This window comes from Enterobacter sp. RHBSTW-01064 (assembly GCF_014103035.1).
GTDB lineage: Bacteria > Pseudomonadota > Gammaproteobacteria > Enterobacterales > Enterobacteriaceae > Enterobacter > Enterobacter mori.
Window position 1 is genome coordinate 55,669 of record NZ_JABXOU010000009.1, and the last position, 57,671, is coordinate 113,339.

Genomic DNA, 57,671 nt, shown 5'->3' on the forward strand with positions numbered 1-57,671 from the left:
GCTGGAGCAGGTTGAGATCCTCGGCAAAATCAACGGTGCCGTTGGTAACTATAACGCCCACATCGCCGCCTATCCGGAAGTGGACTGGCACCAGTTCAGCGGAGAGTTCGTGACCTCTCTGGGCATCCAGTGGAACCCATACACCACCCAGATTGAGCCGCATGACTACATCGCGGAACTGTTTGACTGCATCGCCCGCTTCAACACCATCCTGATCGACTTCGATCGTGACGTGTGGGGCTATATCGCGCTGAACCACTTCAAACAGAAAACCATCGCCGGTGAAATCGGTTCGTCCACCATGCCGCACAAAGTGAACCCGATTGACTTCGAAAACTCCGAAGGCAACCTGGGCCTGGCGAACGCCATGCTGCAGCATATGGCGAGCAAACTGCCGGTTTCCCGCTGGCAGCGTGACCTGACTGACTCCACCGTACTGCGTAACCTCGGCGTAGGCATTGGCTACGCGCTGATCGCCTATCAGTCCACCCTGAAAGGCGTGAGCAAACTGGAAGTGAACCGCGATCGTCTGCTGGACGAACTGGATCACAACTGGGAAGTGCTGGCGGAGCCAATCCAGACCGTGATGCGCCGTTACGGCATTGAAAAACCGTATGAGAAGTTGAAAGAGCTGACCCGTGGCAAACGCGTGGACGCTGAAGGCATGAAGCAGTTTATCGACGGTCTGGAACTGCCGGAGGACGAGAAAACGCGTCTCAAGGCGATGACCCCGGCGAACTATATTGGTCGCGCCGTCACGATGGTTGACGAGCTGAAGTAACCCCTTCTCCCCCTTTTCGCCCGAAAAGGGGGATGCTTTTCCCCGGTTTAGTCAATGTTTATCACCACAACAACATAATCAGCGTTAAACTATTCATACCAATTATTTAGGGAGAAGAGATGATGCGCGTACTGGTTGTTGAGGATAACGCATTGCTACGTCATCACCTGAAAGTTCAGCTTCAGGAGATGGGACATCAGGTGGACGATGCTGAAGATGCAAAAGAAGCCGATTATTATCTCAATGAACACCTGCCGGATATCGCCATTGTCGATTTAGGCTTGCCGGATGAAGACGGTCTCTCGCTGATCCGTCGCTGGCGCAGCCATGACGTCTCTCTGCCGGTGCTGGTCCTGACCGCCCGTGAAGGCTGGCAGGATAAAGTGGAAGTGCTCAGCGCGGGTGCGGACGACTACGTGACGAAGCCGTTTCATATCGAAGAAGTCGCTGCGCGCATGCAGGCGCTGTTACGTCGCAACAGCGGTCATGCCTCACAGGTTATCTCCCTTCCGCCATTCCAGGTTGATCTTTCCCGCCGCGAATTTTCTATTAATAATGAAGTGGTCAAGCTGACGGCGTTCGAGTACACCATCATGGAGACGCTTATCCGCAATAATGGCAAAGTGGTGAGCAAGGATTCCTTAATGCTCCAGCTTTACCCGGATGCCGAGCTACGGGAGAGCCACACCATTGACGTGCTGATGGGACGTTTGCGCAAAAAAATTCAGGCGCAATACCCGCAGGACGTGATCACCACGGTTCGTGGTCAGGGTTACCTGTTCGAATTACGCTAATGAAAGGGATTTCACGTCACTTTCTGCCCCTTTCGCTGCGGGTTCGCTTTCTGCTGGCAACCGCTGCCGTGGTGCTTGTGCTTTCTCTTTCCTATGGATTAGTGGCGCTGGTCGGGTATAGCGTGAGCTTCGATAAAACAACCTTCCGTCTGTTACGCGGCGAAAGTAACCTGTTTTATACACTGGCGAAGTGGGAAGATAACCACATTACCGTGGATATGCCTGAGCACCTCAATCAGCAAAGCCCAACGCTGGCGTTAATTTATGATGAAAAAGGCAAACTGCTGTGGGCTCAGCGCGACGTCCCCTGGTTGAAAAAACGCATTCGCCCGGAATGGCTCAGGACGAATGGTTTTCATGAGATTGAGGCCGATCTCAATTCAACCAGCGCATTGCTGCATGACGATCGCGCCCTTCAGCTAAAGCTGAATGAGATACGCGAGGATGACGACGACACGGAGATGACCCACTCCGTCGCCATTAATCTCTATCCCGCTACCATGAACATGCCGCAACTGACCATCGTGGTGATCGACACCATTCCGGTTGAGCTTAAACGTTCTTACATGGTCTGGAGCTGGTTCGTGTATGTTCTGGCCGCCAATCTTCTGCTGGTTATCCCTCTGCTGTGGGTCGCAGCATGGTGGAGTTTGCGTCCGATAGAATCACTGGCCAAAGAGGTTCGCGAGCTGGAAGAACATCATCGTGAAAAGCTCAACCCGGACACCACGCGCGAACTCACCAGCCTGGTGCGTAATCTTAACCGCCTGCTGAAAAGCGAGCGCGAACGCTATGATAAATACCGCACCACGCTCACCGACCTGACGCACAGCCTTAAGACGCCGCTGGCGGTCATGCAGAGCACGCTGCGTTCCATGCGTAGCTCAACGCTCAGCGTTGATGATGCAGAGCCTGTGATGCTTGAGCAGATCAGTCGCATCTCGCAGCAAATTGGCTATTATCTCCATCGCGCCAGCATGCGTTCAGGAAGTGCGTTATTGAGCCGCGAGCTGCATCCGGTGGCGCCTTTACTGGACAACCTCACTTCCGCGCTGAACAAGGTGTATCAGCGTAAAGGGGTGAACATCAGCCTCGATATCTCGCCGGAAATCAGCTTCGTGGGCGAGAAAAATGATTTCATGGAAGTGATGGGTAACCTGCTCGATAACGCCTGTAAATACTGCCTGGAGTTTGTGGAAGTGTCCGCGCGCCAGACGGATAACGAGCTGCACATCATCGTTGAAGACGACGGGCCCGGCATTCCCCGCAATAAACGTGAAGTGGTGTTTGATCGTGGTCAACGCGCCGATACGCTGCGTCCGGGTCAGGGAGTGGGGTTAGCCGTCGCCCGGGAGATTGTCGATCAGTACGATGGCAAAATTGAAACGGGTGAAAGCCTGCTGGGCGGTGCGCGAATGGAGGCTATTTTTGGCCGCCAGCATCCCACATCGAACGATACTTGACCCGTTATGTGAAAAATGCGCGGATCTCGCACTCAGGCTCCTGAGCTTCCGTTATAATCCGACTCAATAAGAGCCTGCGGAATAAAAAAATATGGAATATCACTTAGCACTTAACTGGCCCGAGTTTATCGAGCGCTACTGGCAAAAACGCCCGGTGGTTCTCAAACGCGGGTTCAGCAATTTTGTCGACCCTATCTCCCCTGACGAGCTGGCCGGCCTGGCCATGGAAAATGAAGTCGACAGCCGCCTGGTGAGCCACCAGGACGGAAAATGGCAGGTCAGCCACGGTCCTTTCGAAAGCTACGATCACCTGGGCGAAAATAACTGGTCTTTACTGGTGCAGGCGGTCAACAACTGGCATGAGCCTACCGCCGCCTTAATGCGCCCGTTCCGCGCCCTGCCCGACTGGCGAATGGACGATCTGATGATCTCCTTCTCCGTTCCCGGTGGCGGCGTTGGCCCGCATCTGGATCAGTACGACGTGTTTATCATTCAGGGTACCGGCCGCCGTCGCTGGCGCGTGGGTGACAAAGTGCCGATGAAACAGCACTGCCCGCATCCGGACCTGCTTCAGGTTGACCCGTTTGAAGGGATCATCGACGAAGAGCTGGAGCCGGGTGATATTCTCTACATTCCGCCGGGATTCCCGCACGAAGGTTACTCCCTGGAAAACTCGCTCAACTACTCCGTGGGGTTCCGCGCGCCAAGCGGTCGCGAAATGATCAGCGGCTTCGCTGACTATGTTCTGCAGCGCGAGCTGGGCAGCTATCGCTACAGCGACCCGGACGTGCCATCGCGTGAACACCCTGCTGACATCCTGCCGGAAGAGCTTGATAAGCTGCGCGGCATGATGCTGGATTTGATCAACGAGCCGGAACATTTCAAACAGTGGTTTGGTGAGTTTGTCAGCCAGTCACGCCACGAGCTGGACGTTGCGCCGCCGGAGCCACCGTATCAGGCCGATGAGATTTATGATGCCCTGCAACAGGGTGACAAGCTGGTTCGCCTCGGTGGATTACGCGTGCTGCGCATTGGTGAAGATGTCTTCGTGAACGGCGAAAAGCTGGACTCTCCGCACCGTCCGGCGCTGGACGCCATCGCCAGCCATCAGGTGTTGCACGCCGAAACGTTTGGCGACGCGCTGGAAGACCCGTCATTCCTTGCGATGCTGGCCGCGCTGGTGAACAGCGGGTATTGGTTCTTTGAGGACTAAGTCGCTGTAATGCCCGGTGGCGCTTCGCTTACCGGGCCTACGATCCGAATGTAGGCCGGGTAAGGCGTAGCCGCCACCCGGCTTTTTACTTCCGCTCACCTGCCGCAAAATCCTCGATCTCTCCGGCCCAATCCTCTGGATATAACCCTTCCCGTACGTCCCGATGAAACGTTGAATACGGCCAGTCGCGAACCTTACTGACGTAGCCATGCTTCAGCGGATTGATATAGACGTAATCCACATGCCGCCGGTAATCCTGTTCATTGCGAATGGTGTGCTCCCAGAAACGCGGCTGCCATATGTGGCGCATGTCGATGTTGCGGCTAAACGTTTTTTTAATATCCCGCCAGCGGGCCGAAAAGTCGCTGTCGCCTTCCGGTAAAGTCCAAATACAGTGCATATGTTCGGGAAGGATAACCCAGGCGTTTATGGTAAAGGGCTTCGCGCGTTTAACCATAGAGGTGGCAGCACGCAGGCTATCAATGTGACGGGTAAGCAAATCGCTTTGGCGGTTTTGAAGGTTAACGGTGAAGAACCAGGTACCGCCAGGGACGTAATGACGACGGTAGTTTGACATTGGCGTTCCTTGCCTTTCTGCCCGGTGGCGCTTCGCTTACCGGGCCTACAATCCGAACGTAGGCCCGGTAAGGCGCAGCCGCCACCGGGCGATTTTTCACCGCTTCGCGGTTAACTCAGCTATCCGCACAATCACCTTCACCGCTTTTTCCATCCCTTCCAGCGTCACAAACTCATGCTTGCCGTGGTAGTTATACCCGCCGGTAAACAGGTTCGGGCAAGGTAATCCCATAAACGACAATTGCGAGCCATCAGTACCACCGCGAATCGGCTTCAGCTGCGGTTCAATGTCACAGTCGCGCATGGCCTGCTGAGCGATGTCGAGGATATGAGGATGCTCCATCACCTTCTCACGCATATTGTAATAGCTGTCTTCTATGATCAGCTCAATATAGCAATCAGGGTGTAACCCTTTCCCCACCTTCTTGGCGATCTCCATCATCTTACGCTTGCGCGCCTCAAAGGCCTTGCGGTCGAAATCGCGTACGATGTAGTGCATCTGCGCGCTGTCCACGGTGCCTTTGATGCTGGTCAGGTGATAGAAACCTTCATACCCTTCCGTCATTTCAGGGCTCTCTTCCGCCGGAACCTCAGCATGAATACGCGACGCCAGCGACAGCGCATTCACCATCACACCTTTCGCGGAGCCTGGGTGAACGTTGTTCCCCACAATCTTGATCGTCACCGACGCGGCGTTGAAGTTCTCATACTCGAGTTCACCGACGCCGCCGCCGTCAACGGTATAGGCCCACTTCGCATTGAAGGCCTCGACGTCGAAATGTTTTGCGCCCTTGCCCACCTCTTCATCCGGCGTAAAGGCCACGCGGATATCACCGTGCGGGATATTTTTGCCTTTCAGCACCGCCAGCGCCGTCATGATCTCCGCAATGCCCGCCTTGTCATCCGCCCCTAGCAGCGTTTTGCCGTCAGTGGTGATCAGCGTCTGGCCCAGCAGCTGATGCAAAACCGGGAACATCACCGGCGAGAGCACTTCATCGCCAATACCCAGCGCGATATCGCCGCCGCGGTAGTTTTCAACAATCTGCGGGTTCACATGTTTACCGCTAAAATCCGGAGAGGTGTCGACATGCGAGATAAAGCCAATCGCCGGGATATCCCCGTCGACATTGGCAGGCAGCGTTCCCATCACAGTGCCTTTCTCGCTTAACGTGACGTTGACCAGCCCCATGGCGTCAAGCTGCTCTTTAAGCAGGTTTAATAACTTCCACTGGCCTTCGGTGCTCGGCACCTGGCGAACACCCGGTTTAGATTGGGTATCCAGCGAAACGTACTGTAAAAAACGCTCAAGTAATTTATCCATGCAGTCACCCTCACTTTTTGTGACAACATTATCAATAAGCATCAAAACGCAAATATTGCGTCAGGTCACTTTTATCCCGCAAACGAGAACTTTTTTCGTTTATGTCATGCAGCGTTTATAAATGTAGCTTATGAATCAGTGACAAGGATTGGCGATTGCAGGGGATTGCCGTAGAATGTCCGCCCTCATTACGAGTCACCAAGGTGGTTACACACAAACCCCGCTTCGGTCTGCTGCCTGAGGCGTCTATATGGGACAGCGCAAAAATTGAATACACAATCCCGTTCACGTTCACCGCTGGTGCAACTGGAACGAATTCGTAAAAACTTTGATGGTAAAGACGTTATTTCCGACCTCACGCTCACCATCAACGACGGTGAGTTTCTGACGCTGCTTGGCCCCTCTGGCTGCGGCAAAACCACCGTACTGCGCCTTATCGCCGGGCTTGAAAGCGTTGATAACGGCCATATCCATCTTGAGAACCAGGATATTACCCAGGTTCCCGCAGAAGACAGACACGTCAATACCGTCTTTCAGAGCTACGCCCTGTTCCCGCACATGACCGTGTTTGAGAACGTCGCGTTTGGTCTGCGGATGCAAAAAACACCTGCCGCCGAGATCCCACCGCGCGTCACCGAAGCCCTGCGGATGGTGCAACTGGAAGAGTTCGCCCAGCGTAAACCCCATCAGCTTTCCGGCGGCCAGCAGCAGCGCGTGGCCATCGCCCGCGCCGTGGTCAACAAGCCGCGTCTGCTCCTGCTGGATGAATCCCTCTCCGCGCTGGATTACAAGCTGCGCAAGCAGATGCAGAACGAATTGAAAGCCTTACAGCGTAAGCTGGGTATTACCTTTGTTTTTGTGACCCACGACCAGGAAGAAGCCCTGACCATGTCCGACCGCATCGTGGTGATGCGTGACGGAAAAATCGAGCAGGACGGCACGCCGCGCGAAATCTACGAAGAGCCGAAGAATCTGTTTGTCGCCAGCTTCATCGGTGAGATCAATATCTTCGACGCCACGGTGATTGAACGCCTGGACGACCAGCGCGTGCGCGCCAGCGTTGAAGGCCGTGAGTGCACTATCGCGGTGAATTTCCCCGTTGAAAAGGGACAAAAGCTTAACGTCCTGCTGCGCCCGGAAGATCTGCGCGTCGAGGAAATTCATGGCAATACCGAGGCCGAAGGGTTAATCGGCTATATCCGCGAGCGCAACTACAAAGGGATGACGCTGGAGTCCGTTGTTGAGCTGGAAAACGGCAAGATGGTGATGGTCAGCGAGTTCTTTAACGAGGATGACCCTGACTTCGACCACTCTCTCGACCAGAAAATGGTTATCAACTGGGTAGAAAGCTGGGAGGTTGTGCTGGCTGATGAAGAACACAAGTAAATTCCAGAATGTGGTGATCGCCACGATCGTCGGTTGGCTTGTGCTGTTTGTCTTTTTACCCAACCTGATGATCGTTGCGACCAGCTTCCTGACCCGCGACGACGCTAACTTCGTTTCGCTGGTCTTTACGCTGGACAACTACGCGCGCCTGCTCGATCCGCTCTATTTTGACGTGCTGCTGCACTCGCTCAATATGGCGCTGATTGCCACCCTCGCCTGTCTGGTGCTGGGTTATCCTTTCGCATGGTTCCTCGCGGGCCTGCCGCAAAAGGTACGCCCCCTGCTGCTGTTTTTACTGATTGTTCCCTTCTGGACCAACTCGTTAATCCGCATCTACGGGCTGAAAATCTTCCTGAGCACGAAAGGCTATCTCAACGAGTTTCTGCTGTGGCTGGGGGTGATTGATACGCCAATCCGTATTATGTTCACGCCGAGCGCGGTGATTGTCGGCCTGGTTTATATCCTGCTGCCGTTTATGGTGATGCCGCTCTACTCCAGCATCGAGAAGCTGGATAAACCGCTGCTGGAAGCGGCAAGAGATCTGGGTGCCAGTAAGCTGCAGACCTTTATCCGCATCATTATTCCGCTGACGATGCCCGGTATTATTGCAGGCTGTCTGCTGGTGATGCTCCCGGCGATGGGCTTGTTCTATGTGTCGGATCTGATGGGCGGTGCGAAAAACCTGCTGATCGGTAACGTGATCAAGAGTCAATTCCTCAACATCCGCGACTGGCCGTTCGGCTCGGCCACCAGCATTACGCTGACGGTGGTGATGGGCCTGATGCTGCTGGTCTACTGGCGCGCCTCGCGCCTGCTGAATAAAAAGGTGGAGCTCGAATGATCGGTCGACTGCTTCGCGGCGGTTTCATGACCGCCATTTATGCCTGGCTCTATATCCCGATCGTAATTTTGATCGTGAACTCATTCAATAGCTCGCGGTTCGGGATTAACTGGCAGGGCTTTACCACCAACTGGTACAGCCTGCTGATGAACAACGACAGCCTGCTGCAGGCCGCTCAGCACTCGCTGACGATGGCGATCGTCTCCGCCACCTTCGCGACGCTGATTGGCTCCCTCACCGCCGTCGCGCTCTACCGCTACCGCTTTCGCGGCAAACCGTTCGTCAGCGGCATGCTGTTTGTAGTGATGATGTCGCCGGATATCGTCATGGCCATTTCGCTGCTGGTGCTGTTTATGCTGCTGGGTGTACAGCTTGGCTTCTGGTCGCTGCTGTTCTCGCATATCACCTTCTGCCTGCCGTTTGTGGTGGTGACCGTCTTTGCGCGTCTTAAAGGGTTCGACGTGCGTATGCTGGAGGCGGCGAAAGATCTGGGCGCCAGCGAGATGACCATCCTGCGTAAAATCATCCTGCCGCTGGCAATGCCTGCCGTGGCGGCCGGATGGCTGCTCAGCTTTACTCTGTCGATGGATGACGTGGTGGTCTCCTCCTTCGTGACCGGGCCGAGCTATGAAATTCTGCCGTTGAAGATCTATTCAATGGTGAAAGTCGGCGTCTCACCTGAGGTGAACGCGCTGGCGACCATTCTGCTGGTGTTGTCGCTGGTTCTGGTGATTGCCAGCCAGGTTATTGCTCGTGATAAAACAAAATCTCAGGGGACAATGAAATGAAAAAAATGCTCGCCGCTGCGGCGCTGGTGCTTGGTATGGGTGCCGCGCACGCTGATGACAGCAAAACGCTCTACTTCTACAACTGGACCGAATACGTGCCGCCAGGTCTACTGGAACAGTTCACCAAAGAGACGGGCATCAAGGTTATCTACTCGACCTATGAGTCGAATGAAACCATGTACGCCAAGCTGAAAACCTACAAAGACGGTGCGTACGATCTGGTCGTGCCTTCCACCTACTTTGTCGACAAAATGCGCAAAGAGGGCATGATCCAGAAGATCGATAAAACGAAGCTAACCCATTTTTCAAACCTCGATCCGGAGATGCTTAACAAACCGTTCGATCCCAATAACGACTACTCCATTCCTTACATCTGGGGTGCGACAGCGATTGGCGTGAACAGCGATGCCATCGATCCGAAAACGGTTACAGGCTGGGCCGATCTGTGGAAACCGGAATACAAAGGTAGCCTGCTGTTAACCGACGATGCGCGCGAGGTGTTCCAGATAGCGCTGCGTAAACTCGGCTATTCCGGTAACACCACCGATCCGAAAGAGATCGAAGCGGCCTACAACGAGCTGAAAAAGCTGATGCCTAACGTGGCGGCATTCAACTCTGATAACCCGGCAAACCCGTATATGGAAGGCGAAGTGAATCTGGGGATGGTGTGGAACGGCTCCGCGTATGTTGCCCGCCAGGCCGGTACGCCGCTGGAGGTCGTCTGGCCGAAAGAAGGCGGGATCTTCTGGATGGATAGCCTGTCGATTCCGGCCAACGCGAAAAACGTGGACGGCGCGCTGAAGCTGATTAACTTCCTGCTGCGCCCCGACGTGGCGAAACAGGTGGCTGAAACCATCGGCTACCCGACGCCAAATCTGGCTGCACGCAAGCTGTTAAGCCCTGAAGTCGCGAATGATAAATCGCTGTACCCTGATGCTGATACCGTTAGCAAAGGCGAATGGCAGAACGACGTGGGTGACGCGAGCCGTCTTTATGAAGAGTATTATCAGAAGTTAAAAGCAGGTCGTTGAGATATGACGGGCGACGCGATGTCGCCCGCCACAACTACAGCCCCTTCAGGAGTTTATCCACAAAAGCGGGCACCACTTCACTTGCCAGGCCATAGTGTTTTTCTTCAAACTCACTGCCCACCTGACTCGGCTCCAGATTAAGCTCTACCGTATGCGCGCCCTGGAGTTTAGCCTCGTGAACAAATCCCGCCGCCGGATAGACGTGCCCGGACGTGCCGATGGCAATGAACACGTCCGCCATCGCCAGCGCGCTGTAGATCTCATCCATGCCCAGCGGCATTTCGCCGAACCACACCACGTGCGGGCGTAAACGCGCAGGAAACTGACAGCAATGGCATTTGTCTTCCGGCAGCACATCCTCTTTCCAGTCCAGCACCTGACCGCTCCAGGCGCAGCGAACCTTGAGCAACTCGCCATGCATGTGGATGATGTTCTTGTTACCCGCCCGCTCGTGCAGGTTATCGATATTCTGCGTCACCAGCAGAAAACGATCCCCCAGCGCCTCTTCCAGCTTAGCCAGCGCCAGATGCGCCGCATTCGGCGCAATCTCAGGCTGCTGAAGCTGACGACGGCGGGCGTTATAAAACGCCTGCACCAGGTCCGGATCGCGGGCGAAACCTTCCGGCGTCGCCACGTCCTCGACACGGTGCTCTTCCCACAGCCCGTCCGCCGCGCGGAAGGTTCGAATTCCTGACTCGGCGGAGATCCCCGCGCCGGTCAGCACCACCACTCTGGGTTTATCCATCGCTTCTGGCATCATTCTGTCTCTGAAAAAGATCCGCTGGCGCAAGCGCTCACGCAAGCGGCGTTTGTTTTTGCGAAAACGGCTGAGTCGACCCTGGCGACGCGACAGCATAGAAACCTCGTAGACTAATCGGTGAGATGAAGGAATGCGGCTCCGCGCATGCCTCCCGCATCCCCGTGTCGCGCGCGTTCAATACGCGGCACGCGGGCGACCGGCAATAAATGTCGGGGCAAACGCCCGGACAGCTGTTCCGTAATCGCAGTAAAGTTTGATAGCCCTCCCCCAATCACCAGCAGATCCGGGTCGACGATGGTGAGAATATTTCCCAGACACACCGCCAGCAGATCAAGATAGCGCTCGACGTGCTCACGCGCCTGCGCATCCCCCTGCTCCCACAGGGTGATGATTTGGGGGGCTTCAAGTTTCTGATGATAGAAGTGTTCGTAAAGCCATGCAAACCCGCGACCGGAGAGGGTGTTCTCAATACAGCCATGCTGGCCACAGCCGCAGCGGGTGAGCGGAAAATCACGCCCAACGACCTCCAGCGCGTCCACCGGCAGACGAATGTGACCGAACTCGCCGGTGATGTAGCTGCGCCCGGTAATCGGTTTGCCATTAATAACAATCCCACCTCCAACGCCCGTACCGAGGATCAGCCCCATCACCAGTGGGTACTGGCGAAACTCATCGTCCCAGGCTTCGGAGAGGGCAAAACAGTTGGCATCGTTATCTAAACGCACATCGCGTTCAAGGAGGGCAGAGAGATCGGCGCGCAGCGGTTTGCCGCTGGCGGCAGGCACGTTGGCGGCATACAGCGTACCATCGTCGGTTTCCGGCATGCCCGGAATGCCGATGCCGACGCTGCCTTTCACGCCAAAGCGTTCATCAGCTTGCGCTACCAGTGCGGCAATGGCGGTTAAAAATTCGTCGTAGCTTTCGCGCGGCGTGGGAACGCGGGTTTCCCACTGCAGTTTGAGGTCTTTATCAAACACGCCGAGCGCAATCTTGGTGCCGCCAATATCAAATCCGTAATACATGATGCATTCCTCTGCTTGATCCAACGGCCTAAAGACCGCTAAACCATGACGAAATTACTGGCCACTTAGTACCCTCGCCGGATCAATTCGGCTTGCGCGACGCGCCGGATACCAGCTTGCCAGCAGACTCAGTAAAAGTGCTGTAACCAGCACATAAAAAACATCCAGCCAGTGCAGTTCAGACGGCAGGAAGTCAATAAAATAGATATCACCCGACAGGAACTGGTGGCCAATCAGCTTTTCAATGCCGTTGATAATCGGCGTCAGCTGCAGGGAAACCACCACGCCAATCACCACGCCGCACAGGCTGCCGAACAGGCCCGCCAGTAAACCGTACCAGACGAAGATGGCGCGAATAAGGCCGTCTTTCGCCCCGAGGGTACGAAGCACGGCGATGTCTCCGCTCTTATCCTTGACCGCCATCACCAGCGTCGAGACGATATTAAAGCACGCTACACCAATCACCAGCACCATCGCCAGATACATAATGGCGCGGATCATCTGGATATCACGGTACATATACCCGTAAGTGCCGATCCAGCTTTTGATGTAGACATAGTTATTGGTCACGCTGCCCGCATCACGCACAAGTTTGTTGGCGTTAAAGACGTCGTTCACCTTAATGGCAATGCCCGTCACGCTGTCGCCCATGTCGAGATACTGGCGCGCGTCTTCCAGCGGCACCATAGCGAAGCTGTGATCGAGCTGCCCGCTCAGCTGAAGAATGCCGGCAACGTGCAGGCGCACGCGTTTAGGCTGCTGCAGTTTGTGGTCGGCGCTGGCGTTCGGGATCATGATCGATACCCAGTCGCCCTGCTTCACCTTCAGCGCATCGGCAACGCCTTTGCCCATGATGATCTGCTGCTCGCCAGCCTTAAAGTTGGCCCACGCGCCGTTCTGCACAAATTGCGGCAGCGCGCTGAGACGCTCCTCCTGGGCGGGGTTGACACCTTTCACCTGAATGGCGCGCAGGTTTACCCCGCTCTCCACCAGCCCGGTAAAGTTGATGTAGGGCGCGGCCGCGGCAATGCCCGGCACGTTTTCGACTTTTGTGAGCGCGTCGCTCCAGTTCGTCCACGGCTGGTTAACCGGCTCGATCTCCCCGTGCGGCACCACCGCAAGAATGCGGTTGTTTAGCTCGCGCTCAAAGCCGTTCATGGCACTTAAGCCCACGATCAATACCGCCACACCGAGCGCGATACCCACGGTGGAGATCACGGAGATGAGCGACACCATGCCGCCGCGACGGCGACCACGACTAAAACGTAAACCGATGAGTAGCGATAACGGTGACGCCATTACTCTGCTCCCATCAGGGTCAGTTCCGCGTTCAGATGGCCGTCGCGCATCTCAAGCTGGCGACCCATGCGTTTTGCCAGCTGCAGATCGTGGGTCACCACCAGAAACGCGGTGCCCTGCGAGGCGTTCAGCTCGCCCAGAAGCTGGAAAATACTGTCCGCATTGCGCGCATCCAGGTTACCGGTAGGTTCATCCGCCAGCACCAGACGCGGATTGTTCACCAGCGCACGGGCAATCGCCACGCGCTGGCGCTCGCCACCGGAAAGCTCTGAGGGACGGTGGTTCCCGCGATGGCCCAGCCCTACCGCTTTCAGCATGTCGCTGGCGCGGGCGTTAATTTCTGCCGGTTTCTTTTTGCCAATCAGCAGCGGCATCGCCACGTTTTCCAGCGCCGTGAAGTCCGGCAGAAGGTGGTGGAACTGGTAGATAAAGCCCAGCTCGCGGTTACGCAGCTCGGCCTTCGCCGCGGAGGACATCTTGCTCATCGGCTGGCCGGAGAAGATCACGTCACCTTCAGTTGGCGTATCCAGCCCGCCCAGCAGATGCAGCAGCGTACTTTTGCCTGAGCCGGAGCTGCCGACAATCGCCATCATCTCGCCTTCACCCACGCTAAAGCTCACATTGTGCAGCACGTCGGTCTGCACAGTGCCTTCCTGATAGCGTTTGGACAGGTTGTCGCATTGCAACAGGATCTTATTCATAACGTAAAGCCTCAGCGGGTTGAGTGGCGGCAGCGCGCCAGGAAGGATAAAGCGTAGAAAGCAGCGCAATGGCCATCGCGGCCAGCGCAATACCGACCACCTGCAGCGGCTCGATAGCCACCGGCAGCGCCGCACCATCAAGCAGCGCGCCGATGATCGGCATCAAGTTATTCAGCTGGCTGGCAAGCAGCGCGCCCAGCACGGCACCGAGCAGCGCACCGATGATGCCTGCGCTTGCCCCCTGAACCATAAAGACCGCCATAATCTGGCGCGGCGTGAGCCCCTGGGTTTGCAGAATGGCGACTTCGCCCTGCTTCTCCATCACCATCAGGCCCAGCGAGGTGATGATATTAAATGCCGCCACGGCGACGATCAGGCTCAGCAGCAGCCCCATCATGTTTTTTTCCATGCGAACGGCCTGGAACAGTTCGCCTTTACGGTCACGCCAATCCTGCCATTTGGTACCTTCCGGCAGCGTTTGCTCGCTGAGGGTATCGACCTTGAGCGGCTGATCGAGCCACAGGCGCCAGCCGGTAATGTTTCCCGCCGGGTAGCGCATCAGGCGCGACGCATCCTGGATGTTCACCAGCATTTGATAGCCGTCGACTTCGCTGTTGGCGGCAAAGGTACCTATCACGTTGAACAGGCGCTGGCTCGGCAGGCGCCCCATCGGTGTAAACTGGCTTGCAGACGGCACCATCACGCGCAGCTGGTCACCACGGTTGACGCCGAGCTGTCCGGCAAGCTGTTCGCCGAGGATGACATTGTATTTACCGGGCTGCAGATCGGATTGCTTCACGTTAACCAGATACGGCGTCAACGGATCGTTTTGGGCAGGATCAATCCCCAGCATGACGCCGACCGCCACGCTGCGGGCGCTTTGCAACACGACATCGCCGGTGGTTAATGGCGCAACGCGCGTGACACCCTGTAACTTCGCTGCGCTTTCCGGCAGCTGTTGCGGGTTCACGGAACCGTTGGTTGAGGAGAGAACGGCCTGCGGCATCAGCCCCAGGATATTGTTTTGCAGCTCACGCTCAAAGCCATTCATGACGGAAAGCACCGTCACCAGTGCCATCACGCCAAGCGTAATGCCAATAGTCGAAAGCCAGGAGACAAAACGACCGAAGCGGTCCGCGGCGCGCCCACGCATGTAACGTAAGCCTATGAAGAGTGCGACAGGTTGATACATGAAATCCGTCTGTTTGCTGATAGCAGACCCACGAGTATATAAGCGAATCCGTTAAGCGTAAATGACTGAAACCGTAAGCTTTGGTAATCATTTTTCCGAAAAACTCAGATAAATCAGGGTGGTACTTTCGGTTTCTTCTCTGCACACCCTCCACCTTTTCCGAAAAACGTCCCGATACAGACAGTTACCCGTTACATCTCGCTGTCGTTTTAGAACAATTGCCCGTTCGTTTATGGCAAAACAGGTATTGGTTACCGATGAAACAAAAAGCATTATGGATTAATCAGATAAAGGGGTTGTGCATCTGCCTGGTGGTGATTTACCACTCGGTCATCACCTTTTATCCTCATCTCAGCGGGCTGCAGCATCCGCTGTCAGGGCTTCTCGCCAAATGCTGGGTCTATTTTAACCTGTATCTCGCACCGTTCCGCATGCCGGTGTTCTTCTTTATCTCCGGCTTTCTAATCCGCCGATACATTGATGAAGTGGACTGGCGCACCAGCCTCGACAAGCGCATCTGGAGCATCGTCTGGGTGCTGGCGCTATGGGGAATACTTCAGTGGCAGGCGCTAACCCACCTCAATGCCTGGCTCGCACCGGAACGTGAACTGGCAACGTCCTCGAATGCGGCCTACGCCGACTCTGTCTCGGGCTTTATTCTGGGTATGCTCACTGCCAGCACCAGCCTGTGGTATCTGTATGCCCTGGTGGTCTATTTCACCCTGTGTAAACTGCTGAGCCGCTGGAAGCTGCCGGTTCTGGGCCTGCTGGCGCTGGCGAGCATTGCCATTAACTTCCTGCCGCTGCCGTGGTGGGGAATGAACAGCGTCGTGCGTAATATGATCTACTACAGCCTGGGCGCGTGGTACGGTGCCCAGCTTATGGCCTGGATGAAGGGGCTGGAAATAGGTCGCGTCTGGCTGGCGCTGGTCGCGTTCGGAGCGGTCTCCGTAGTCCTGTGGTTTGCAAATGTCCCTCTCCCGCTCTCACTGCTGTCGATTGTGCTGATCATGAAGCTTTTCTACAGCGTTGAGCAACGTTATGCCGTCCATCCCGGCAACCTGCTGAATGTGGTGGGTTCGAATACCATTGCGATTTACACTACGCATCGCATCTTGATAGAGGCATTCAGCCTGTTCCTGATTGGTGAAATGAATGCCGCGTACTGGCCGGTGTGGGCCGAGTTAACGCTGATTCTGGTCTATCCGTTCGCCAGCCTGCTGGTCTGCACCCTTGTAGGGCTTGGCATACGCAAGATTTCCACCTCTCTCTTTGGCGATCTCTTTTTCTCCCCACCCGCTACGCTCTCCCCATCAACCGCCACCCGTTGATGCCCTCTTCGCCCCCTTTTCGGGGGCGAATTGCCGCCCATACGCTTACGATTTGCTAATGCAAAACGATCGAGGATAATAAAGACATTGCGTATCAGTGATATGCCCCAATACTGTTGGTATATCCATAAGAGACTCTGACATAGCCATGCCTGAACACTATCGCTTTACCTTGCCTGTTAAAGCAGGCGACCAACGCCAGCTGGGCGAACTCACGGGCGCGGCGTGCGCCACGCTGGTGGCAGAAATCGCTGAGCGCCATCCCGGCCCGGTGGTGCTGGTTGCCCCGGATATGCAAAATGCCCTGCGCCTGCATGACGAAATCAGTCAATTTACCGATAGCCTGGTGTCCAGCCTGGCCGACTGGGAAACGCTGCCGTATGACAGCTTCTCCCCGCATCAGGAGATCATCTCTTCACGCCTGTCAACGCTGTATCAGCTTCCGACCATGCAGCGCGGCGTGTTAATTGTGCCGGTCAATACGCTGATGCAGCGCGTCTGCCCGCACAGCTATCTTCACGGCCACGCGCTGGTGATGAAAAAAGGCCAGCGCCTGTCACGTGACGCCCTGCGCGCGCAGCTTGACGGTGCCGGTTATCGCCATGTCGATCAGGTGATGGAGCACGGGGAATACGCCACCCGCGGCGCGCTGCTCGATCTTTACCCAATGGGCAGCGACCAGCCGTACCGCCTGGATTTCTTTGATGATGAAATCGACAGCCTGCGCGTGTTCGACGCCGATACGCAGCGCACGCTGGAAGAAGTGGAATCCATCAACCTGCTGCCCGCACATGAATTCCCGACGGACAAAACCGCTATCGAGCTGTTCCGCAGCCAGTGGCGCGACAGGTTCGACGTGAAGCGCGATGCCGAGCACATTTATCAGCAGGTCAGCAAAGGCACGCTGCCCGCCGGGATCGAATACTGGCAGCCCCTGTTCTTCAACGAGCCGCTACCCGCGCTGTTCAGCTATTTCCCGGCGAACACGCTGATTGTCAACACCGGGGATATCGAGGCCAGCGCCAGCCGCTTTGAAAGTGAAACCCGCGCTCGCTTCGAAAACCGTGGCGTGGATCCGATGCGTCCGCTGCTGCCGCCGGAAACGCTTTGGCTGCGCACCGACGAGCTCAACGCCGAACTGAAGCGCTGGCCGCGCATGCAGCTCAGAACCGACTCGCTCGCGGATAAAGCGGCCAATACCAACCTGGCGTTCCAAACGCTGCCGGACATCTCCGTTCAGGCGCAGCAAAAATCCCCGCTGGATAATCTGCGCAAGTTCCTGGAATCCTTTACCGGGCCGGTGGTGTTCTCCGTTGAGAGCGAAGGTCGTCGCGAAGCGTTAGGCGAACTGCTTGGCCGCATTAAGATCGCGCCAAAGCGTATTTTGCGGCTGGACGATGCCACCGGAACGGGCCGCTATCTGATGATCGGTGCCGCTGAGCATGGGTTTATCGACACGCTCAACAACCTGGCGCTAATTTGCGAAAGCGACCTTCTCGGCGAGCGCGTGGCGCGCCGCCGTCAGGATAGCCGTCGCACCATCAACCCGGACACGCTGATCCGTAACCTGGCCGAGCTGCATCCGGGCCAGCCGATCGTTCACCTCGAGCACGGCGTCGGACGCTACCAGGGGATGACGACCCTTGAAGCGGGCGGCATCAAAGGCGAATACCTGATGCTGACCTACGCCAACGACGCCAAACTCTATGTGCCGGTCTCGTCCCTGCACCTGATCAGCCGCTATGCAGGCGGTGCCGAAGATAATGCACCGCTGCACAAGCTGGGCGGCGACGCCTGGGCGCGCGCGCGCCAGAAGGCGGCGGAAAAAGTGCGCGACGTGGCGGCCGAGCTGCTGGACATCTACGCCCAGCGCGCGGCCAAAGAGGGTTATGCGTTTAAGCATGATAAAGAGCAGTATCAGCTGTTCTGCGACAGTTTCCCGTTTGAAACCACGCCGGATCAGGCACAGGCCATTAACGCGGTGCTGAGCGACATGTGCCAGCCGCTGGCGATGGACCGCTTAGTGTGCGGTGATGTGGGCTTCGGTAAAACTGAAGTCGCCATGCGCGCCGCTTTCCTGGCCGTGGAGAACAACAAGCAGGTGGCGGTGCTGGTTCCCACTACCCTGCTTGCCCAGCAGCACTTCGACAACTTCCGCGACCGCTTTGCCAACTGGCCGGTGCGCATCGAAATGCTTTCACGTTTTCGCAGCGCCAAAGAGCAGACGCAAATTCTGGAACAGGCAAGTGAAGGTAAAATCGATATCCTGATCGGCACCCACAAGCTGCTGCAAAGCGACGTGAAGTGGAAAGATCTGGGGTTGCTGATCGTCGACGAAGAGCACCGCTTCGGGGTGCGCCATAAGGAGCGCATCAAGGCGATGCGGGCCGACGTCGACATCCTGACCCTGACCGCAACGCCTATCCCGCGTACGCTGAATATGGCGATGAGCGGCATGCGCGATCTGTCGATTATCGCCACGCCACCGGCGCGCCGTCTGGCGGTAAAAACCTTTGTCCGCGAGTATGACAATCTGGTGGTGCGCGAAGCGATCCTGCGTGAAGTGCTGCGCGGCGGTCAGGTGTACTACCTCTACAACGACGTAGAGAACATTCAGAAAGCGGCAGACAGGCTGGCGGAGCTGGTGCCGGAAGCGCGTATCGCTATCGGTCACGGACAGATGCGCGAGCGCGAGCTGGAGCGGGTGATGAATGATTTCCACCACCAGCGCTTCAACGTGCTGGTGTGTACCACCATCATTGAAACCGGTATTGATATCCCGACCGCGAACACGATTATTATCGAACGCGCGGATCACTTTGGTCTGGCGCAGCTGCACCAGTTGCGCGGTCGCGTCGGGCGTTCGCACCATCAGGCCTACGCCTGGCTGCTGACGCCGCATCCGAAAGCGATGACCACCGACGCGCAAAAGCGTCTGGAAGCCATCGCCTCACTGGAAGACCTTGGCGCAGGCTTTGCGCTGGCGACACACGATCTCGAGATCCGCGGTGCCGGTGAACTGCTGGGTGAAGACCAGAGCGGCTCGATGGAGACCATCGGCTTCTCGCTCTATATGGAACTGCTGGAAAATGCCGTCGATGCGCTGAAGGCCGGACGCGAGCCGTCGCTGGAAGATTTGACCAGCCAGCAGACCGAGGTGGAATTGCGTATGCCTTCCCTGCTGCCGGATGATTTCATTCCTGATGTGAATACCCGTCTGTCATTCTACAAACGTATCGCCAGCGCGAAAAAAGAAAACGAGCTGGATGAGATTAAGGTGGAGCTGATCGACCGCTTCGGGCTGCTGCCGGATGCCGCGCGAAATCTGCTGGATATCGCGCGACTCCGTCAGCAGGCGCAAAAACTGGGCATTCGTAAGCTCGAAGGGAATGAAAAAGGCGGCGTGATTGAGTTCGCGGAAAAAAACCATGTCGATCCGATGTGGTTGATTGGTTTGCTGCAAAAACAGCCGCAGCACTTCCGCCTGGACGGCCCGACGCGTCTGCGTTTTACTCAGGAACTGACAGAACGCAAAACCCGCATGGACTGGGTGCGCAACTTTATGCGCCAGCTTGAAGAGAACGCTATCGCGTAATCTTCTCCCCCGTTAGCGCCTGGCTGACGGGGGAGAATTTACAAACTCTTTGCACTTCACCCGATCTTCCCGACACACCTCTTCGCCATAATTATCATTAACCCTTTATAAAACAATAACCTTATCATTTATAGGGATTATGATAATGACCGCTTCGCGTTTCACTCGCTGGATCACCCTGCTTGCGCTTGCCGCTACGGTAGCCGTTGCGCTGCCTGCACGCGCAAACACCTGGCCCCTTCCCCCCCCTGGCAGCAACGTTGTCGGGCAAAACCGTTTTCATGTTGTTGAAGATAACGGGGGTTCGCTGGAGGCCATTGCCAAAAAATATAACGTCGGCTTTCTGGCCTTGCTGCAGGCCAACCCCGGTGTCGATCCTTACGTGCCGCGCGCTGGCAGCGTGCTGACCATCCCGCTTCAGACCATTCTTCCTGATGCACCACGACAGGGGATCGTGATTAACCTTGCCGAGCTTCGACTTTACTATTATCCGCCGGGTAAAAAAGAAGTGACCGTTTATCCAATCGGTATCGGCCAGCTTGGCGGGGACACACTGACGCCAACCATGGTCACTACCGTGTCGGATAAACGTGCTAACCCAACCTGGACACCCACGGCAAATATTCGCGCACGCTATAAAGCTCAGGGTATCGATCTTCCCACCGTCGTGCCGGCGGGCCCGGACAACCCAATGGGTCATCACGCGATCCGCCTCGCGGCATATGGTGGGGTTTATCTGCTGCATGGAACGAATGCGGATTTCGGCATCGGTATGCGAGTCAGCTCCGGCTGTATTCGTCTGCGCGATGACGACATCAAGACGCTCTACAGCGTGATTACGCCGGGCACAAAAGTGAATATTATCAATACGCCGATTAAGGCCTCGGAAGAGCCCGGTGGCGTACGGTTGGTCGAAATTCACCAGCCATTATCAAAACACCTCGGTGACGATCCGCAGACGCTGCCCATTCCACTGAATGCCGCGATGGTGAGCTTTAAATCGAATACCAACACCGATAGCCTGGTGATGGAGCGCGCGATGGAAGCCCGGTCAGGAATGCCAATTGACGTCACCCGACATGGCGATGTCACTCCGCAGTCAATGTAAGTACAAAAAAAAACGCCCTGCAAATGCAGGGCGTTTTTTATAGCAGTGGCATAAATGAGGGTTTAGCCAGGCTTATTTATAGATAACAGCAGTACCGTGCAGGGTGTTAGGGCCGGTCACTGAGGTGATACGGAACGATTTCGCACCCATCTCATCCGCTTTCTGCGCCAGTTGATCTTCCAGAGAGCCCAGGTTTGTCCCCGCGTTTGCAGAGATGGTACCCACTTTTTGTTGGTCAGCAGGAGTAGATTGAACTTCTACAGCGGCGAAGCTTGCGAAAGAGAGTGAGCTAAGTACAGCAGCAGCGATCAGGGTTTTTACGTTTTTCATGATTTTTACCTTTAGGCAGATGAATTGGGCGTCGTAAGCTATTTACTTAACGATCGATAGGTAAATGATAGATGTGATCCAGCTCACACGTCAACATGTTTTTATAACGACCGTTAAATTAATTTTATTTTCGTTAATTTTCATACCCATATGATTAATTTATTTTTAAGCAAACTACGCTGGTCGCGGGATGGGTTTATTTTTATAATGGTCATTCAACAAACCAACTGAGGACCAACGGCAAATGACAACCGAAGTCACGAGTTGCGCAAAGAAAAGCCGTGGCCGACCAAAAGTGTTCGACAGGGATGCGGCGCTCGATAAGGCCATGACACTCTTCTGGCAGCATGGGTACGAAGCGACCTCGCTTTCCGATCTGGTCGAAGCGACCGGCGCCAAGGCACCCACGCTGTATGCGGAATTTACCAATAAAGAGGGGCTGTTCAGGGCAGTGCTGGACAGATACATCTCGCGCTTTGCGGCAAAACACGAAGCGCAGCTTTTTTGCGAAGAGAAAAGCGTTGAACAGGCGTTGCAGGACTATTTCTGCGCCGTCGCGACCTGCTTTACCAGCAAAGACACACCCGCGGGCTGCTTTATGATCAACACCTCCGCCACGCTTGCTGCTTCATCTAAAGAGATTGCCAATACGGTGAAATCACGCCATGCCATGCAGGAGGAGACGTTAAGTACGTTTCTGGCCCAGCGGCAGCAGCGCGGTGAAATCCCGGCGCATTGCCGCCCGCAGGAGCTGGCGCAATACCTGAGCTGTATTTTACAGGGTATGTCCATCAGCGCTCGTGAAGGGGCTACGCTTGAAAAACTGCAGAGTATTACGCAAACCACGCTGCGTCTGTGGCCTGAACTGCTTAAACTTTAAGGCAAAAAAAGCTCCTCAGCCTGAGCGCATGAGGAGCTAAGTTCAGAGAACATCTTTTTTACACTTTGTTGTTCAGTACCAGCTGACCATTGTTGTCCAGAGGGATCTGGGTGCCAGGGTCTTTATCCATGCGGATTTTGCCCTGCTGGTCGCCAATTTTGTAGGTTACGTCATAGCCCAGCATTTTTTCGGACTTGTCATAAACGGTTTTGCAGCGCTGCTGCGTAGTGGTGTACGTGTCGTTGTCCTGCATTGCGCCCTGCACCTGGTTACCGGCATAGCCGCCACCCAGCGCACCCACGACCGTCGCCACATCTTTGCCTCGTCCGCCACCAAACTGATGACCAATCACGCCACCGGCCACGGCACCGAGAACTGAACCGGCAATGCGGTTTTCATCCTGCACCGGACGACGGTGAGTCACGGAGACGTTGCGGCACTCCTGACGAGGGGTTTTCACGGTTTCTTTAATCGGGGTAGCGGAAACGACCTGCGCATACTGCGGGCCACGATCAAGTACGTTGAGACCGGCTACGGCAGCCACACCTAGCGCAGCAGCGACGCCAATCCCTATACCCGCCAACATTGATTTATTCACGGGACTTCCTCCTTTGTTGCTATTGGAAACTATTTTGCAGCAGGGGTCAGCCCTCGCCAATAAGACAAAGGATTAAAAAATGGGCGTCTGGGGGAGATATATCGTGTTTGAGAGAACTCTTAAGCACGCAAAGTGTGATGTACAGCATGAAATGCTAAAAAATCCCTCCGGATGGCCCGGAGGGAGAGAAATATCAGTGCAGCTTCAGTCGAGGGCGGATCACGCGGTTGATTCGGCCGACCAGCATCATCAGACCGGTTTTGAAGTAGCCGTGCAGCGCAATCTGATGCATACGGTAAAGGGAGATATACACGAAGCGTGCAATCCGCCCTTCTACCATCATCGAGCCGCGCATCAGGTTACCCATCAGGCTACCCACGGTAGAGAAGTTAGACAGTGACACCAGCGAACCGTGGTCTTTATAGACATACGATTTCATCGGCTTCCCTTTGTACTGCGCCAGGATGTTGTGCAGCACCAGACTCGCCATCTGGTGAGCGGCCTGAGCGCGCGGCGGCACGAACCCACCTTCAGGGCGCGCGCAGGATGCACAGTCACCAATAGCGAAGATTTCCGGGTCGCGCGTGGTTTGCAGCGTCGGCTCTGTCACCAGCTGGTTAATGCGGTTGGTTTCCAGCCCGCCGATCTCTTTCATGAAATCAGGCGCTTTGATGCCCGCCGCCCAGACCATCAGATCCGCTTTGATATACTCGCCGTCCTTAGTATGCAGGCCGCCTTCGTCAGCGCTGGTCACCATGGTCTGCGTCAGCACCCGCACGCCCAGTTTGGTGAGCTCATTGTGCGCCGCACCGGAAATACGTGGCGGCAGCGCAGGCAGAATGCGTTCACCGGCTTCAACCAGCGTCACGTTCAGCGCTTCGTTAGTCAGCCCTTTATAACCGTAGCTGTGCAGCTGTTTCACCGCGTTGTGCAGCTCTGCAGACAGCTCAACGCCCGTCGCGCCGCCGCCGACAATAGCAATGTTCACCTTGCCATTGGCACCCATATTGCTGGTGTACTTCAGGAACAGGTTTAGCATTTCCTGATGGAAACGACGCGCCTGGTGCGGGTTATCGAGGAAGATACAGTGCTCTTTCACGCCCGGTGTGTTGAAGTCGTTAGAGGTACTGCCCAGCGCCATGACCAGCGTGTCATACGCCAGCTTGCGTTCAGGAACCAGCAGTTCGCCTTTTTCATCACGCAGTTCGGCCAGAGTAATGGTTTTGCTTTCACGGTTGATATCCACCACGGATCCCAGCTGGAACTGGAAATGGTGATTGCGCGCATGCGCCAGATAGCTCAGCGCATCAACGCCCTCATCCAGCGAACCGGTCGCCACTTCGTGCAGCAGCGGTTTCCACAGGTGGCTATGGTTGCGATCCACCAGCGTAATTTTGGCTTTTTTGCCGCGACCCAGCTTTTTACCCAGCTGTGTGGCCAGCTCCAGCCCGCCAGCACCACCGCCTACAATCACTATCTTTTTCAATGGCGTAGTCAACGTGACCCCCTCAAATTATTAACCAATTGTTAAGTAAAAGTTATAAAAATAACCCTTAATTAACAACAGGTTACAGCACTGAAACCATTCAGGTGAATTGAGAATAACACGTCAGGCGCATTGGTCATACCAAAATTGATATGCATCAAGTTTTGATGGCTTAAAAGTAGACAATTCTGGACAAAAAGAAACCCGGTCGCAAAGGCGTACCGGGTTTCGGGTAGCAGGCTGTGGCTTAGCCCAGCGTTTTGAAGGCTTTGATGCGCTGCAGATGCGGGGAGATATTCTTGAACTTGTGGGTCTGTTCCTCGTCCCAGACAATTTCATAGTAATGATGCAGCAGTTCTGCCGCCCGGCTGCTGTTCAGTGCCTCATCCTGGCGCGAGAGGATCACTAAACAGCGATCGCGGTTTTTCTCACGGAAGTTACTCACGCACTTGGTGGCAATGTCGACATACTCTTCCGGGCGGTCAATTTTGCCTTCCATGTTCTCGTTCGGGAACAGGTTGGGATTGAACACGACCTGGCGGATGTCGCACAGGAAGCCAATGCGTTCGGCCCAGTAGCCCCCCAGCCCCACGCCGCAGATCAGAGGACGTTCATCGACATTGAGCTGTAACATCTTGTCCACTTCCTTAAGCAGATGCTGCATATCATGCTTCGGATGACGCGTGCTGTAACTGATCAGCCGTACATCCGGGTCGATAAACTGCAGTTGCAGCACCTTCTCATGATTACCAGGACTGTTTGAGTCAAAACCGTGTAAATAGATGATCATTGTCTTCTCACCACGCTACGCCTTCCGGGAGGGTTTACAGGCTGGCTTTATGTGCCTGCCAGCGCTCATTCAGTGCTTCAAGCTGGGCGTTGACCGTCTTCCAGCGCGCCGAATCCATCAGCTCCTGACGGCTAAATGAACCTTTATGATACAATTGTGTAACACGCTCTGCTTTGATCGGCGACAGGTTATCCAACACGCTGACGGCCCCTTTACGATTATTACAGACGAGGATCATATCGCAACCTGCGTCCAGGGATGCCTGCCCGCGCTCCGCGTAGCTGCCCATAATTGCCGCCCCTTCCATCGACAGATCGTCGGAGAAAATCACGCCGTTAAAACCGAGCTCCTGACGCAGCACCGTTTTCAGCCAGTGCGGTGAACCGCTGGCCGGGCGCGGATCGACATCGCTGTAAATCACGTGTGCAGGCATGATGGCATCAAGCTTGTTATCGGTGATAAGCGAACGGAACACCGACATATCTTTAGCACGGATTTCCGCTTCCGGACGCGGATCGCGCGGCGTCTCTTTGTGAGAATCTGCCGTCACTGCGCCATGTCCCGGGAAGTGTTTGCCGGTGGTTTTCATGCCCGCTGCGTGCATGCCGTCGATAAAACGGGTGGCTATTGCCAGCGCAATGCGCGGATCTTCATGGTATGAACGCTCGCCAATCGCCGCGCTGATATGGCCCACATCCAGAACGGGAGCAAAGCTGATGTCGATATCCATCGCAATCATTTCGCTCGCCATCAGCCAGCCAGCATCCTGCGCCAGTTTACCGCCCTCTTCTGTACCCAGCAGCGCAGCAAAAGATTGTGCGGCAGGCAAGCGGGTGAACCCCTCGCGGAAGCGCTGCACGCGCCCGCCTTCCTGGTCCACCGCGACCACCAGATGGTTACGGGACGCCGCGCGGATCTGACGAACCAGTTCGCGCAACTGCGCCGGATCGTGGTAGTTGCGGGTAAACAGAATCAGCCCCCCTACCAGCGGATGCGCCAGAATGTCGCGCTCCTCCGCATCCAGCTCAAACCCTTCGACATCCAACATGACTGGACCCACACGAACCTCTCTTATCCTTTAGTTTGTAACTGACGCCAGACGTCATCTGCCAGCGTAATAAAGTGTTTGTCGTTTGATTGCTGATAGCGCATTTCAAACCAGCCCGCCATCAGCATGAATACCCAGGGTCGCCAGCGCCTGACCTGCCGCATAAGCGTCAACGCATCCATCTGCGCTTCACGGGCATAGGCCATTATAAGCTGCTCACGGGAGCCATCATCCGGCATCCAGACCGCCGCCAGCTCCAGCGCCACGTCGCCATCTCCGGCATACTCCCAGTCGATGAGCCTGGCTCCCGCGGGCGTGTGTACAATATTCCCGGCGTGGACGTCCATATGCAACGGCGAAAGCCGTAAGGGTTGCGGTTCCCCTCGCTTTCGCATCCGTTTAAGCTGCGCAAGCCAGAATGGCGTTCGTCTGTCGGGCGAGGCCTGCTGCCAGTATTTTTCCAGCAGCGGTAACAGCGTGACCCGCCATCCCAGGCAAGGCTGGCGGTGAAGATGATACAGCATCACGGCGAGCGTGGGAGTATGCGGAAGCGTGCTTTTGATCTCCCCCGCAAGATACTCTACCGCCATCCAGCCCTGCGTAAAAAAACAGGGCTTCGGCACGAGATCCGCAGGCAAGCGCCTCAGCGTACGAAACTGTCGGCGAAAGTGGGAGGCAGGGGCAGAGAGATCGTGATGCTGTCGCAGCACCAGCCGATGTTCGCCCTGCTCAATGATGCAGCTCGCGCCGCCAAGCCCGGAGTGGGCCTGCGGCGCGATAAGGCGATACTGAGGAAAATAACGCGTCAGAATCTCGTCACGCGTGCAGCTATTGTTGCGTAACGGCACCTTTACCTGACCAGATAATTTCACCTGTCTGAACCAGCATCAGCTGCATCTGCAGCGAAGGCGTGTTCACATTACCGGTGGCGTTAGAATAGAGGACATACTGAGCGCCAACGTTGCGCGCAATGCCTATCGCTTTGCTGCGCGAGCCCAGGCTATCCTGCGGCGACAAGCCCAACTGCTGTTTGGCTACTGCCAGCTGCTGTGTCGAGACCAGGGTAAATTTGCCGTTGTTTGCTAACGCATTACGCAGCGTTTCCGTCGCTTCGCCCGCGTTGAGTGAACCATTGGTGCGGTTATTTACGCTATCCACCAACAGTACGCTTCCCGGCGTCACGCCCTGAGCCTGCAACATTTTGCCCACCATAGGCTGCATTGCGCCATTCCAGTCATAGTGACGCACACGCGGCGCAGGTTGGGACGTTTGGTCCGGGTGCTCAATTGGGCCAGGCTGCGCCGGAATGGTCGGGACAGAAGGCACCGTTGGCACCGGCTGCGTTGGCTGTGTCGGCTGTTCCGTACCCGGCTTCGCCTCATCCACTGGCGCAGGCTGTTCTGTACGCGTCACACACCCTGCGAGGAAAAGTGCAAACGCACTTAAGAGCACATAACGGCTCATATTTTTAATCAAGGATCACCCCTTACAGATAAAGATAAAGTCTCACCTTATGCGCACCCAAATAGTTAGCGCTGCCATAGAGCGTCACCGACGATCTTGCCGGAATGGTCACGCTACGCGGCGCCTCAAGCGGATGCATTTCAAGACCTCTTACGTCATACCAGTAGAAGCGGTAATGTACCGTCACTGGCTCATGTCTTTCGTTATAGAGCGTAGAGGAAGCAGAAGGTTGGATTTCGCTAATGGTCAGCGAAGGCTGCTCTGCCGTAATGCCTGCAGCAAGGACTGAGGACTCCATCACCAGCGTCTGTTCGTCGCTGACGGGGATCGCAGGACGCGCACTGCACCCTGCTATCACCAGCGTTATCATCAGCGCTGCAATACGCCCTCTTAACATGTCAAAGACCTTTATGTGCCAGCATCGGTCCCAGTGGTCGCCCACCCAGAAGATGCATATGGATATGATAAACTTCCTGACCGCCGTGGCGATTGCAGTTCATGATCAAACGATAGCCGTCTTCAGCGATGCCTTCCTGCTCAGCAATTTTCGCGGCTACCGTTAGCATACGGCCTAACGCCACTTCATGCTCGGTTTTCACATCATTGACGGTAGGAATCAGAATATTTGGAATGATAAGGATATGCGTCGGCGCCTGAGGTGAAATGTCCCGAAAAGCCGTCACCAGCTCATCCTGAAAGACGATATCCGACGGGATTTCGCGGCGGATAATTTTACTGAAAATCGTTTCTTCGGCCATGACCTTTTCCTTTTTTGATTAATCTGGCGTGATGCGTCCGCTATTCACACATACAGTCTTTACGACAGTGTGATACAACGCAAGAGTATGAGCGAGTTTCTCCTGTCCTTTCAACCTTCTCCCTCGATTTCTTTCCCGATCCCTCACCAGCTGGCGGGAGAGTGACCGCCAGAAGACCTTATTCCTCTGAAACATTATTTCAGTTTCGTCCGAAACATCTGTTTACAGTGCTAATAACAATGCGTATATTTCGCATTTGCATTTTCATGCGCGTTTTTAACCAAGAATACGACGCCAGCCCGGTTAAGGGACTGACGCATACAACCTTCACCATTCACTAAGGGTTTGATGATGTCTTTCATTAATCATACCAGGGATGGGCAACGTCAGCCTGTTGCAACGCCTTCGTTGCTGGCAGCCTGCATTGCTATGGCACTGATGCCAACCGTAAGTTTAGCCGCCCCAAACGAGGAAACACTCGTCGTTGACGGTACTTCCCAGCCAGACGCGTCCAGCGAAGAGCAGGATTACAGCGTCAAAACCACCACCATCGGCACCAAAATGCAGATGGTCCAGCGCGATATCCCCCAGTCAGTCTCCATTGTCAGCGAACAGCGTATGGAAGATCAGCAGCTGCAAACCCTGGGAGATGTGATGGATAACACGATGGGGATCAGCAAAAACACCGCAGACTCCGATCGCAGCAGCTATTACTCACGTGGTTTCGAGATCGACAACTACATGATTGATGGTATCCCCACCTATTTCGAATCTCGCTGGAACCTCGGGGATGCCCTCTCGGATACCGCCCTGTTTGAGCGCGTGGAAGTGGTACGTGGGGCGACCGGCTTGATGACGGGCACGGGTAACCCGTCGGCAGCGATCAACATGGTGCGTAAACATGCCACCAGCCGCGAGTTCAAAGGCAATCTGTCTGCGGAATACGGCAGCTGGAACAAACAGCGTTACGTCATGGATCTGCAAAGCCCGTTAACCGACGATGGCAATGTGCGTGGTCGCATCGTGGCAGGCTATCAGGATAATGACTCCTGGCTCGATAACTACAATCAAAAGAAAACGTTCTTCTCCGGCATTCTTGATGCGGACCTGGGCGATACCACCTCATTTTCGGCTGGTTACGAATATCAGCGCATTGACGTGAACAACCAGACCTGGGGCGGCTTACCGCGCTGGAACACGGACGGTAGCGTAAGGCATTACGATCGCGCCCACAGCACCGCGCCAGACTGGGCCTATAACGACAAAGAATTCAACAAAGTTTTCGCCACCTTCAAGCAACGCTTTGCCGACACCTGGCAGGCCACGCTGAATGCCACCCATACCGAGGCCAAATTCGACAGTAAAGCCCTGTACCTTGACGCTTATGTGGACAAATCAACCGGCATGCTGGTTGGGCCTTATTCGAATTATGGACCGGACTACGGCTACATCGGCGGGACGGGCTGGAACAGCGGTAAGCGTAAGGTAGACGCAGTCGATCTGTTTGCCGATGGTGGCTATGACCTGTTTGGCCGCCAGCATACCGTGATGTTCGGCGGCAGCTTCAGTCGTCAAACGAACCGTTACACCAACGCGTGGGCGAACGTATATCCGGACGAATTCGGTAATTTCTACGACTATGATGGCCATTTCCCGGAAACAAACTGGGGATCGCAGGCGCTGGCCCAGGACGACAAAACGAATATGAAATCGCTCTACGCCGCGACGCGCATTTCGTTGGCCGATCCTCTTCATTTGATTCTCGGTGCCCGCTATACGAACTGGAGCGTCGACACGATGACTTATGGTATGGAAAAAAACCATACCACGCCGTATGCGGGTCTTGTGTATGACATTGATGATAACTGGTCCGCCTATGCCAGCTATACCTCCATCTTCCAGCCACAGAACTATCGTGACAGCACCGGCAGGTATCTCGACCCGATCACCGGCAACAATTATGAAGTGGGCCTGAAGTCGGACTGGATGAACAGCCGACTGACCACAACGCTCTCTGTTTTCCGCATCGAGCAGGATAATGTGGCGCAGAGTACGGGGCGCGTGATTCAGGGGTCAACCGATACCGCTTATGAAGGCGTAGACGGCACAGTAAGTAAAGGCGTTGAATTTGAAATTAACGGCGCGCTGACGGACAACTGGCAAATGACCTTTGGCGCGACGCGCTACCTGGCTGAAGACAGCGACGGTAAAGACGTTAACCCTTACCTACCGCGCACGACGGTTAAACTGTTCACCAGTTACCGTCTGCCAGCGATGCCTGCGCTGACCGTGGGTGGTGGTGTTAACTGGCAAAACCGCGTTTACAGCGACGTTGCCACACCTTACGGTACATGGCGTGCGGAACAAGGCAGCTATGCGCTGGTTGATCTCTTCACCCGCTATCAGGTCACGAAGAATTTCTCTCTGCAGGGGAATCTGAACAACCTGTTCGACAAGACTTACGATACCAACGTTCAGGGCTCACTGGTTTATGGTGAACCCCGAAACGTCAGCGTAACGGCAAGCTACCAGTTCTGATCGCTCAGACGTATTAATAGGGAGCCGAATGGCTCCCTTTTTTTGTTCGCGCTTCTCGCCGGGTGACGATTCGTTTCACGTAGGCCCGGTAAGGCGTAGCCGCCACCGGGCTGAACAGGCCGCACAAATAAAAAAGGCAGCCATTCGGCTGCCTCAGTCTCCCCACATCACAACTTAGTTGTTGCGGATGTACTCATCCATTTCGGTTTTCAGGTTATCGGATTTGGTACCGAAGATTGCCTGAACACCAGAACCTGCAACAACAACACCTGCTGCGCCCAATTTTTTCAGGCCCGGCTGGTCAACTTTTGCGACATCGGCAACGCTCACACGCAGACGAGTAATACACGCGTCCAGGTTAGTGATGTTCTCTTTACCACCGAACGCGGCTACCAGTGCTGGAGCCATTTCGCTGGTCACGCCTGCTTTGCTGTCTTCAGTTGCATCTTCACGACCCGGAGTTTTCAGGTCGAGTGCTTTGATCAGCACGCGGAAGATGGTGTAGTAAGCAACGGCATAGCACGCACCCACGATTGGGAACAGCCACAGTTTGCTGCTGTTACCGGACAGAACGATGAAGTCGATCAGACCGTGAGAGAAGGACGTACCGTCACGCATACCCAGCAGGATACAGATTGGGAACGCCAGGCCAGCCAGTACAGCGTGGATGATGTACAGAATCGGCGCAACGAACATGAAGGAGAACTCGATCGGCTCGGTGATACCGGTCAGGAACGAGGTCAGCGCTGCGGAGATCATGATACCGCCCACTTTTGCACGGTTCTCTGGTTTAGCAGAGTGCCAGATTGCAATCGCAGCAGCTGGCAGACCGTACATTTTGAACAGGAAGCCACCAGACAGTTTGCCTGCAGTTGGGTCGCCTGCCATGTAGCGTGGGATATCGCCGTGGAATACCTGACCTGCTGCGTTGGTGAATTCACCAATCTGCATCTGGAATGGAACGTTCCAGATGTGGTGCAGACCAAATGGTACCAGGCAGCGCTCGATGAAGCCGTAGATACCGAACGCCACAACCGGGTTCTGGTAAGCAGCCCACTGAGAGAAGGTCTGAATAGCGGAACCGATTGGTGGCCAGATGAAGGACAGGATCACACCAGTGAAAATCGCTGCCAGACCAGAGATGATCGGAACGAAACGCTTGCCCGCGAAGAAGCCCAGATACTCAGGCAGCTTGATGCGATAGAAGCGGTTAAACATATACGCTGCAATCGCACCGGAGATGATACCGCCCAGAACACCGGTGTCCGCCAGGTGTTTCGCGGCGATCTCTTCAGCCGGTAAATGCAGAACCAGCGGCGCAACCACCGCCATGGTTTTCACCATGATGCCGTAGGCAACCACTGCAGCCAGTGCAGATACACCGTCGTTATTGGTGAAGCCCAGAGCAACACCGATCGCGAAGATCAGCGGCATGTTAGCAAAAACAGAACCGCCTGCTTCGGCCATCACGTGGGAAACTACGGCTGGCAGCCAGCTGAAGTTAGCAGAACCGACGCCCAGCAGGATACCTGCGATAGGCAGTACGGATACTGGCAGCATCAGCGATTTACCGACCTTTTGCAGGTTAGCAAATGCATTCTTAAACATAATTGAGAGTGCTCCTGAGTATTTGTGCTTTTTTTACGCTTTCACGCATTGGCCCGGGGGGAGTACCGTGCCGTGGACAGGACATCTAAGCGCCCTTTATTTATTACACAGAGTAAAATAATTCCCTCTGGGTTTGTTTGACGGCTATCACGTTTCAGTTCAAGACGGCCAAAAAACTTTCAGATATTTACAAAAAGCATGTCTGGATGTGTCTAAAAACACCATCACCGCCCCAAATGAGGCGGTGAACTTTACTCGCTTTATTTATTAATTACGAGCCTAAAAAAAACAGGTGTATCAGACAGATTGCAGGCGGGCGGGGTCGATGTGGAACAGCGTGGAGAAATTTTCCGTCGTCGCACGAGCCAGCTCTTCAATGCTGACGCCCTTCAGAACGGCCATATACTCAGCCACGTCTCTCGTCATCGCTGGCTGGTTCTCTTTGCCGCGATGCGGCACCGGTGCCAGATACGGCGAGTCTGTTTCCACCAGAATGCGATCGAGCGGAACATAACGCGCAGCATCACGCAGCTGCTCAGCATTACGGAACGTTACGATCCCCGAAAACGAGATATAAAACCCCAAATCAAGCAGCTTGCCCGCCGTTTCTCTGTCTTCTGTGAAACAGTGTAGTACGCCACCGCAATCCGTCACCTTTTCTTCCCGCAGGATCGCCAGCGTATCGGCGCGCGCATCGCGGGTATGCACAATGACGGGTTTGTTCAGCTCGCGGCCAATGCGGATATGGTGACGGAAGGACGCCTGCTGGCGTGGTTTAGTTTCCGGCGTGTAAAAATAGTCAAGCCCGGTCTCACCCATCGCCACCACGCCCTCTTCTGCCGCCAGACGACGTAAATCTTCCACGTCATACGCGTCATCCTGGTTCAGTGGATGAACGCCGCAGGAGAAGACGACGTTATCGCGAACGCCAACCAGTTCGCGCATGGCGCGGTAGCCCGGCAGCGTGGTTGCCACGGCCAGACAGAATTTGACATCGCGGGCGGCGGCTTTTTCCAGCACGTCATCGACGTTTTTATGCAGAGATTGATAATCCAGACCATCAAGATGGCAGTGTGAGTCGACTAAAAACATAATGTCTCTCTCAGAGATGGGAAACAGGCGGTATCACGCCTGGTTGCAGGTAGTGTTCGATTCGCAGTAACTGGTCTGTCAGTAAAAGCTCGCGATTAAGACCGGTTACTGTCAAAAGTTGTTCGCGACTCTGGCAAACATCATGAAGGATAGCGCGCAACGAGACGCCCGACAGGCGATTCGCCAGGGTGTTCACCAGCGACCAGACGTCAAGGTTGGTCAGAAGCGTTGCCCCCTGTTGAAGTTTAAGCGCATCCAGCAGTAAAGCGGCCAGCCAGTGCAGGCGCTCGGTCGCCTGATCGCTGTTCAGGGCCGGCAGCAAACTCAACCAGTCGCCGCTATCCAGTGCAGACTCGACGGCACGACACAGCGTTTCACGCTGCGACCAGACATCCGCCTGAAGCAACGCCAGGGCCGCCGCTGGCGCGCCGCTGCACAGCCGCAGCGCAGTCAGTGCAGCGTCTTGTGACACCGTCACTTCGCGTTCAATCCAGGTGAGCGCCCATGTTTCCTGAGGGACTGCGAGGTGATGAAGACGGCAGCGACTGCGCAGCGTCGCCAGTAATCGTCCCGGTTCACGACATGACAGGAAGAACCAGGTTTTCTCCGGTGGCTCTTCCAGGGTTTTGAGCAGCGCGTTCGCCGCCGCCTCGGTAAGCTGCGCGGCATCTTTCAGCCAGACCACTTTGGCCCCGTTAAGCCGCGCGTGTTCATACAGTTTTTCACTGACTTCACGCACGGCGTCAATCCCGAGCGTGCTTTTGCCCTTTTCAGGCTCCAGCGTGTAATAGTCCGGATGTGTGCCCGCCTGCATCAGCTGGCAACCACGGCATTTACCGCAGCTTTTATGCCCTTCCGGCTGCTGACACATCAGGAAACGGGTGATAGCGTAAATGAGCGCATCATCGCCCATTCCTGGCAATGCCTGAATCAGTAACGCATGATGGCCCCGCCCCGCCTGATAGCTGTTGATCAACTGTTCAAAGTGCGGGCGCAACCATGGATACCATTTCATGCCTGTTGCTCCTGGTGCCACTGCGCGACCGTCTTCTGAATTGCGCGCGTCACCTCGTCCAGAGACTGTGTTGCATCAATAGTGCGAATGGAAGCATCCTGCTCCGCCAGTTCAAGGTAGCGCGCTCGGGTACGGTTGAAGAAGTCAAAAGACTCTTGCTCGATGCGGTCCAGTTCACCGCGCGCGCGGGCACGCTTCAGGCCGACTTCGGGCGTCACGTCCAGATAGAGCGTCAGGTCGGGACGGAAATCACCGAGCACGGCGTCGCGCAGCGTTGCTAACATCGTCTGGTCAATCCCCCGACCACCGCCCTGATACGCCTGGGTCGACAGGTCATGACGATCGCCAATCACCCATTTCCCTTCTGCCATTGCAGGTTTGATCACCGTTTCTACCAGCTGCACGCGCGCCGCGTAGAACATCAACACTTCGGCTTTGTCAGTGATGACCTCGTCGCCAACGGATTTGATATCCAGCACAAGGCTACGCAGCTTTTCAGCCAGCTGCGTACCGCCTGGTTCACGGGTAAACACCATGTCCGCAACGCCAAGCGCTTTTAGCGTATCAACCACCACGTTGCGGGCGGTGGTTTTACCCGCCCCTTCGAGTCCCTCAATGACAATGTATTTACTGCGCATTTTTTTCCTTAAGTGCCTTCAGATAGTCCTGAACAGAGCGATTATGGCTGGCAAGGTTGGTGTTAAAGGTATGCCCCCCTTTTCCGTCAGCCACAAAATAGAGGTACGGTGTTTTGGCCGGGTGCGCCGCGGCTCGTAATGAGGCTTCACTCGGCGTCGCAATCGGGCCTGGCGGCAGGCCTGCGATCACGTAGGTATTATACGCTGTTGGCGTCTCCAGATCTTTTCTGGATATCTTGCCGCTATAACTCTCGCCCATACCGTAGATGACGGTGGGATCGGTTTGCAGACGCATGCCGATGCGCAGACGGTTGATAAATACGGAAGCGACCTGATCGCGCTCTGCCGCAACGGCAGTCTCTTTTTCAATGATCGAGGCCATGGTGACGAACTGGTTTTGATCCTTATAGGGCAGGCCATCTACACGCCCTTCCCACGCTGACTCCACCGCCGCGACCATTTTTTTATGTGCGCGTTTCAGAATAGCAACGTCGGTTGTGCCCGCCGTGTACATCCAGGTATCCGGCCAGAACCAGCCTTCTACCCACTCAGGATGCTTGAATTTCAGCACCTCAGCGACCGTCTGATAGCTGTCGTCTTTTAACGTGTGTTTGATATAGGGTGCGTCACGCAGCTGTTTGAGGTAATCGCTTAAGCGCATCCCTTCAACAAACCGCAGCGGGAACTGGGCCTCTTTGCCGCTCTCCAGCACCTGCAGCATCTGCCTGACGGTCATACCAGGGGTAAAGCGGTACGTACCGGCTTTGAAGTGAGACAGTTCAGGCTCAAGGCGCAGTAACCACTGGAAGACGCGCGGGCGGTTAATAACCTTATCCCCGTAAAGCTGCTCACCCAGCGCAATGCGCCCGGTACCGGCTTTAAGGGTAAAAATCGTCTCGTCTTTAATCAGGATTTTACTGTCCGCCAGCTGACGGACTTTCCACACTCCCGCGCCGCCAGCAATACCCAGCACAACGATGAGGAGGAGAACAAAGCGCAACATTTTCTTCATGACTATCTGGTTTGCTCACATAACGGGGCTAAAAACTGAAACAGTTCGCGCGATGACCAGACCTGTTGGCCACAGGCGCGGACGGGTAAAACAGGCATCAACGCGTTACAAACAATAACTTCATCAGCGGTCAGTAGCGCCTCTTCCCTTTCGCTAACTTCGACAACGCGAAAACCCGAGTGTGCCAACTGTTGCAAACAAAACTGACGCATAATGCCCTTCACCCCAGCCTGCTCCAGTGAAGGTGTGAAGACATCACGGCCCTTCCGCCAGAGTAAATTAGCCGCACAGCATTCCGTAATGAACCCTTCGCTGTCAAGAACCAGCGCCTCATCAGCATCCGTCTGTTCAAGATGAGTACGAATCAGCACCTGTTCAAGGCGATTGAGGTGTTTAATTCCGGCCAGCATGGGGTTGCGGCCCAGTCGTATCGGGCTCAGCGTCAGCGTGACGCCGTCTTTGCGCCAGCTTTCATAATGTGCGGGATAAGCGGATACGGAGAGTATGCGCGTGGGGTTCTCACAGCTGGCCCCGCTATACCCCCTCCCTCCGCTGCCGCGACTGATGATAACTTTCAGCACGCCACTGCTCTTCTCTGACACCAGCTGGCTCATCTCACGTCGCAGCGTGTCCCAGTGCTGAAAGGGGATCATTAAGGTTTCGCAGGCCGTTTGCAGACGGCGGATATGCGCGTCGAGCAGGCATACTTGCCCGTCAATAATTCGCGCCGTCGTAAAGCAGCCATCACCAAACTGCGTTGCTCTGTCGCTGGCAGGCAGATTCTCCTGCTCAAGGCCATTGATCAAAAACATGATGTCTCCTGATGCGTGGGGGTTCAGTCTGGCAGGATGCCTTTAACCGGACAAGGGGATTACGCTTAATAAAAAAGGCCCGACTAGCGGACCTTTTTTAATAGCCATCGTGCAGTCAGGCTCAGACCTTTTTGAAGATCAGAGAGCCGTTAGTACCACCGAAGCCGAAGGAGTTACACAGGGTGTACTCCATACCGCTAACCTGACGCGCTTCGTGAGGAACGAAGTCCAGATCGCAACCTTCATCCGGGTTATCCAGGTTGATGGTTGGCGGAACAGCCTGATCGCGCAGCGCAAGGATGGAGTAGATTGACTCTACTGCACCCGCCGCACCTAACAGGTGACCGGTCATGGATTTCGTGGAGCTCACCATTACGCGGCTGGCAGATTCACCGAAGATAGACTTAACCGCCTGAGCTTCAGCTTTATCGCCTGCAGGCGTAGAAGTACCGTGCGCGTTAACGTAGCCAATCTGTGCTGGAGTAATACCCGCATCACGAATCGCATTTTCCATCGCCAGCGCAGCACCCGCACCGTTCTCCGGAGGAGACGTCATGTGGTAAGCATCGCTGCTCATGCCGAAACCAACGATTTCAGCATAAATTTTCGCACCGCGTTTTTTCGCGTGCTCGTACTCTTCCAGTACGATCATACCCGCACCGTCGCCCAGCACGAAGCCGTCACGGTCTTTATCCCACGGACGGCTCGCAGCCTGCGGGTTATCATTACGGGTAGACAGCGCACGCGCCGCACCAAAACCGCCGACACCCAGTGGGGTACTGGCTTTTTCAGCACCGCCCGCAACCATAGCATCTGCATCGCCGTACGCAATGATACGCGCGGCCTGGCCGATGTTATGTACGCCGGACGTACATGCGGTAGCGATGGAAATGCTTGGCCCACGCAGACCGAACATAATGGTCAGGTGACCTGCCACCATGTTAACAATCGTGGACGGAACGAAGAACGGGCTGATCTTACGCGGTCCGCCATTCATCAGAGATGTATGGTTTTCCTCGATCAGGCCAAGACCGCCGATCCCGGAGCCAATAGCGGCGCCGATACGGGATGCGTTCTCTTCCGTAATCTCAAGGCCAGAATCCTGCATGGCCTGAACGCCAGCGACAATTCCATATTGAATGAAGGCATCCATCTTGCGCTGTTCTTTGCGCGAGATGATCTCTTCACAGTTAAAATCCTTTACTAAGCCAGCAAATTTCGTTGCATAGGCGCTAGTATCGAAATGGTCGATTAGGCTGATGCCGCTCTGACCGGCAAGGAGAGCTTTCCAGGTGGACTCTACGGTATTGCCGACAGGAGACAACATGCCAAGTCCGGTCACAACTACACGACGCTTAGACACGTTTGTCCTCCAGGGAGGGATAAAAAAAGAGATTCGTGGGACTAAAAAAGATAAAACTCAGGCGGTCGAATGACCGCCTGGAGATGTTCACTTACGCCTGGTGACCGTTGATGTAATCAATGGCAGCCTGAACGGTGGTGATTTTCTCAGCTTCTTCGTCCGGAATCTCAGTATCAAACTCTTCTTCCAGAGCCATTACCAGCTCAACGGTGTCAAGAGAATCTGCGCCCAGGTCTTCAACGAAGGAAGCGGAGTTCACAACTTCTTCCTGCTTAACGCCCAGCTGTTCGCCGATAATTTTCTTAACGCGTTCTTCGATAGTGCTCATACTCTTAAATTTCCTATCAAAACTCGCTTTCGCGATGGTTTTCGTAGTGTATAAAATGTTGAAAAATTTGCAACTAAATCCCGGCAGGTCTTACCACGATTTTACGTTATTTTGAGGCCAAGCCCTACAATAACGCAAATATTTTTCATCGTGATTAAACCATATACATCCCGCCATTGACGTGAAGGGTTTCACCAGTGATGTAACCCGCTTCGTCAGAGGCTAAAAATGCAACCGCGCTGGCGATTTCTTTAGGGTCGCCAAGACGACCCGCCGGAACTGCCGCCAGCGTACCCGCACGCTGATCATCGGTCAGCGCACGCGTCATGTCCGTTTCAATAAAGCCCGGAGCAACAACGTTTACAGTAATACCGCGGGACGCGACTTCACGTGCCAGCGACTTACTGAAGCCAATCAGACCTGCTTTCGCCGCAGCGTAGTTAGCCTGACCAGCATTTCCCATGGTACCAACCACAGAACCAACAGTGATAATACGACCATGACGCTTTTTCATCATAGCGCGCATTACCGCTTTTGACAGACGGAATACAGATGACAGGTTGGTTTCGATAATATCGTTCCACTCGTCATCTTTCATTCGCATCAGCAGGTTGTCGCGCGTGATCCCGGCATTATTGACCAGAATATCGACTTCGCCAAACTCTGCGCGAATATTTTCCAGAACAGATTCGATAGATGCAGGTTCGGTCACATTGAGTACCAGACCTTTACCGTTCGCACCCAGATACTCGCTGATGGCCTGAGCGCCATTCTCGCTGGTTGCTGTACCAATCACTTTCGCGCCGCGCGCAACCAGTGTTTCAGCAATTGCACGCCCGATACCGCGGCTTGCGCCGGTAACCAGTGCGATTTTTCCTTCAAAACTCATGGTATTCCTCTTTTATTGCGCGAGTGCCGCTGACAGTGCTTCCGGCTCGTTAATGGCCGAGGCAGTCAGGGTATCAACAATACGTTTTGTCAGGCCGGTGAGGACTTTACCTGGACCGACTTCATACAGATGCTCAACGCCCTGTGACGCCATAAACTCAACGGTTTTGGTCCACTGTACCGGGCTGTAAAGCTGGCGAACCAGCGCGTTACGGATTGCCTCCGGCGCGGTTTCGCATTTCACATCGACGTTGTTAACAACGGAAATCGTCGGTGCGTTAAACGTAATTTTTTCCAGCTCAACCGCCAGTTTGTCGGCGGCTGGCTTCATCAGCGCGCAGTGTGACGGAACGCTGACCGGCAGTGGCAGCGCACGTTTCGCGCCAGCAGCTTTACAGGCAGCACCAGCACGTTCAACCGCTTCTTTATGACCGGCGATAACGACCTGGCCCGGCGAGTTAAAGTTTACCGGTGAAACCACCTGACCTTCAGCAGATTCTTCACACGCTTTTGCAATCGAAGCATCATCCAGACCGATGATAGCAGACATGCCACCCGTGCCTTCCGGCACCGCTTCCTGCATGAATTTACCGCGCAGTTCTACCAAACGTACCGCGTCAGCAAAGGCGATCACACCCGCACACACCAGTGCAGAGTATTCACCGAGGCTGTGGCCGGCGAGCAGTGCAGGCGCTTTGCCGCCCTGCTGCTGCCATACACGCCACAGCGCAACGGACGCGGTCAGCAGTGCTGGCTGAGTCTGCCAGGTTTTGTTCAGTTCTTCGGCTGGACCCTGCTGAGTCAACGCCCACAGATCATAACCCAGTGCATCAGAAGCTTCACGGAAAGTCTCTTCAATTACCGGATAGTGTGCTGCCATTTCAGACAACATCCCAACGGTTTGAGAGCCCTGCCCCGGGAACACAAAAGCAAATTGCGTCATTTTTTAATCCTTATCCTAGAAACGAACCAGCGCGGAACCCCAGGTGAACCCGCCACCGAAGGCTTCAAGCAAGACCAACTGGCCCCGTTTGATTCGTCCATCGCGTACCGCTTCATCAAATGCGCACGGTACCGACGCCGCAGAGGTGTTGCCATGGCGATCAAGCGTCACCACAACATTATCCATCGACATGCCCAGCTTTTTCGCGGTTGCGCTGATAATACGCAGGTTCGCCTGATGCGGCACCAGCCAGTCGAGCGCAGAGCGTTCAAGGTTGTTCGCTTCCAGCGTTTCATCAACAATGTGTGCAAGCTCAGTCACCGCCACCTTGAACACCTCATTACCTGCCATTGTCAGGTGAATGGAGCTTTCCGGATTAACGCGATCGGCGTTTGGCAAGGTCAACAGCTCGCCGTAGCTACCGTCGGCATGCAGATGCGTGGAGATGATGCCCGTCTCTTCGGACTGCCCGAGCAGCACCGCACCCGCACCATCACCAAAAATAATGATCGTCCCGCGATCGGTTGGATCACAGGTACGCGCCAGCACGTCAGCGCCGATCACCAGCGCATACTTCACGGCGCCAGATTTAACATACTGATCGGCAACGCTCAGCGCGTAGGTGAAACCTGCGCACGCGGCAGCAACGTCAAATGCCGGGCAGCCTTTAATGCCGAGCATGTTCTGCACCTGGCACGCTGCGCTTGGGAAGGCATGCGTGGCAGACGTGGTGGCGACCACGATCAAGCCAATCTGTTCTTTATCGATGCCAGCCATTTCGATAGCGCGCTGTGCGGCTTCGTAACCCATGGTGGACACGGTTTCGTCTGGCGCGGCGATACGACGTTCACGGATACCTGTGCGCGTGACAATCCACTCGTCAGACGTATCTACCATTTTTTCAAGATCGGCGTTGGTACGCACTTGTGTTGGCAGGTAGCTGCCGGTACCTAAAATCTTCGTATACATGTACGCTCAGTCACTTTTAGCTAATACAGATTCCAGGCGAGCGGCAATCCGTTGAGGAACTTGTCGCTGCACCGCCTGCACTGCCTGTTCTATCGCGACGGAAAAGGCTCGCTGATTGGCCGCACCGTGACTCTTAATCACGATGCCGCGCAATCCTAACAGACAGGCGCCATTATACTGGTCGGGGTTGAGGTGACTGAATCGCCGCGTCAGGCTTTTTTGTAACCAACGCTTTAATAAAATCAGCCACCAGGCGCTTTTTTTACCTTCCCCCTGCGATTTCAGCAGAGAAAGGAACATTCGCACCACCCCTTCCATAGTCTTCAACGTTACGTTTCCGGTGAAGCCATCACACACTAATACATCTGTCTTACCCGTCAGCAACTCATTGGCTTCGAGATAACCAATATAGTTGATGGAGGGAACCTGCTTGAGCAATTCGGCAGCGTCACGAATGCTGTCCAGGCCTTTGGTCTCTTCTTCACCAATATTCAGTAACGCAACGCGGGGATTGTGAATTCCCACTACGTCTTCAGCCAGCACCGACCCCATCACAGCAAACTGAGCCAGCATTGTACTATCACAATCAACGTTAGCACCGAGATCCAGCACCACCGTTTTGCCCTTTTGTTGATGCGGCAACACCGTCACCAGCGCCGGGCGCTCAATGCCCTCAATGGGCTTGAGCAATAATTTCGACAGCCCCATCAGTGCACCGGTATTTCCCGCACTGACGCAAGCCTGTGCTCGCCCTTCTTTCACCAGCTCCAGTGCAATGCGCATAGAGCTGCCACGGCTATTGCGAATAGCCTGCGATGGCCGGGCATCACTGGCAATAACTGACTGTGCAGGAATAATCTGCAGACGTGAACGTTGTTCGAAGTCAGCTTTTGCAAGTAATGGCGTGATTGTGTCGGGATTGCCGACTAAAAGAAGTGTGAGTTGCGAATTAGAATTCAGTGCCTGCAATGCTGCAGGCACTGTCACGGAAGGGCCAAAATCTCCCCCCATGACATCTAACGCCAGGGTTAGACGTGTCAAGGTATCGTCGCAGCCTGGTTCGGTAACTTCCCCGTTTGCACGGGGAAATCCTCACTAAGCCTAATCACGCTAACGCGTGATTACTTAGTGATAACCTTGCGGCCGCGGTAGAAACCGTCAGCGGTGATGTGGTGACGCAGGTGTTTCTCACCAGAAGTCTTGTCTACAGACAGGCTGGTAACTGCAGTCAGCGCGTCATGGGAACGACGCATGCCACGTTTGGAACGGGTTGGTTTATTCTGTTGTACGGCCATGGACCTTACTCCTTAATTACTTACGCTTTAAGCTGGCTAATACGGCAAATGGATTTGGTTTTTGCGCTTCATCAGGCAGTTCCCCAAAGACCATGTCCGCCTCGGACACTTCACAGTGTTCAGAATCATGCACCGGAACCACTGGCAAGGTGAGGATGATTTCATCTTCAACCAGAGCCAGAAGATCGATTTCACCGAATTCGTTAACCTCAATCGGCTCATACGCTTCCGGGAGTGCTTCAGCCTGCTCGTCAGAACGAACGGGACTGAAACAATACGTTGTGTGAACATGCTGTACAAACGGTTTCCCGCAACGCTGACATTCGAGGGTTACCGTCACCTTTGCATCACCGGTTAAAACGGCGAGACGCTGGTTGTCGATAGCGAACGACATGGAGCATTCTACATCACTGTCCACACTGACTACGGATTCGGCAATACGCTCAGCCTGATCGGAAGAATAGATTCCTTCGTAATCAAGGCGTTTTTGAGCCGTACGAACCGGATCAAGAGTCAGGGGTAATTTTACCTTTTGCATAGGGCGCGCATATTAACTTTGTAACGTCATAGAGTCAAAGAAAAAGGCAACCAGAGCTGCCTTTTGCCAATTATTCGCACACATTGCGGCCTGTAGTTTAAAATGGCTGGCATCGATACGCTATATCTGGTGATAAAAATATGCCAAATCTCGTTCTCGCCTCCACTTCACCCTACCGTCGAATGCTGCTGGAAAAGCTCGGGATCCCGTTCGAATGCGCTGCCCCCGACGTTGACGAAACGCCACACTTGGGCGAATCCCCGCGTCATCTGGTGACGCGTCTCGCACAAGAGAAAGCGCAATCGCTGGCCGCACGTTATCCCGCCCATTTGATTATAGGCTCCGATCAGGTTTGTGTACTGGACGGAGAGATCACCGGCAAGCCGCATACGGAAGAGAACGCCTGCCAGCAGCTTCTGCGTGCACGTGGCACTATCGTGACCTTTTATACAGGGCTGGCGCTCTATAACTCCGCCTCAGGCCACCTGCAAACGGAATGCGAGCCGTTCGACGTGCACTTTCGCCATCTCAGCGAGCAGGAAATAACAGATTATGTCCGCCGGGAACGTCCGCTCAACTGTGCAGGAAGTTTTAAAAGTGAAGGATTGGGGATTGCGCTGTTCGACAAGCTGGACGGTCGTGACCCGAATACGCTGGTCGGATTGCCGTTGATTGCACTGTGCCAGATGTTAAGGCGAGAAGCGTTTAATCCGCTGACGATGTGACTGGACCATTGCGGCCTGATGCCCTCACCCCGGCCCTCTCCCACAGGGAGAGGGAGGAAAGCAAAATCAGCCGCGCAGAACCTTCAGGCAACGTTTCAGCTGCTCATCCAGCGGTGCTTCAATACGGATGATTTCACCGGTGTTTGGATGGGTAAACTTCAGCGCAGCCGCATGCAGGAACAGACGCGACAGCCCCGTGCCCGCCAGTTGTTTATCAAACTCGCGGTCGCCATAGCGGTCATCAAACGCAATAGGATGCCCGGCAAACTGGGTATGCACGCGAATCTGATGGGTACGCCCCGTCACCGGGCTGCAGCGCACCAGCGTGGCAAATTCATAGCGCTCTTCAACTTTAAAGCGCGTCTCGGACGGTTTCCCTTCCTGATTCACACGCACAATGCGCTCGCCGCTCTGCAGAATATTTTTCAACAGCGGTGCCTGCACCACTTTTACATGGGACTGCCACTGCCCACGAACCAGCGCCAGGTAGTCTTTCTGCATCCCTTTTTCACGAAGCTGCTCATGCAAAGAACGCAGCGCAGAACGCTTTTTCGCCACCAGCAGCACGCCGGAGGTATCACGATCCAGGCGATGCACCAGCTCCAGGAAACGGGCTTCCGGTCGAAGCGCACGCAGTCCTTCAATCACGCCAAAGCTCAGGCCACTGCCGCCGTGTACGGCTGTACCTGACGGTTTGTTCAGCACAAGGATATAGTCATCCTCATAAAGGATGACGTCACTCAGCGCAGCCACTTTTTGCAGCTTAGGCGAAACCGCCTCTTCTTCACGTTCAGCCACGCGCACCGGCGGGATACGCACTTCATCACCGGCTTCGAGCTTATACTCAGGCTTCACGCGTTTTTTGTTAACCCGCACCTCGCCCTTGCGCAGGATGCGGTAAATCATACTTTTTGGCACGCCTTTCAACTGGGTGCGTAAAAAGTTATCGATGCGTTGCCCCGCATAGTCATCCGCGATAGCAACAATTTTTACGGCTGGAGTCTCTGTTTTCATGGTTGGCGATTCTAAATATCGTCAGCCATTAGCGCCACTCATTTTTCTATGCTTATATTTACTTTTATCCGGCCTGCGCCCCGTTTCGCGCAATCGATTTGGTGGTTATTAAACCAATCACCACCTCGAAGTGAAGAAACTGTGAGTAACCGGGTGATAATTGGTAAAAGTCATCTTGCTATAACCCGGCGAGCAGTGGAATAATGAGGCTGTTTTCCGTGTTAAATCCGGGTTTTGTAAGGATGTCGACGGAATGACCAATTTTGTCTGACCGATCATCCACGCAGCAATGGCGTAAGACGTATTGATCTTTCAGGCAGTTAGCGGGCTGCGGGTTGCAGTACTTCCCGGTATAAGGATTGTTTTCTGGAGAGTTCTACCCAGGCAATTCCCCTGATAATTGCGCTGTGTTTCCGTATGAAATACAGGCAACCGACACTCTGCGCCTCTTAAGCGAGCGACAACCGTGAGGTTGGCGACGTGAACAGACACGAGGCCATCGGTTCATACCCCGGAAAGCGTCACCTTGCCCGCAGCTTTGTCGTCAATGTAAGAATAACGAGTAAGTTACGATGAAAAGAATGTTAATCAACGCAACTCAGCAAGAAGAGTTGCGTGTCGCCCTTGTGGATGGGCAGCGCCTGTACGATCTGGATATCGAAAGTCCTGGACACGAACAGAAAAAAGCGAACATTTACAAAGGTAAAATCACCCGCATTGAACCAAGCCTTGAAGCTGCATTTGTCGATTACGGTGCTGAGCGTCACGGTTTCCTCCCTCTTAAAGAAATCGCCCGCGAATATTTCCCTGCAAACTACAACGCCCATGGCCGCCCAAACATCAAAGATGTTCTGCGTGAAGGTCAGGAAGTTATCGTCCAGATTGATAAAGAAGAGCGTGGCAACAAAGGTGCCGCACTGACGACCTTTATCAGCCTGGCGGGGAGCTATCTGGTTCTGATGCCAAACAACCCGCGTGCGGGTGGTATCTCTCGCCGTATCGAAGGTGATGACCGTACCGAGCTGAAAGAAGCGCTGGCAAGTCTTGAACTGCCGGACGGCATGGGGCTTATCGTGCGTACCGCAGGCGTAGGCAAATCTGCCGAAGCGCTGCAGTGGGACTTAAGCTTCCGTCTGAAGCACTGGGAAGCTATCCAGAAAGCAGCAGAAAGCCGCCCTGCTCCGTTCCTGATCCACCAGGAAAGCAACGTTATCGTACGTGCCTTCCGCGACTATCTGCGTCAGGACATCGGCGAAATTCTGATTGATAACCCGAAAGTGCTTGAACTGGCTCGCCAGCACATCGCCGCGCTGGGTCGTCCGGATTTCACCAGCAAAATCAAACTGTACACCGGTGAAATCCCGCTGTTCAGCCACTATCAGATTGAATCCCAGATTGAATCCGCCTTCCAGCGTGAAGTGCGTCTGCCATCCGGTGGTTCTATCGTTATCGATACGACCGAAGCGCTGACCGCTATCGACATCAACTCCGCGCGTGCAACCCGCGGCGGTGATATCGAAGAGACCGCCTTCAACACCAACCTTGAAGCCGCTGATGAAATCGCCCGCCAGCTCCGCCTGCGCGACCTGGGTGGTCTGATCGTTATCGACTTCATCGACATGACCCCTGTTCGTCACCAGCGTGCGGTTGAAAACCGTCTGCGCGAAGCGGTGCGCCAGGACCGTGCTCGTATTCAGATCAGCCATATCTCTCGCTTTGGCCTGCTGGAGATGTCCCGTCAGCGTCTGAGCCCATCACTGGGTGAGTCCAGCCATCACGTTTGCCCGCGCTGTTCTGGTACCGGTACCGTGCGTGATAACGAATCGCTGTCCCTCTCTATTCTGCGTCTGATTGAAGAAGAAGCGCTGAAAGAGAACACTAAAGAAGTTCACGCCATTGTGCCGGTGCCCGTTGCCTCTTACCTGCTTAACGAAAAACGTGCAGCGGTAAGCGCAATCGAAGCACGTCAGGGCGGCGTTCGCTGCATCATCGTGCCAAACGACCAGATGCAGACTCCGCACTATCACGTGCTGCGTGTACGTAAGGGCGAAGAGACGACCACCCTCAGCTACCTGCTGCCGAAGCTGCATGAAGAAGAGATGGCACTGCCATCCGATGAAGAGCCTGCCGAGCGTAAACTGCCTGAGCAGCCTGCATTAGCCACCTTCATTATGCCGGAAGCGCCGCCGGAAGCCGTGCTGGAAAAACCAGCGGCTAAACCTGCTGCGCAAAAAACTGCGCCAGACGTGGCGAAAGCCCAGCCAGAGCAACCTGGTCTTCTGAGCCGTTTCTTCGGCGCGCTGAAGAAGATGTTTGCTGGCGAAGAAGTTCAGCCGGAGCAGCCAAAAGAAGCACCGAAAGAAGCGAAGCCTGAGCGTCAGCAGGATCGTCGTAAGCGCCAGAACAACCGCCGCGATCGTAATGACCGCAGCGATCGTAACGACCGTAACGAGCGTCGCGACAACCGTTCTGACAACAACGAAGGCCGTGAGCAACGCGAAGATAACCGTCGCAACCGTCGCGAGAAACAGCAGCAGAATGTTGAAGATCGCGAAATTCGCCAACCGGCGGGCGATGAGTCAGAGAAGAGCAAACAGCGCGACGAGCAGCAGCCTCGCCGCGAGCGTAATCGTCGTCGCAACGACGAGAAGCGTCAGGCGCAGCAGGAAGTTAAAAACCTGAACCGCGAAGAGCCTGTTGAACAGCAAGACGCTGAGCAGGAAGAACGTACTCAGGTTATGCCACGTCGTAAGCAGCGTCAGCTGAATCAGAAAGTCCGTTTTGCTTCTGAAACGACCGAAGAGACAACTGTTGTTGCGGAAACCGTCGCCGAAAGCGCGCCGCAGACCCAACTGGCGAAAGTTGATCTGCCAGCTGTGGTAGAGAACAACGCCGAGCAGGACGATAACGGCGAAGGTCGTGATAACGCAGGCATGCCGCGTCGTTCACGTCGTTCTCCTCGTCACCTGCGCGTGAGCGGTCAGCGTCGTCGCCGTTATCGTGACGAGCGTTACCCGACTCAGTCTCCAATGCCGTTAGCCATCGCGTGTGCGTCGCCTGAAATGGCATCCGGTAAAGTCTGGATCCGCTACCCGGTTGCTCGCCCGGAGCAGATTGTTGAAGAACAGTCTGTCACCGAAGAGGTGATTGCACCTGTCGTTGCAGCTGAAGAGGTTGTGGCGGCAGCAGCGACGGTGGTTGAGCCGCAGGCTGTGGAAGTGGAAGCCGAAGCCCCACAGGCGGTTGAAGTGGAAACCACCCATCCTGAAGTGATTGCTGCCCCGGTTGATGCCGCACCGCAGTTCATCGCCGAAGAAGACACGGTCGTGGCCGAAGAGGTTGCTGAAGAAGTTGAAGCCGCCGCGCCGGTTGAAGACACCGCTGACGCTGTTATCGAAACGGTGACAGAAGAGGTGGTTCAGGACGTTGAACTTGATGTTGAACCGGTTCGTGAAGCCGAAGAAGCTCCAGCGCCTGAGGTGAAACCAGCGCCAGTGGTTACTGCGCCAGCGGCAGCACACGTTGCAACGGCACCCATGACTCGCGCACCTGCGCCTGAGTATGTGCCGGAAGCACCACGTCAAAGCGACTGGGTTCGCCCGGAGTTCAACTTTGACGGCAAAGGTTCAGCAGGTGGTCACAGCGCGACGCATCAGGCGACTGCACCGGCAACCCGCCCCCAGTCTGTTGAGTAACACACGTTAAGACGAAAAGCCGACCTCAGGGTCGGCTTTTTTATTGCGCATTTGCTGGCTTTCTCATTCCGGCTATACCCGGCATCACCTGCTTCATCATCTCCAGAAAACGTCGCAAGCGCGCAGGATAGTATCGCGACCACGGATAAACCAGATGGACAGGCAACGCCGTGGGTTGCCACTCGGGCAGAAGAGGGATTAAGCGCCCTTCCTGAATATCCTCTTTCACCGTCCAGCTTGATACCAGCGCCACCCCCAGCCCGGTCAGGGCCGTATTTCGCGCCACGTACAGGCTGTCCGTGCTCAGACGCGGCGTAATGGCAATGCGTGTCGGCTGCGCTGCACCATCAAACAATTCAACGTGTCGCTGGTAGAAGGTGCTGATGGCAATCCAGGGCAGCGCCTGCAAATCCTCTGGCTTGCTAACCTTTGGGAAGCGTGCCAGCAACGCAGGAGAGGAGACGATGGAGCGCGGTACCTCTGCCAGCTGTACGGAAACCGTGGCGGGATCGACCTCGGCACCCACGCGGATCGCACAATCAATATTGTCGCTGAGGAAATCCACCGACTTATCGTTCAACATCCACTCAATGGAAAGCTGAGGGTAGCGCTGCAAAAATTCCGTCAACGGTTTCAGGAGCTGTTCCTGACCAAAGGCGTGCGGTGCCCGCACCCGCAATACCCCAACCGGTTCATCCTCCGCCTGCCCGACTTCATCTTCCAGCGCCAGCCAGCTATCAATCACCCGCCGGGCATGCTGATAGCAGCGTTCACCGTCGTCAGTAAGCCTGATGGCATGGGTGGTTCGCAGCAGCAGGCGAGCCCCCAGCAACGTTTCCAGAGACTGCAAACGTCGGCTTACCGTGGCCTGAGTCGTCGAAAGCTGCCTTGCCGCTGCCGAGAGCGAGCCGGTTTCCACGATGCGAACAAAAGTTCGCATCAGTTCCACCCTGTCTATACGCTCAACTCGCTTCATACTTTCCTCTGTCATACGCTTAACGTATAAGCGTTTTACCACCGGTCCGTCTACCGCCGCAAGGCGTAGTGATAAAAAATAGCCTCACACTATGACTGAGGAACGTCTTATGAACACAACAACTGCCTCCCATGCCGTGAGCCGCTGGGTGATATTAATGCTGGCTCTGGGTGCTGGTTTCAGCGTGGCATCCATTTACTACGCACAGCCTTTGCTGCCTCTCATGGGCGCAGACCTTCATTTGAGTATTGAAGGAATGGGCCTGGTTCCGACGCTGACCCAGGCTGGCTACGCGCTCGGCATCCTCTTCCTGCTGCCGCTTGGCGATCGTCATGACCGCAGGACGCTGATTCTGATTAAAAGTGCTGCGCTGGCGCTGTTTCTTCTGGGCTGTAGTCTCACCGGGCAACTCCCTTCGCTGCTGCTGGCAAGCCTGCTGATTGGCATGGCCGCCACCATGGCGCAGGATATCGTTCCCGCTGCTGCGATCCTCGCCCCTGAAGGTAAGCAGGGGAAAACCGTGGGCACCGTCATGACAGGTCTTCTGCTGGGCATATTGTTGTCGAGAACCGTCAGCGGCGTGGTCGGTGAAGCCTTTGGCTGGCGGGTGATGTATCAGCTGGCTGCTGCAAGCATTGCCTTTGTCGGCGCGGTGATGTGGGCCGTACTCCCACGTTTTGCTATTCACTCCACGCTGAGCTATCCCGCGCTGATGCGTTCCATGGAGCACCTGTGGCGTCGTTACCCGGCACTGCGTCGCGCGGCGCTGGCTCAGGGTTTTCTGTCGATTGCCTTTAGCGCATTCTGGTCAACGCTGGCCGTGATGCTGCTGGAACGCTACCACCTGGGCAGCGCCGTGGCGGGCGGGTTTGGTATCGCAGGTGCCGCCGGGGCATTAGCCGCGCCGCTGGCAGGCGGTCTGGCGGATAAACTGGGTGCAGGAAAAGTGACGCAGCTGGGTGCCGCGCTCGTCACCGTCTCGTTTGCGCTGATGTTCCTGATGCCCGCCCTCGGCGTCCATGGGCAACTGATTCTGATTGCCGTCTCCGCCGTCGGTTTTGACCTTGGCCTGCAGTCAAGCCTGGTGGCGCACCAGAATCTGGTCTACAGCCTTGAACCGCAGGCACGCGGTCGCCTGAACGCCCTGCTCTTTACGGTGGTGTTTATCGGGATGGCGCTAGGCTCGGCGCTCGGCAGCAAAATTTATACGATGGCAGGCTGGCCTGGCGTGGTGGCGCTGGCAACCCTGTGCGGCGTTATTGCCCTGGTCATCAGACTGATTGAAAACGCCCGGGTAACCTCCGCTCAGGCTGAAACCGTGTAAAAAAAATGCCCAGTCCATACGGGCTGGGCAGTCAAAACATGCCCAGTTTCAAGACATGTTCTAAGAGGTCAAGACGTTATTTGTTCATCTGGAACAGGGACATCCCCTGCATATCGCTAAACGCCTTATAGGAGGCCTGCAGAGCCGCCTGCTGCATGGAGTAAGAAGAGATCACCGAGTTCCAGTCCACATCGACCAGGTCGCTCATCTGCTGCGTTTGGCCCAAAGCACGGTCATCGCCCAGCGAATCCAGTTTGCCCAGCTCGTCCAGTTTGATCCCCAGGTCTGCACGCACGGTCAGCACGTTGTTCAGCGAGTTGCTCAGGCCGCGGTTGGTTTTATCCATCGCTGCCGTAAACGCATCGGCTTTAGTCTGGTCGCCTTCAACCGGCGTATTCAGCGCAGCGATAGCGGTATCCAGGATCTTAAACAGGTTGGTTTCCGGCGCGCTGCCGTCCGGCTCCGGTTTCGCGTTACTGGTGAAGGTATCGAAAACTTCACTGCCCGTGTGGCTGATTTGCATGGTACGCGCGGCGTCAACCTGCTGGCTGATTGGCGTAGAGCCGCCGTTATAGGTGCCGGTCGTCTCGTCGAAGGCCGCCGCTTCCGTTTTGTAACCCGCAAAAATATAGCGTCCATTACCGTCGGTGCTGTTTGCCAGGTTCATCAGCTGATCGCGGATCCCCTGCAGGTTGGTGGCAAGCGACTGTCGGTCATCATCGCTCAGGGTTCCGTTACCGGCGTTAACCACTTTTTCCTGCGCGGTGATAATCGCATTCGTCACCTCTTTCAGCACGTTCTCTTCCAGCGACACCTTGGTCGTGGCGAAAGAACGCGCCAGCGCATACTGGCTGTTCTGCGTCTGCGCCTGGGAGAGCACAACGGCCTGAGAGGCCGCAATCGGGTCATCGGAAGGACGGTTTACGCGCTTGCCGGTTGACATCTGCTCGCCATAGCCCAGCCAGAGACTCTGGGAGTTCGTCACTCCGCGCATGCTCTGCTCATACATCATTTGAGTACTAATACGCATTTTTTAACCCCGGCCTTAGCGAATGTTGATCAACGCATCAAACAGCGTGCTCGCCGTTTGCAGCACCTGCGCATTCGCCAGGTAGTACTGCTGATAGCGCTGCAGGTTGCCGTATTCTTCATCCAGGTTAACCCCGGAAATCGACTGCTGCTGTTTGGTCAGCTGCGTTACCACGTTGTCTTTCGTAGCGCTGCTGGTTTTCAGCGATGCCGTGGTGCTCCCCACCGTACTGACCAGTGACGCATAGGCATCGTTGAAGGTTTTGTTATTCCCCACCAGCTTCGCGCTCTGCAGATCCAACAGTTTTTGGCCGTTGGTATTGTCGCTATCGCCGCTGTCGCTGGCGGAGGCCATCGCCAGTTTGGATTCATCGCTAATCGCGACGTCCATATTCATAATGACGTCATTCACCGGTTTCACGATGAAGCTGTCTTTCTGGTTGGCCGCACCGGTGATGTTCACGTTCAGACCGTCAAACGACAGGTTACCGCTGCCGTCCGGCGTGGCCGTAAAGCTGGTTTTGTCAGACAGACGCGTGACCGTCCAGTTGGTCCCGTTGTACTCAACTTTATAGTTCGTCGCCTGCACCGCAGAGCTGTCCGTTACGCTCGCCGTTACCGACGCGCTGCCGGTGTTTTTGCTGTTACTCAGTACGGAAGGTGAACCGAAGTCGAATAGCTTGCCGCCCGCGTCGCCGTTGGCGTCGAACCCGGCTTCATGCTGTGTGTTCATCGCGTCGGCAAACGCCAGCGCCATCTGGTTAAGGGTGTTACGCGCTTTATCCAGATCTTCAGAACGGAAGGTCAACAGTCCACCCAGTGACCCTGTGGTGATCTGCTTTTCCGGGATCTCAACGTTTCCAGACGCTGCATCCACGTAGGCAATCGTGGTGCGCGATGGGTCAGCACTGGATTTCACCGCAGCCAGCTGGCTGGCAGTACTGCCCTGCACCAGGGTGTAACCGTTCGCGATGGAGATATTGTACGTACCGCTGTCCTGCACGGTCACGTCCACACCCACAATCTTATTCAGCTCGCTCACCAGCTGATCGCGCTGATCGAGCAGTTCGTTCGGCGATGCGCCCGCGCCTACGCCGGTCAGACGGGAAATTTGATCGTTAAGGTTGGCTATCTGCTTCGCGTAGTTGTTGATCTGATCCACGCTGGTGGTGATCGCGGTGTTAACCTGCGCATCCTGATCGCGAAGATACTGATCGTTGGTTTTAAACTGGTTTACCAGGCCATCCGCTTTGCCGATCACCGTCTGGCGCGCAGCCGGATCTTCGGCGTTACTCACCAGCGTTTGCAGGCTCTTGAAGAAATCCTGCAGCGTGGTTGAGAGCGAGTTGGTGGTATCGGAGAGCACGTCGTCAATCTTTGACATCTGCTGATAGCGCGTTGTCAGCCCGCTGCTCTGCGTCTGTGCGGCGCGCAGCTGGTTGGTAATGAAGGCGTCATACTCACGCTGCACGCCGGAGACATAAACCCCGTTCCCCACCCAGCCACCGCCGGTCAGCGTGCTGTTAGCCGCGCCCAGAATGGTGTTCTGGCGGGTGTAACCTGCCACGTTATAGCTTGAAATATTATTACTTACGGTATTAAGTGCCGCCTGTGCCGCACTGAGGCCACTCATGGCGCTGTTAATCAAACTGGACATGGGGGTTCCTTTTATACTTTCAGACACGAGTCCTGATGAAGGTTATCGGCAGCCTCCACCGGGACTTGAGAACTTTCAGAACAGATTTTCAATATCGGTGCTATAGGCTTTACTCACCTTCTCACCCATCGATTTCAGCTGCTGGATCATGCTGGTGAGCTTGCGCGCATAGTTCGGATCGGTAGCGTATCCCGCATTCTGCAATGCCTGCGCGCCCTGCTCCGGCGTCGATGCCTGCGTCACAGCGGTATAGCGCGGGTTTCGGCTTAACAGGCCGACGTAATCTGACAATGCTTCAAGGTAGGAGCTGTAAACGCGGAATTTGGCTTTTACCTTCACTGCCGCGCCGTTTTCGTATTCGGTGGTGGTGATCTCGGTTGTCGGCCCCTTCCAGCTGGAGGTGGCTTTGACGCCAAAGATGTTGAAGCTCGGATCGCCGTTTTCCTTACGGATTTGACGCTGGCCCCAGCCCGACTCCAGGGCGGCCTGGGCCAGGATCAGGTGATGCGGTACCCCGCTCTGCTCGCTGGCCAGTCGTGCAGGCAGAGAAAGCTGCGCCAGGAAGTCCTTACTGTCGCCGGAGAGCGGCTCGTCGCGCGTCTCTACGGGCTTCGGCATGGCCTTACGCACCATCTGCGTAAGCGCCTGGTTCTGATAACTGGTCACCGTTTCGATGTCGAACTTCATCGGCACCTGCTGCGGCTGATCCTCAGGCTGAATACCCTGTGCGGCAGCGGTCTGTTTGACAATCATGTCAGCCAGTCCGAGCCCTTTACCGGCGGTCATCTGCTGTGCAATCTGCTGGTCATACATGCTGGTGTACAGCCGCGTGGAATCGCTGCTGAACATCCCGTCTTTCGGCAGGGTCTCACGCATGCTTTTCAACATCATCTGCACGAACATCCCTTCCACCTGGCGGGCGACCGGGCGGATATTCGCCGCCGGGTCTTTGCCTGCTTTGGTTTTCAGTTCGTTCAGCGACTGGGCATCCCAGGCGGCACCGGTCAGCAGTTTGCTATCGGTCAGCATTAGATGATTTCCAGTTTGGCGCGCAGGCAGCCTGCACTTTGCATCGATTGCAGAATCGACATCAGATCCATCGGCGTCGCGCCCAGCGCATTCAGGGCACGCACCACGCTGTTCAGGTTCGCGCTGGAACGCACGCTTTGCAGCGAGCCGCCGCTCTGACGCAAATCAATCTGCGTTTGCGGTGTCACCACCGTCTGACCGCCACCAAATGGCGTATCCGGCTGGCTGACGTTGGCAGAGCGGTTCACCGTCACGGAGAGGTTACCCTGCGCCACGGCACAGCTGTCCAGCGACACCTCGCGGTTCATCACCACCGACCCGGTGCGTGAGTTGATGATGACTTTGGCATCCTGCACCGGCACGTTCACTTCCATATTCTGAATATCCGCCAGCATACGCACCTGGTTACTGTTACCCGAAGAGGTCCGGATCTGCACAGTACGCGCGTCCAGCGCCGTGGCGCTCCCGTAGCCGCGGCTGCGGTTGATGGTGTCGGCAATTTGCTGCGCCATCGTGAAGTCTTCATTATTAAGCTGCAGGTTGATGGTATTTCCTGCGCCAAACTGGGTCGGCAGCTCGCGCTCAATGATGGCCCCGTTAGTGATACGCCCGCCGTTCAGCTGGTTCACCTGCACGCTGCTCCCGCCCGCAGAGGCACCCGCACCGCCAACCAGAATGTTACCCTGCGCCAGCGCATACACCTGGCTGTCGACGCCCTTAAGCGGCGTCATCAACAGCGTGCCGCCGCGCAGGCTTTTGGCGTTACCCATGGAGGAGACCACCACGTCGATGGTCTGCCCCTGACGCGCAAACGCCGGATAGGACGCGGTCACCATCACCGCCGCCACGTTTTTCAGCTGCATGTTGGTCCCCGCAGGGACGGTAATACCAAGCTGCGAAAGCATGTTATTCAGGGTCTGGGTGGTGAACGGCGTTTGGGTGGTCTGGTCACCCGTACCGTCCAGCCCCACCACCAGGCCATAGCCAATCAGCGAGTTCTCGCGCACGCCCTGAACGCTGGTCAGGTCGCGAATACGGTCAGCCTGAGCGAAGGTTGCCACCAGCGCCAGCGCCACGGCGAAGATCGTTTTAAACATGGGTCACCTCGCTTACATCGGCGATAAGTTAAGGAAGAAACGCTGCAGCCAGCCCATATTTTGCGCTTCATTGATATAGCCGTTACCGACGTATTCAATGCGCGCATCCGCCACCTGGGTGGACGGTACGGTGTTGGTGCCGCTGATGGTGCGAGGGTTAACCACACCGGAGAAGCGAATGAACTCAGTGCCCTGGTTAATGGCGATCTGTTTTTCACCCACAACGTGTAAATTGCCGTTAACCAGCACCTGGTCAACCGTCACCGTCAGCGTGCCGCTGAAGGTGTTACTGGCGTTCGCACCACCTTTACCGTTAAAGGTATTGCCGCCAGACGCCTCAACATCCGCACGCGCATTGCCGAACAGGCCCTGCAGATAGCGTGGAACGGTGTCGAAGCCAAAATTGGTTTTGCCATCGCGGCTGGCGTTCGCCGACGAGCTCTTGCTCGCACTGACGTTTTCCTGCAGCACAATGGTCAGCGTATCGCCGATGTTACGCGGGCGACGATCTTCAAACAGCGGCTGATAGCCGTAGTTAATCGGCTGTGTGGTCTGGAAAATGGAGCCGTTCACCACGGGCGCGGGGCCGGGAACGGGCTGGGCGGTAGTCGCACCCTCGACCAATGGTTTAGACGGGATCCAGGCACACCCGCTGAGGGTAATGGCCAGAACAGTCAGTATCGGATAACGAAACGCCGCGTTTTTTTGCATTGCCTTCATCTTCGAAAACAGGGAGCCGGTGCGGCGTTGACCGCACCGGGCTGCACCTTAGAGTTGCGTCAGTTTCTGCAGCATCTGGTCGGTCGTCGACACTGCTTTACTGTTAATTTCATACGCGCGCTGAACCTGGATCATATTTACCAGCTCTTCCGCCACGTTAACGTTCGAGGTTTCAACATAACCCTGATACAGCAGACCCGCGCCGTTCAGCCCCGGCGTGCTCTCATTTGGCGTACCGGAGGACTGGGTTTCGGTGTAGAGGTTCTCACCAATGCTTTCCAGACCGGTATCGTTCATGAAGGTGGTCAGGTTGAGCTGTCCAACCTGAACGGGTGCGGCCTGACCCTGCTGGGTGACGCTCACGATACCGTCGCGTCCGATGGTGATGCTCAGGGCATTCGCCGGAATGGTGATTGCAGGCTGAACCTGGAAGCCGCCCGCCGTCACCAGTTGGCCGTTTTGATCCACCTGGAATGAGCCGTCACGGGTGTAGGCTGAGGTACCGTCAGGCAGCTGCACCTGGAAGAAACCCTGCCCTTTGATGGCGACATCTTTACTGTTGTTGGTCTGAGACAGGTTGCCCTGGCTGTGCAGACGCTCGGTCGCTACCGGACGCACGCCGGTACCAATCTGCAGACCGGACGGCAGCGTCGTTTGCTCAGAAGACTGAGCACCCGGCTGGCGAATGGTTTGGTAAAGCAAATCTTCGAAAACCGCACGCTGACGCTTGAAACCATTGGTGCTGACGTTTGCCAGGTTGTTGGCAATCACATCCATGTTGGTTTGCTGCGCGTCCAGGCCTGTTTTCGC

At 55.4% G+C, this 57,671-nt stretch carries 54 protein-coding genes (2 of these 54 only partly in view); 16 read left to right on the forward strand and 38 right to left on the reverse strand.

All coding sequences use genetic code 11. From position 1 onward, the window contains the following. The 4 genes from purB to HV355_RS21600 all read left to right on the forward strand — a co-directional run. Positions 1 to 781, forward strand: the 3' portion of a protein-coding gene (purB, locus tag HV355_RS21585) for an adenylosuccinate lyase (RefSeq protein ID WP_182403402.1). The gene continues 590 nt to the left of window position 1, outside the view; 781 of the gene's 1,371 nt are visible here — the last part of the coding sequence; its start codon lies off the left edge, out of view; its stop codon occupies positions 779 to 781. Between the two features lie 122 nt (positions 782 to 903). Continuing rightward, on the forward strand, positions 904 to 1,575 hold the full coding sequence (gene phoP / locus HV355_RS21590) for a two-component system response regulator PhoP (RefSeq protein ID WP_010429800.1): 672 nt from the start codon (positions 904 to 906) through the stop codon (positions 1,573 to 1,575). After that, on the forward strand, positions 1,575 to 3,038 hold the full coding sequence (phoQ, locus tag HV355_RS21595; protein ID WP_182403404.1) for a two-component system sensor histidine kinase PhoQ: 1,464 nt from the start codon (positions 1,575 to 1,577) through the stop codon (positions 3,036 to 3,038). The genes phoP and phoQ overlap by 1 nt, the downstream gene beginning before the upstream one ends. 91 nt (positions 3,039 to 3,129) lie before the next feature. After that, a complete protein-coding gene (locus HV355_RS21600; protein ID WP_182403406.1) occupies positions 3,130 to 4,251 on the forward strand; it encodes a cupin domain-containing protein in 1,122 nt (373 codons plus the stop codon). Between the two features lie 85 nt (positions 4,252 to 4,336). Here the strand turns inward: HV355_RS21600 and HV355_RS21605 are convergent, their stop codons facing one another. Next, positions 4,337 to 4,828 (reverse strand): transposase, encoded by a 492-nt coding sequence (locus tag HV355_RS21605; RefSeq protein ID WP_126815340.1) that lies wholly within the window; start codon positions 4,826 to 4,828, stop codon positions 4,337 to 4,339. Positions 4,829 to 4,924: 96 nt separating this feature from the next. Further along, positions 4,925 to 6,148 carry a peptidase T gene (gene pepT, locus HV355_RS21610; protein WP_010429790.1) on the reverse strand — a complete coding sequence of 408 codons (1,224 nt, stop codon included), beginning with the start codon at positions 6,146 to 6,148 and terminating at the stop codon, positions 4,925 to 4,927. A 237-nt stretch (positions 6,149 to 6,385) separates the two neighbouring features. Between pepT and potA the strand changes: the two genes are divergently transcribed. From potA to potD, 4 genes are read left to right on the forward strand one after another with little or no spacing between them, the layout of a single operon-like run. Next, complete coding sequence (gene potA, locus HV355_RS21615; protein WP_182403477.1) at positions 6,386 to 7,534, forward strand: spermidine/putrescine ABC transporter ATP-binding protein PotA; 1,149 nt, start codon at positions 6,386 to 6,388, stop codon at positions 7,532 to 7,534. Continuing rightward, positions 7,518 to 8,375 (forward strand): spermidine/putrescine ABC transporter permease PotB, encoded by an 858-nt coding sequence (potB, locus tag HV355_RS21620; RefSeq protein ID WP_042718889.1) that lies wholly within the window; start codon positions 7,518 to 7,520, stop codon positions 8,373 to 8,375. Before potA ends, potB begins: the two co-directional genes overlap by 17 nt. Continuing rightward, the gene (gene potC / locus HV355_RS21625; RefSeq protein WP_042718888.1) at positions 8,372 to 9,163 is read left to right on the forward strand and encodes a spermidine/putrescine ABC transporter permease PotC; all 792 of its coding nucleotides are present in this window, start codon (positions 8,372 to 8,374) and stop codon (positions 9,161 to 9,163) included. Before potB ends, potC begins: the two co-directional genes overlap by 4 nt. Next, positions 9,160 to 10,194: a spermidine/putrescine ABC transporter substrate-binding protein PotD gene (potD, locus tag HV355_RS21630; RefSeq protein ID WP_100167025.1), complete on the forward strand. Its 1,035-nt coding sequence runs from the start codon at positions 9,160 to 9,162 to the stop codon at positions 10,192 to 10,194. Before potC ends, potD begins: the two co-directional genes overlap by 4 nt. 34 nt (positions 10,195 to 10,228) lie before the next feature. Here potD and cobB read toward each other — a convergent pair whose 3' ends face one another. Genes cobB through lolC form a run of 5 tightly spaced genes read right to left on the reverse strand, consistent with a single transcriptional unit; the run spans position 10,229 to position 15,168 of the window. After that, positions 10,229 to 11,050: a Sir2 family NAD+-dependent deacetylase gene (cobB, locus tag HV355_RS21635; RefSeq protein WP_010429776.1), complete on the reverse strand. Its 822-nt coding sequence runs from the start codon at positions 11,048 to 11,050 to the stop codon at positions 10,229 to 10,231. A 14-nt stretch (positions 11,051 to 11,064) separates the two neighbouring features. Continuing rightward, complete coding sequence (gene nagK, locus HV355_RS21640) at positions 11,065 to 11,976, reverse strand: N-acetylglucosamine kinase (protein ID WP_042718885.1); 912 nt, start codon at positions 11,974 to 11,976, stop codon at positions 11,065 to 11,067. 54 nt (positions 11,977 to 12,030) lie between these two features. Continuing rightward, complete coding sequence (gene lolE / locus HV355_RS21645) at positions 12,031 to 13,275, reverse strand: lipoprotein-releasing ABC transporter permease subunit LolE (RefSeq protein WP_182403408.1); 1,245 nt, start codon at positions 13,273 to 13,275, stop codon at positions 12,031 to 12,033. Further along, positions 13,275 to 13,976 carry a lipoprotein-releasing ABC transporter ATP-binding protein LolD gene (gene lolD / locus HV355_RS21650; RefSeq protein ID WP_010429765.1) on the reverse strand — a complete coding sequence of 234 codons (702 nt, stop codon included), beginning with the start codon at positions 13,974 to 13,976 and terminating at the stop codon, positions 13,275 to 13,277. The genes lolE and lolD overlap by 1 nt, the downstream gene beginning before the upstream one ends. Continuing rightward, a complete protein-coding gene (gene lolC / locus HV355_RS21655; RefSeq protein WP_182403410.1) occupies positions 13,969 to 15,168 on the reverse strand; it encodes a lipoprotein-releasing ABC transporter permease subunit LolC in 1,200 nt (399 codons plus the stop codon). The genes lolD and lolC overlap by 8 nt, the downstream gene beginning before the upstream one ends. 257 nt (positions 15,169 to 15,425) lie before the next feature. Between lolC and HV355_RS21660 the strand changes: the two genes are divergently transcribed. The 3 genes from HV355_RS21660 to HV355_RS21670 all read left to right on the forward strand — a co-directional run bounded on the left by HV355_RS21660 (position 15,426) and on the right by HV355_RS21670 (position 21,202). Continuing rightward, positions 15,426 to 16,499 carry an acyltransferase family protein gene (locus tag HV355_RS21660; protein ID WP_120158563.1) on the forward strand — a complete coding sequence of 358 codons (1,074 nt, stop codon included), beginning with the start codon at positions 15,426 to 15,428 and terminating at the stop codon, positions 16,497 to 16,499. Positions 16,500 to 16,647: 148 nt separating this feature from the next. Further along, the gene (mfd, locus tag HV355_RS21665; protein WP_182403412.1) at positions 16,648 to 20,094 is read left to right on the forward strand and encodes a transcription-repair coupling factor; all 3,447 of its coding nucleotides are present in this window, start codon (positions 16,648 to 16,650) and stop codon (positions 20,092 to 20,094) included. Between the two features lie 142 nt (positions 20,095 to 20,236). Beyond that, the gene (locus HV355_RS21670) at positions 20,237 to 21,202 is read left to right on the forward strand and encodes a L,D-transpeptidase family protein (protein ID WP_108418062.1); all 966 of its coding nucleotides are present in this window, start codon (positions 20,237 to 20,239) and stop codon (positions 21,200 to 21,202) included. Positions 21,203 to 21,274: 72 nt separating this feature from the next. Here the strand turns inward: HV355_RS21670 and bhsA are convergent, their stop codons facing one another. After that, complete coding sequence (gene bhsA / locus HV355_RS21675) at positions 21,275 to 21,532, reverse strand: multiple stress resistance protein BhsA (protein WP_006174713.1); 258 nt, start codon at positions 21,530 to 21,532, stop codon at positions 21,275 to 21,277. A 244-nt stretch (positions 21,533 to 21,776) separates the two neighbouring features. Between bhsA and comR the strand changes: the two genes are divergently transcribed. Then, positions 21,777 to 22,412, forward strand: a complete 636-nt coding sequence (comR, locus tag HV355_RS21680) for a TetR family copper-responsive transcriptional repressor ComR (protein ID WP_010429744.1) — start codon at positions 21,777 to 21,779, stop codon at positions 22,410 to 22,412. A gap of 58 nt (positions 22,413 to 22,470) precedes the next feature. On the opposite strand, the gene HV355_RS21685 is transcribed toward comR, so the two are convergent. From HV355_RS21685 to hinT, 8 genes are all read right to left on the reverse strand, one after another. After that, positions 22,471 to 23,010, reverse strand: coding sequence for a glycine zipper 2TM domain-containing protein (locus HV355_RS21685; RefSeq protein WP_029485037.1), 540 nt, complete (start codon positions 23,008 to 23,010; stop codon positions 22,471 to 22,473). 193 nt (positions 23,011 to 23,203) lie between these two features. After that, a complete protein-coding gene (locus HV355_RS21690) occupies positions 23,204 to 24,508 on the reverse strand; it encodes an NAD(P)/FAD-dependent oxidoreductase (RefSeq protein WP_089599891.1) in 1,305 nt (434 codons plus the stop codon). 235 nt (positions 24,509 to 24,743) lie between these two features. Then, complete coding sequence (ycfP, locus tag HV355_RS21695) at positions 24,744 to 25,286, reverse strand: alpha/beta hydrolase YcfP (protein WP_089599890.1); 543 nt, start codon at positions 25,284 to 25,286, stop codon at positions 24,744 to 24,746. 34 nt (positions 25,287 to 25,320) lie between these two features. Continuing rightward, positions 25,321 to 26,346 carry a beta-N-acetylhexosaminidase gene (gene nagZ, locus HV355_RS21700; protein ID WP_089599889.1) on the reverse strand — a complete coding sequence of 342 codons (1,026 nt, stop codon included), beginning with the start codon at positions 26,344 to 26,346 and terminating at the stop codon, positions 25,321 to 25,323. An 11-nt stretch (positions 26,347 to 26,357) separates the two neighbouring features. Beyond that, a complete protein-coding gene (gene thiK / locus HV355_RS21705; RefSeq protein ID WP_182403479.1) occupies positions 26,358 to 27,182 on the reverse strand; it encodes a thiamine kinase in 825 nt (274 codons plus the stop codon). Beyond that, a complete protein-coding gene (gene lpoB / locus HV355_RS21710; protein WP_089599887.1) occupies positions 27,163 to 27,810 on the reverse strand; it encodes a penicillin-binding protein activator LpoB in 648 nt (215 codons plus the stop codon). Before lpoB ends, thiK begins: the two co-directional genes overlap by 20 nt. A 10-nt stretch (positions 27,811 to 27,820) precedes the next feature. Continuing rightward, positions 27,821 to 28,195: a YcfL family protein gene (locus HV355_RS21715; protein ID WP_010429726.1), complete on the reverse strand. Its 375-nt coding sequence runs from the start codon at positions 28,193 to 28,195 to the stop codon at positions 27,821 to 27,823. A gap of 1 nt (position 28,196) precedes the next feature. Further along, entirely contained in the window at positions 28,197 to 28,556 is a 360-nt protein-coding gene (gene hinT, locus HV355_RS21720; RefSeq protein WP_010429724.1) for a purine nucleoside phosphoramidase, read from the reverse strand. 351 nt (positions 28,557 to 28,907) lie between these two features. Here hinT and fhuE point away from each other — a divergent pair, with 351 nt between their 5' ends. Next, entirely contained in the window at positions 28,908 to 31,094 is a 2,187-nt protein-coding gene (fhuE, locus tag HV355_RS21725; protein ID WP_182403481.1) for a ferric-rhodotorulic acid/ferric-coprogen receptor FhuE, read from the forward strand. A 174-nt stretch (positions 31,095 to 31,268) separates the two neighbouring features. Here the strand turns inward: fhuE and ptsG are convergent, their stop codons facing one another. The 14 genes from ptsG to yceD all read right to left on the reverse strand — a co-directional run bounded on the left by ptsG (position 31,269) and on the right by yceD (position 43,595). Beyond that, entirely contained in the window at positions 31,269 to 32,702 is a 1,434-nt protein-coding gene (ptsG, locus tag HV355_RS21730; RefSeq protein WP_010429721.1) for a PTS glucose transporter subunit IIBC, read from the reverse strand. Positions 32,703 to 32,999: 297 nt separating this feature from the next. Next, positions 33,000 to 33,794, reverse strand: coding sequence for a metal-dependent hydrolase (locus tag HV355_RS21735; protein ID WP_100167034.1), 795 nt, complete (start codon positions 33,792 to 33,794; stop codon positions 33,000 to 33,002). 10 nt (positions 33,795 to 33,804) lie between these two features. Further along, complete coding sequence (gene holB / locus HV355_RS21740) at positions 33,805 to 34,809, reverse strand: DNA polymerase III subunit delta' (RefSeq protein WP_182403413.1); 1,005 nt, start codon at positions 34,807 to 34,809, stop codon at positions 33,805 to 33,807. Beyond that, positions 34,806 to 35,447, reverse strand: a complete 642-nt coding sequence (gene tmk / locus HV355_RS21745; protein ID WP_089599883.1) for a dTMP kinase — start codon at positions 35,445 to 35,447, stop codon at positions 34,806 to 34,808. The genes holB and tmk overlap by 4 nt, the downstream gene beginning before the upstream one ends. Next, positions 35,437 to 36,459, reverse strand: a complete 1,023-nt coding sequence (gene yceG / locus HV355_RS21750) for a cell division protein YceG (protein WP_182403415.1) — start codon at positions 36,457 to 36,459, stop codon at positions 35,437 to 35,439. Before yceG ends, tmk begins: the two co-directional genes overlap by 11 nt. A 2-nt stretch (positions 36,460 to 36,461) precedes the next feature. After that, positions 36,462 to 37,271, reverse strand: a complete 810-nt coding sequence (pabC, locus tag HV355_RS21755) for an aminodeoxychorismate lyase (protein ID WP_182403417.1) — start codon at positions 37,269 to 37,271, stop codon at positions 36,462 to 36,464. 121 nt (positions 37,272 to 37,392) lie between these two features. Further along, positions 37,393 to 38,634, reverse strand: coding sequence for a beta-ketoacyl-ACP synthase II (gene fabF, locus HV355_RS21760; protein ID WP_010429707.1), 1,242 nt, complete (start codon positions 38,632 to 38,634; stop codon positions 37,393 to 37,395). 91 nt (positions 38,635 to 38,725) lie between these two features. Further along, the gene (gene acpP, locus HV355_RS21765) at positions 38,726 to 38,962 is read right to left on the reverse strand and encodes an acyl carrier protein (RefSeq protein WP_003857954.1); all 237 of its coding nucleotides are present in this window, start codon (positions 38,960 to 38,962) and stop codon (positions 38,726 to 38,728) included. Positions 38,963 to 39,116: 154 nt separating this feature from the next. After that, complete coding sequence (gene fabG / locus HV355_RS21770; RefSeq protein ID WP_010429699.1) at positions 39,117 to 39,851, reverse strand: 3-oxoacyl-ACP reductase FabG; 735 nt, start codon at positions 39,849 to 39,851, stop codon at positions 39,117 to 39,119. Between the two features lie 12 nt (positions 39,852 to 39,863). Further along, positions 39,864 to 40,793, reverse strand: a complete 930-nt coding sequence (gene fabD / locus HV355_RS21775) for an ACP S-malonyltransferase (protein ID WP_032647992.1) — start codon at positions 40,791 to 40,793, stop codon at positions 39,864 to 39,866. Between the two features lie 15 nt (positions 40,794 to 40,808). Beyond that, entirely contained in the window at positions 40,809 to 41,762 is a 954-nt protein-coding gene (locus HV355_RS21780) for a beta-ketoacyl-ACP synthase III (protein ID WP_182403419.1), read from the reverse strand. A 6-nt stretch (positions 41,763 to 41,768) separates the two neighbouring features. After that, positions 41,769 to 42,803 (reverse strand): phosphate acyltransferase PlsX, encoded by a 1,035-nt coding sequence (gene plsX, locus HV355_RS21785; RefSeq protein WP_010429690.1) that lies wholly within the window; start codon positions 42,801 to 42,803, stop codon positions 41,769 to 41,771. Between the two features lie 80 nt (positions 42,804 to 42,883). Continuing rightward, positions 42,884 to 43,057 carry a 50S ribosomal protein L32 gene (rpmF, locus tag HV355_RS21790; RefSeq protein WP_003857964.1) on the reverse strand — a complete coding sequence of 58 codons (174 nt, stop codon included), beginning with the start codon at positions 43,055 to 43,057 and terminating at the stop codon, positions 42,884 to 42,886. 16 nt (positions 43,058 to 43,073) lie between these two features. Then, positions 43,074 to 43,595, reverse strand: coding sequence for a 23S rRNA accumulation protein YceD (yceD, locus tag HV355_RS21795; RefSeq protein WP_006174678.1), 522 nt, complete (start codon positions 43,593 to 43,595; stop codon positions 43,074 to 43,076). A gap of 140 nt (positions 43,596 to 43,735) precedes the next feature. Between yceD and HV355_RS21800 the strand changes: the two genes are divergently transcribed. After that, the gene (locus tag HV355_RS21800; RefSeq protein ID WP_182403421.1) at positions 43,736 to 44,320 is read left to right on the forward strand and encodes a nucleoside triphosphate pyrophosphatase; all 585 of its coding nucleotides are present in this window, start codon (positions 43,736 to 43,738) and stop codon (positions 44,318 to 44,320) included. Between the two features lie 66 nt (positions 44,321 to 44,386). On the opposite strand, the gene rluC is transcribed toward HV355_RS21800, so the two are convergent. Next, positions 44,387 to 45,334 carry a 23S rRNA pseudouridine(955/2504/2580) synthase RluC gene (rluC, locus tag HV355_RS21805; protein ID WP_148399581.1) on the reverse strand — a complete coding sequence of 316 codons (948 nt, stop codon included), beginning with the start codon at positions 45,332 to 45,334 and terminating at the stop codon, positions 44,387 to 44,389. 572 nt (positions 45,335 to 45,906) lie between these two features. Between rluC and rne the strand changes: the two genes are divergently transcribed. Further along, the gene (gene rne, locus HV355_RS21810; protein ID WP_182403423.1) at positions 45,907 to 49,029 is read left to right on the forward strand and encodes a ribonuclease E; all 3,123 of its coding nucleotides are present in this window, start codon (positions 45,907 to 45,909) and stop codon (positions 49,027 to 49,029) included. Positions 49,030 to 49,069: 40 nt separating this feature from the next. On the opposite strand, the gene HV355_RS21815 is transcribed toward rne, so the two are convergent. Beyond that, positions 49,070 to 50,020: a LysR family transcriptional regulator gene (locus HV355_RS21815; protein WP_182403425.1), complete on the reverse strand. Its 951-nt coding sequence runs from the start codon at positions 50,018 to 50,020 to the stop codon at positions 49,070 to 49,072. Between the two features lie 94 nt (positions 50,021 to 50,114). Between HV355_RS21815 and HV355_RS21820 the strand changes: the two genes are divergently transcribed. After that, positions 50,115 to 51,329, forward strand: coding sequence for an MFS transporter (locus tag HV355_RS21820; protein ID WP_120158552.1), 1,215 nt, complete (start codon positions 50,115 to 50,117; stop codon positions 51,327 to 51,329). Between the two features lie 76 nt (positions 51,330 to 51,405). On the opposite strand, the gene flgL is transcribed toward HV355_RS21820, so the two are convergent. The 6 genes from flgL to flgG all read right to left on the reverse strand — a co-directional run. Next, positions 51,406 to 52,359: a flagellar hook-associated protein FlgL gene (gene flgL / locus HV355_RS21825; protein ID WP_010429668.1), complete on the reverse strand. Its 954-nt coding sequence runs from the start codon at positions 52,357 to 52,359 to the stop codon at positions 51,406 to 51,408. A 15-nt stretch (positions 52,360 to 52,374) separates the two neighbouring features. Further along, a complete protein-coding gene (flgK, locus tag HV355_RS21830; RefSeq protein WP_010429667.1) occupies positions 52,375 to 54,015 on the reverse strand; it encodes a flagellar hook-associated protein FlgK in 1,641 nt (546 codons plus the stop codon). A 75-nt stretch (positions 54,016 to 54,090) separates the two neighbouring features. Then, positions 54,091 to 55,044 carry a flagellar assembly peptidoglycan hydrolase FlgJ gene (gene flgJ / locus HV355_RS21835; RefSeq protein ID WP_182403427.1) on the reverse strand — a complete coding sequence of 318 codons (954 nt, stop codon included), beginning with the start codon at positions 55,042 to 55,044 and terminating at the stop codon, positions 54,091 to 54,093. Then, positions 55,044 to 56,141 (reverse strand): flagellar basal body P-ring protein FlgI, encoded by a 1,098-nt coding sequence (locus tag HV355_RS21840; protein ID WP_010429662.1) that lies wholly within the window; start codon positions 56,139 to 56,141, stop codon positions 55,044 to 55,046. Before HV355_RS21840 ends, flgJ begins: the two co-directional genes overlap by 1 nt. Before the next feature lie 12 nt (positions 56,142 to 56,153). Beyond that, positions 56,154 to 56,852 (reverse strand): flagellar basal body L-ring protein FlgH, encoded by a 699-nt coding sequence (gene flgH / locus HV355_RS21845; protein ID WP_108418041.1) that lies wholly within the window; start codon positions 56,850 to 56,852, stop codon positions 56,154 to 56,156. Between the two features lie 57 nt (positions 56,853 to 56,909). Then, positions 56,910 to 57,671 carry the 3' portion of a flagellar basal-body rod protein FlgG gene (gene flgG, locus HV355_RS21850; protein ID WP_000625853.1) on the reverse strand. 21 nt of this gene lie beyond the right edge of the window, so 762 of the gene's 783 nt are visible here — the last part of the coding sequence; its start codon lies beyond the right edge, outside the window — the gene reads right to left on this strand; its stop codon occupies positions 56,910 to 56,912.

Bases quoted from the DNA above. Each gene is read 5' to 3' on its own strand.
- bhsA (WP_006174713.1), bottom strand. From the start codon at position 21,532: ATGAAAAACGTAAAAACCCTGATCGCTGCTGCTGTACTTAGCTCACTC.
- flgH (WP_108418041.1), bottom strand. From the start codon at position 56,852: ATGCAAAAAAACGCGGCGTTTCGTTATCCGATACTGACTGTTCTGGCC.
- HV355_RS21735 (WP_100167034.1), bottom strand. From the start codon at position 33,794: ATGTTTTTAGTCGACTCACACTGCCATCTTGATGGTCTGGATTATCAA.
- HV355_RS21800 (WP_182403421.1), top strand. From the start codon at position 43,736: ATGCCAAATCTCGTTCTCGCCTCCACTTCACCCTACCGTCGAATGCTG.
- pabC (WP_182403417.1), bottom strand. From the start codon at position 37,271: ATGTTTTTGATCAATGGCCTTGAGCAGGAGAATCTGCCTGCCAGCGAC.
- HV355_RS21660 (WP_120158563.1), top strand. From the start codon at position 15,426: ATGAAACAAAAAGCATTATGGATTAATCAGATAAAGGGGTTGTGCATC.
- potC (WP_042718888.1), top strand. From the start codon at position 8,372: ATGATCGGTCGACTGCTTCGCGGCGGTTTCATGACCGCCATTTATGCC.
- acpP (WP_003857954.1), bottom strand. From the start codon at position 38,962: ATGAGCACTATCGAAGAACGCGTTAAGAAAATTATCGGCGAACAGCTG.
- flgJ (WP_182403427.1), bottom strand. From the start codon at position 55,044: ATGCTGACCGATAGCAAACTGCTGACCGGTGCCGCCTGGGATGCCCAG.
- lolD (WP_010429765.1), bottom strand. From the start codon at position 13,976: ATGAATAAGATCCTGTTGCAATGCGACAACCTGTCCAAACGCTATCAG.
- HV355_RS21780 (WP_182403419.1), bottom strand. From the start codon at position 41,762: ATGTATACGAAGATTTTAGGTACCGGCAGCTACCTGCCAACACAAGTG.
- ptsG (WP_010429721.1), bottom strand. From the start codon at position 32,702: ATGTTTAAGAATGCATTTGCTAACCTGCAAAAGGTCGGTAAATCGCTG.
- nagK (WP_042718885.1), bottom strand. From the start codon at position 11,976: ATGTATTACGGATTTGATATTGGCGGCACCAAGATTGCGCTCGGCGTG.
- HV355_RS21820 (WP_120158552.1), top strand. From the start codon at position 50,115: ATGAACACAACAACTGCCTCCCATGCCGTGAGCCGCTGGGTGATATTA.
- rluC (WP_148399581.1), bottom strand. From the start codon at position 45,334: ATGAAAACAGAGACTCCAGCCGTAAAAATTGTTGCTATCGCGGATGAC.
- flgK (WP_010429667.1), bottom strand. From the start codon at position 54,015: ATGTCCAGTTTGATTAACAGCGCCATGAGTGGCCTCAGTGCGGCACAG.
- phoP (WP_010429800.1), top strand. From the start codon at position 904: ATGCGCGTACTGGTTGTTGAGGATAACGCATTGCTACGTCATCACCTG.
- HV355_RS21815 (WP_182403425.1), bottom strand. From the start codon at position 50,020: ATGACAGAGGAAAGTATGAAGCGAGTTGAGCGTATAGACAGGGTGGAA.
- phoQ (WP_182403404.1), top strand. From the start codon at position 1,575: ATGAAAGGGATTTCACGTCACTTTCTGCCCCTTTCGCTGCGGGTTCGC.
- potD (WP_100167025.1), top strand. From the start codon at position 9,160: ATGAAAAAAATGCTCGCCGCTGCGGCGCTGGTGCTTGGTATGGGTGCC.
- hinT (WP_010429724.1), bottom strand. From the start codon at position 28,556: ATGGCCGAAGAAACGATTTTCAGTAAAATTATCCGCCGCGAAATCCCG.
- rpmF (WP_003857964.1), bottom strand. From the start codon at position 43,057: ATGGCCGTACAACAGAATAAACCAACCCGTTCCAAACGTGGCATGCGT.
- HV355_RS21715 (WP_010429726.1), bottom strand. From the start codon at position 28,195: ATGTTAAGAGGGCGTATTGCAGCGCTGATGATAACGCTGGTGATAGCA.
- pepT (WP_010429790.1), bottom strand. From the start codon at position 6,148: ATGGATAAATTACTTGAGCGTTTTTTACAGTACGTTTCGCTGGATACC.
- lolE (WP_182403408.1), bottom strand. From the start codon at position 13,275: ATGGCGTCACCGTTATCGCTACTCATCGGTTTACGTTTTAGTCGTGGT.
- yceG (WP_182403415.1), bottom strand. From the start codon at position 36,459: ATGAAGAAAATGTTGCGCTTTGTTCTCCTCCTCATCGTTGTGCTGGGT.
- rne (WP_182403423.1), top strand. From the start codon at position 45,907: ATGAAAAGAATGTTAATCAACGCAACTCAGCAAGAAGAGTTGCGTGTC.
- HV355_RS21840 (WP_010429662.1), bottom strand. From the start codon at position 56,141: ATGTTTAAAACGATCTTCGCCGTGGCGCTGGCGCTGGTGGCAACCTTC.
- lolC (WP_182403410.1), bottom strand. From the start codon at position 15,168: ATGTATCAACCTGTCGCACTCTTCATAGGCTTACGTTACATGCGTGGG.
- cobB (WP_010429776.1), bottom strand. From the start codon at position 11,050: ATGCTGTCGCGTCGCCAGGGTCGACTCAGCCGTTTTCGCAAAAACAAA.
- mfd (WP_182403412.1), top strand. From the start codon at position 16,648: ATGCCTGAACACTATCGCTTTACCTTGCCTGTTAAAGCAGGCGACCAA.
- flgL (WP_010429668.1), bottom strand. From the start codon at position 52,359: ATGCGTATTAGTACTCAAATGATGTATGAGCAGAGCATGCGCGGAGTG.
- fabG (WP_010429699.1), bottom strand. From the start codon at position 39,851: ATGAGTTTTGAAGGAAAAATCGCACTGGTTACCGGCGCAAGCCGCGGT.
- fabD (WP_032647992.1), bottom strand. From the start codon at position 40,793: ATGACGCAATTTGCTTTTGTGTTCCCGGGGCAGGGCTCTCAAACCGTT.
- tmk (WP_089599883.1), bottom strand. From the start codon at position 35,447: ATGCGCAGTAAATACATTGTCATTGAGGGACTCGAAGGGGCGGGTAAA.
- holB (WP_182403413.1), bottom strand. From the start codon at position 34,809: ATGAAATGGTATCCATGGTTGCGCCCGCACTTTGAACAGTTGATCAAC.
- HV355_RS21605 (WP_126815340.1), bottom strand. From the start codon at position 4,828: ATGTCAAACTACCGTCGTCATTACGTCCCTGGCGGTACCTGGTTCTTC.
- HV355_RS21600 (WP_182403406.1), top strand. From the start codon at position 3,130: ATGGAATATCACTTAGCACTTAACTGGCCCGAGTTTATCGAGCGCTAC.
- potB (WP_042718889.1), top strand. From the start codon at position 7,518: ATGAAGAACACAAGTAAATTCCAGAATGTGGTGATCGCCACGATCGTC.
- ycfP (WP_089599890.1), bottom strand. From the start codon at position 25,286: ATGATCATCTATTTACACGGTTTTGACTCAAACAGTCCTGGTAATCAT.
- comR (WP_010429744.1), top strand. From the start codon at position 21,777: ATGACAACCGAAGTCACGAGTTGCGCAAAGAAAAGCCGTGGCCGACCA.
- fhuE (WP_182403481.1), top strand. From the start codon at position 28,908: ATGTCTTTCATTAATCATACCAGGGATGGGCAACGTCAGCCTGTTGCA.
- yceD (WP_006174678.1), bottom strand. From the start codon at position 43,595: ATGCAAAAGGTAAAATTACCCCTGACTCTTGATCCGGTTCGTACGGCT.